Source organism: Streptomyces sp. NPDC048411 (assembly GCF_040704695.1).
Classification (GTDB): domain Bacteria; phylum Actinomycetota; class Actinomycetes; order Streptomycetales; family Streptomycetaceae; genus Streptomyces.
Genome location: NZ_JBEZKL010000047.1, coordinates 1 through 54,723, shown reverse-complemented (window position 1 = coordinate 54,723; position 54,723 = coordinate 1). Strand labels below are relative to the sequence as shown.

Below are 54,723 nucleotides of genomic sequence, written 5' to 3'. Positions count from 1 at the left end.
GGACGGTGCACGGGGACCCGTCCCGTCCGGCAGCCGAACGATGGTCCGAAAGCCGGACGTGCCCGGTGGCCGCGCCCCTCCCGCACCCGTCCGGAAGCGGCTCCAGGCCCGCCCGGCCCCCTACCGGGCGGGCGCTCCTCCTACGGGGCCCGGCACCCGGGCCGGACTCAGCACCCGATCCGCAGGTCCGCCCAGTCGGCGTGGTCGTAGTTGATCCCGTCCCCGCCGTCGGTGACCACCAGACGTACCACCTGCGCGCCGCTCACATCCGCGGTGATCGGCTGCGCGGCCATCGCGTTGGTCAGGACCCCGGTCGACGCCACCTTCGTGCCGTCCGCCCAGATCTCGAACGCCACTGTGCCATTGGCGCCCGTCTCGTCGTCGACTCCGACCTGGGCGGTCACGGCGCTGCACGCACCGCCTGCGTAGAACTCGACGGCGCTGTCCGCGTGTACCCCGAGTCCCTTGGCGAAGACAGTGCCGCCGATGGTCAGCGGATTGCCGTCGCCGGCGTCGCTCTCACCGTTGCTGGTGTCCTTCTCGACCGGACCCCAGCCGTTGGACGCGGAGAGCTGCGGCAGATCGCTCAGATAGCTGCTGCCCGCCGGGGGCGCCACCACCACATGTGCCCGGAACGGCACCGAGGTCTGCACGCGCGTCCCGGTCGGTGACTGGTACTGGGCGCTGAGTTTCAGATCGTACGTACCGGTGGCCGTGCCCGCGGGAGGTGTCACCTGCCAGCGTGTGGTCAGTGCACGGCCGGTGGGCACGACGCCGGTGCCGGTCGGCGACAGGGCCTTGATCTGCCAGCCCGACGGGCCGGTGAGCGCCGCGGAGACGCTCTTGGCGGGCGTACGGCCCAGATCGGTGACCGTCGTCGTCAGCGACGCGTTGCGGCCGGCATCCACCAACGGGCTGCCGTTCAGGCCGAGTTCCACGGCCGGCGGGGAGGCGGCCCACTTGCTGTCGGCGGCGACGCGCAGCAGTACCGTGCCGTGCGCCGGGACGGTCGCGGAGATGCCGCCCGCCGTGTTGTACGTCGTGTGCTGCCACAGGTCGCGCATCGTGTACGCGTCGGCCTCCGGCAGACCCGCCTCCTTCGCGGTCGTCGAGATGCGCTGCGCGGACCCGGTCTCGTTGAAGAGCGCCACGACCCGGCTGCCGTCCTTCATCTCCTTGGCGACGACCCAGCGCCCGCCGGCGGAGGAGACCACGACGCCCTGCTTTCCCAGCGGGTCCTGATCGACGGCGATGACCTCGTGGTTCGAGAGGATCTCGAAGGTCTCCGGAGTCGCCTTGCGCAGATCGGAGCCGATGAGCAGTGGCGCCGCCATCACGGACCACATGGAGAAGTGGGTGCGGTACTCGGTGTCCGTCATTCCGCCGTTGCCGACTTCGAGCATGTCGGGGTCGTTCCAGTGCCCCGGTCCCGCGGCGGCGGCGAGCGGCAGGTTCTGCTTCATGATCGACAACATGCTGCCCCAGCTGTCGTTGATGTCGCCCGTCGTGCGCCAGAGATGGCCGACGTCGGCGGCCCACTCCCAGGGCTTGTTCTCGCCCCACTCGCAAATGCTGTAGACGATGGGACGGCCGGTGGCCTCCAGTGCGTCGCGCATCGTCGTATAGCGCTTCTTCGCGTCGACGCCCTGGTTGTTGCAGTTGTCGTACTTGAGATAGTCGACGCCCCAGTCCGCGAACTGCTGCGCATCGCTGTACTCATGGCCGAGTGCCCCCGGCATTGTGAGCGCGCACGTACTGGTGCCCGCGCTGGTGTAGATGCCGAACTTGAGACCCTTGGAGTGCACGTAGTCTGCGACGGCCTTGATGCCGTGCGGGAAACGCACCGGGTCGGCCTCCAGCTTGCCGTCCGCGTTGCGCTGCGGCTTCGCCCAGCAGTCGTCTAGGTTGACGTACTGGTAGCCGGCGTCCTTGAGGCCCTTCTCGACGAAGATGTCGGCGATTCCCTTGACCATCGCCTCGTTGAACTCGGCCCGGCAGTAGGTCGAGTTCCAGTTGTTGAATCCCATCGGCGGGGTGAGTGCGAGCCCGTTGGCGGACTGCGGGCTGACCGCTGCGGCAGCCGCCTTCGTCGGTGAGTCCGCGACGGCCGGAGCGGTTGCGCCCGCTGCGCAGAGCAGACCGGCGGCCAGCGCTCCGATGACTGTTCTGCCGCTTGCTCGGGTCGTACGGGTTGGAAGATGACGCATCGTAACGTGCCTCCACGCTTGTGCCAGATCGGATGACATCATGTTCACGCCAGGGACGCGCGATTACGTTAGAGCGTGTTGGAGTCTGTTGGAAGGGGTGCGGTAAAGGTTGTCCGGCATCTCGTCAAAACCCTTGACCCTCCTCTGACTTGGCGGTGTGATCCAATCGCACGTTCGGCTGTGTTGGGTTGCATCCCGGAGGAGGGGGTCATGGCGCACTCGTCGTACGACAGGTCAAGCATGCCCGGCAGTGTGGCAGGACATCGGATGTCTCGGCGAAATCTGCTGCGTGGTGCGGCGGTTGGCGCGGGCGCGATCACGCTTCCCTCGCTGCTCACGGCATGCAGCAGTGGCCCCGGTGGTGACGGCAAGACGATCCACATGGGGTCGAATTCGTCCGACCCCATTCCCAAGAAGGCTTTCGCCGACGCGTTCAAGGCGTACGAGGCGCAGGCCGGAGGGCGGAAGATCGAGGTCAACACCGTTGACCACAACACCTTCCAGGAGAACATCAACAAATACCTGCAGGGCAATCCGGACGACGTGTTCATGTGGTTCGCCGGCTACCGGATGCAGTTCTTCGCCAAGAAGGGACTGCTGCACGACATCAGCGACAACTGGCAGCACTACGAAGGGTTCTCGTCCGCGCTGAAGGCCCAGTCCACCGGTGAGGACGGCAAGCAGTACCTCACGCCGTACTACTACTACCCGTGGGCCGTCTTCCACCGGAAGAGCCTCTTCGCCGACCGCGGCTACCAGGCGCCCAAGACCCTCGACGAGTACGTGGCGCTCGCCAAGCAGATGAAGAAGGACAAACTTGACCCCATCGCGTTCTGCGACAAGGACGGCTGGCCCGCGATGGGAACCTTCGACTACATCAACATGCGGACCAACGGCTATGACTTCCACAAGAGCCTGATGGCCGGCGAGGAAGCCTGGACGGACAAGCGCGTCAAGGACGTCTTCGACACCTGGCGCCGGCTCCTTCCGTACTGCCAGCAGGGCGCCAACGGCCGCACCTGGCAGGAGGCCGCGACCAGCCTGCAGAAGAAGGAAGCCGGCATGGCGGTCTTCGGGCTGCCGCACCCCGGCGCCCAGTTCCCCAAGGGCGAACAGGAGGACATCGACTTCTTCCCGTTCCCGGTCATCAATCCGGAGCACGGCCAGGACGCCGTCGAGGCACCGATCGACGGGTTCCTGCTGGCGAAGAAGTCGAAGAACCTCAAGAACAAGAAGACGCTGGAGAGCGCCAAGGACCTCGTGAAGTGGCTGGCCACCGGCAAGGCCGAGGACATCTACCTCAAGAGCGACCCCAACAACATCGCGGTCAACGACCAGGCGGACATCTCTCAGTACTCGGCGCTGCAGAAGAAGGCCGTCGAGCTCGTCTCCGGTGCCAAGCAGATCTCCCAGTTCCTGGACCGCGACACCCGGCCGGACTTCGCCTCGACCGTCATGATTCCGGCCATCCAGAAGTTCATCAGCAACCCGAACGATGTGGACGGTCTGGTCAACGACATCGAGCGGCAGAAGAAGACCATCTTCGCCTCCGACTGAATCTGGAGTACCGACCGTGTCGTTCCTCTCGGAGCGGCGCACCGAACGGCGGGGCCCGCGGCGATTCTCCGGCCGCGACCTCGCCGTCATCGGTCTGCTGCTCGGCATACCCGTCCTGCTCGACATCGCCATCGTGTGGGGGCCGACCCTCGCCTCGATCGTGCTCTCCTTCACCAGCTGGGACGGCATCGGCGACATCAAATGGGTCGGTACGCAGAATTACGAGAATCTCTTCACCAATTACCCGCAGTTCTGGCCCGCCGCCCGGCACAACCTGCTCTGGCTGGCCTTCCTCGGGCTCGTCGCCGCGCCGTTCGGGCTGTTCCTCGCCGTACTCATCGACCGCGGCGTGCGGTTCAGCCGCTTCTACCAGTCGACGCTGTACATGCCGGTCGTGCTGTCGCTCGCCGTGGTCGGCTTCATCACGCAGCTGATCTTCTCCCGTGACCAGGGGGCTCTCAACGCGATCATCGGGGACACCGCGTCGCCGACCGACTGGCTCGGCGACCCGGACCTCAACATCTGGATGGTCCTGCTCGCCGCGGCGTGGCGGCACACCGGCTACGTGATGATCCTCTACCTTGCCGGGCTCAAGGCCGTCGATCCCTCGCTGAAGGAAGCGGCCGCCATCGACGGGGCGAACGAGGCCCAGACCTTCTTCCGCATCGTCTTCCCCACGCTGCGGCCGGTCAACGTCATCGTCGGCGTCATCACCGTCATCGAGTCCCTGCGCGCCTTCGACATCGTGTACGCCGTCAACCATGGCCGCAACGGACTCGAACTGCTCTCGGTGCTCGTCACCGACAACATCATCGGTGAGGCGAGCCGCGTCGGCTTCGGATCCGCCATCGCCGTGGTCCTGCTCACCGTCTCCCTCGGATTCGTCGTGACATACCTGGTGCAGGAGCTCCGAGAGGAGAAGAACCGATGACCGTCGACACCGCCCCCGCCCGCCCCGCCGCACAGCCCGCGTCCCCGCCACCCGCGGTGGTGCGCCGCGGTTTCCGCCCGGGCAGGCTCGGCGTGCACGCCTTCCTGATGGCGGTCTCGCTCGCCTTCCTCGCGCCGCTGCTGCTGGCGGTGTACGCCTCCCTGCGGCCGTACGACGAGACCTCCCAGTACGGCTACTTCTCGCTGCCGAGGCATCTGTCGTTCGACTACTACCGGCAGGCGTTTGCCGACTCCGGGATGACGAAGTATTTCGTCAACACCATGATCATCGCCGTCCCGGGAGTGCTCCTCACCCTCTTCCTCGCCTCGTTCGTGGCCTTCGCCCTGGCCCGGCTGAAGATGCGCGGCGGGATCGTGCTGCTGATGCTCTTCACGGCCGGGAACCTGCTGCCCCAGCAGGTGATCGTGACCCCGCTGTACGTGGCGTTCAACCGCATCCCGCTGCCGTACTGGATGTCCGACTCGATGACGATGTACGACTCGTACTGGGCTGTCGTCGTCGTCCAGATCGGCTTCCAGCTCGGGTTCTGCGTCTTCGTCCTCGCCAACTTCATGCGTACCCTGCCGCAGGAGATCCTGGAAGCCGCCGTCGTCGACGGCGCGGGCGTCTGGACGCAGTACTGGCGGATCACGCTGCCGCTGTGCCGCCCGGCCCTTGCCGCGCTCGGCACGCTTCAATTCACCTGGATGTACAACGACTTCCTCTGGGCCCTGGTATTCGTCTCCGACGGCGACAAACTGCCCATCACCTCCGCCCTCAACAACCTGCGCGGGCAGTTCTTCACGGACTACAACCTGCTGGCCGCCGGTTCGATCCTGGTGGCCCTGCCGACGATCCTGGTTTTCCTCCTTCTGCAACGGCACTTCATTGCGGGACTCACCCTGGGGTCGACGAAGGGGTAGGGGGCTGAGCTGTGGTTATGCGGGGCGCCGGGGCGTGCCGGGCGCCCCGGCGAGTGGGCTCCGAAAGCCGTCCGCTTCTGTGGTGAGGCGGTGCGGCTCAGGCCACCCCGGGCTGATGCCAGGGTGGCCTGAGCCGTTACCTCTGGTCTCTCCGTCTCTCCTATGCAGGATCGTTGCTTTGCTCCGTCGGACCGTCCGGCCCCCGGCCGGCGAATCGGCTTCCCCAGTGGCTGCGCAGTGCTGCCACCGCGACGCAGCCGCCGAGCAGCGGGCCGAGCCAGCCGGGCAGCGGCAGGGCCCGCGCGAGGAGCGCGACGAGTACTACGGTGACCGCCGCAGCGGCCAGGTCGGCCGCGACCGCGCCACGGCGGCGCGTCGGCGCGGCCCCGGTGAAGCCGAGCAGGGCGAGGAGGCGCAAGGTGGGGGGACCGCTCGTCATGAGAGCTGGTTGACGAGGCAGCCGGCCGCTGCGATCGAGACGTAGCCCCAGGGACCGCCCGCGAACTTCACCAGGCGCAGGCCGTTGCGGGCGCGCTGGATGTTGACCGAGACGTGATGGGACTGGACGGGGACATAGGCGGCGAGGGCGCCGACCCCGCACTTCTTGGCGGCGTTCTTGACCACCTTGCCGATCTTCTTCCAGTTCCAGCTGAAGGGGTTCCACCAGGGGTCGGCGACCACGGGGAAGGCCGTGTTGGCGTCGAACGATACCGTCTGGATCAGGATGCCGCCCTCCAGGCGGTAACTGGTCGCCAGGGACTTGCCGTTGGCGTCCTTCGCCCAGGGTGCGGCGATGGCGGCCACCGGCTCGTTCGGGTTGGCGCTGACGATCACCACGGAACCGTCGGCTTCCTGGCGCAGGCTGGACCCCGCAGCAATGTTCACGCTCGCGCGGAACTCGTGGGGAGCGTTGGCGTTCTTGATGACCTGCAGGGTGCGGCTGCCGCCGTTGAGGGTGGGCTGGACGACGGTGTCGACCGGGCCGGCCGGGTCTGAGTGGATCACACTGCCGTTGATGGTGACCGCACGCGGACGGTCCTCCTTGAGGCCGATGCCGACGGCTGGGATGTCCTCCGGCTTCACCTGGATGGTGCCGCTGGTCTCCCAGGGGACGGTGACCGTTCCGGTCTCGGTCTCGGCGATGGCCGCGTAGGTGCTGTTGCTGCTGGACGCAGGGGTGATGTCGGAGGCCTCCAGGACGCTGTTGGCGGCACCCATCGCCTGGATGGCGGCGCTGGGCGTCCAGCCGGTATCAACGGTGAAGGTGACCGGTGCGGACCAGCCGTTCGCCCAGTGCTCACCGTCGTACGTGGTGGTGCGGAAGGTGTACGTCTTGCCGCTGACGAGCTTTCCGGCGGGTACTTTCGCGGAGGCGGTGGCACCGTTGGCCACGAAGCCGGAGTTGAACTGGGTCACCACCTCGCCCGTGGCCTTGTCCTTGACCTCGAAGGTGCCCTGGATCTCGTCGTCCGCGTTGGTGTCCTCGGTGGTGAACCGCAGCGTCGGGGTGAGGCTGTTGACCTTGTAGATGCCGTTCTCGGTGTAGAAGGGCGGGCCCGCCTGCAGGTTGGATCCGTTCACGGGACGGTAGTTGAAGGTGACCGAGAGCCGCGGAATGGTGTCCTCGGGCGACTCGGAGGAGTAGAAGCGCTTCCAGGCGTAGGTGTCGCTCTCGTCCGTCGCCTTCAAGGCCACCGAACCGGTCGTGGCTTTCGCGCTCGCCCAGATCTGCGCCAGGCTGGTGACGTCGGCCTTGACCCAGCCGGCGTTACTGCACGTGCTGGAGCGGGTCTGCGTGGAGGTGGCGATCTTCTGCAGCAATGCGGGCTGGTTGGTCCAGCGGGTGCTCGTGTTGGCCGGGTCCGCTGCCCACACCTCCCAGGCCCGCGTCTCACAGGACCACGAGTGGTAGTTGTACAGGGCCAGTTCGGCGTTGGTGACCAGCGCGTCGGCGAACTGCCCTGTCTCCCAGGTCAGGAAGGAGCGGGCGGTGCGCTTGGTGGTGCCCGAGTAGTCGCCGGGCCAGCCGAGCTTGAGGTCGGTGTCGGCGGACTGGTCCGTGGTGGTGCCGCCCTGGACGAAGGTGTCGAACAGGACCGACAGGACGTCGGTGGCCGGGTCGATCGTCACCGGGTATGTGGTGGCCGGATCCGACAGGAACGTCGTGTTTGGGCGCAGCCGCAACTCGACTGTGTCGCCGTCCTGGGACACGGTCATCGGGACGCGGGCGGTGTGGGTGTGCTCGCCCGAGCGCTCGTCGACCTTCGCGTCCCACATCGTGGGCGCGGGCATGGTGGCGACCTGCTCCCCGGAGGCCCGGTCGGTGAAGGACACCGAACCGTCGTCCTGCTGGGTTGCCTTCAGGCCCGGCACCTTCAGCGGCAGGGTCATGGGCGCCGAGCCGTCGGCCGGGCTCTCCTTGAGCAGCAGGTACTGCTCAAACCCGGTGCGCGTGGCGTCGACCACCAAGTCCGCGCCGGGTATCGCCTGCGGGTAGGTCGCGCGGTGGCCGTCCAGTTCCGGCTCGGGCAGGCCGCCCTTCCACTGCACGCTGAGTGACTGGCGCCCCGAGCCGAGCGTGACCAGGTCCCGCGCCTGCGAGACGGGGGCGTCGGCCGCGGCCTTGGCGGAACGCGCCTTCGTTCCGCCGGGACCGGCAAGCCTCAGGTGCTCGGGGTGCGCCTTGGCGCGCACGGTACCGTCCCCGTTGCGCGCGAAGTTGACGTCGACGTCCACCCACGTACCGTCCCGGATCATCCGGATCGGTCCGCCAGCCTGCTCGGTGGTGAGGGTGCCGTCGGGGTTCGCCCAGGTCGTGGAGGTCTCGCTACGGCGGTCGAGAACCTCCACTCGGCGGTCGCTGACCTGCGCGGCCACCAGCGCGGACTCCGCGGTGATGGCCTCGGTCACCGGAGAACCCATCGGACTGGCGGCACGCACGGGCTCTTCGGCCGGGGGCGTGGCGGCGAGGGCGGGCAGGGTGGAACCGAGCAGCGCGACCGCCGTCAGGGCGGCGATGCCGCCGGCGGCGATGGCTCTGGAAGGTCTGTGGCGCGAAGTACGCATACACATCCTCGGGTCATGACCAGCCATAGGAAAGGCAAGATCAATTAAAAACTTTGCCATGATCCAACTGAGCTCATGATCAAGTGTCAACTCTGACCCCAACACGCTGCGTTTCCGGCCGTGAGCGGTTCGCGAGTCCGTGTTCGAAGAACGTGACGGTGGCGTGGACGGTGTAGTTCTGGCTGGTCATGGGCTGTTGTCCGGTGTTCGGTCCGTACTTGCTGGTGGGGTTCTTGCGGGTGCGTGCCTTGACGCGGTGCCGGTGGCGGGCGGGGTGCAGGGCGTCGAGGGCGGCCCGGCCGATGGTGCCGACGAGGTCGGCGGAGCCTGGTGGGGGCAGGATGCCGGTGCCCGTAACGACGGTGACGGCGGCGGTGTCGCGCAGGACGGTGAAGCTGATGCGGTCCATGCTCGGGCCGGGCAGGGTGCAGGCGGTGTCGGCGGCTGAGCGGATCAGGGCCTGGTAGGTGGTGAGCAGGGCATAGACCTCCTGGTTGAGACGGTGCCGTCGGCCAGGGTGAGGGTGACCTCGGCTTCGATGACGCGGACGGTCATCAGGGTGGCCAGGACAGGTAGCCGATTCGGGCCAGGTAGGAGCCGTCGCCAAGGTGCTGGAAGGGAGTGGGGATGCGGCGGTTGGCGGAACGCACCAGGAACTGCGCGCCGCTGGCGTGGACATCGGCGGCGAAGGTGTTCGCGTTGAATCCGGCGTCGGCGAGCAGGAGCATCGTGCGGTCCAGGGCGTTCAGCAGGCGTCCGGCACAGGAGAGTTCACCGTCGTTCTCGGGGCCGAATGCGGCGGCCAGGAGAGCGCGGGTGCCGCACTCGATGAGGACCACGAGCCGCAGCAGTGGGTAGCCGAATTCCAGATGGGCACCGGACCGTTTCGGGTAGCGTCAGGTGGTCGCCGGCTCGTCCGGTGTGTGCAGCCGGGTCCCGTGGACGGCCACGGTCCGCAGCCACCGCCAGAAGGCGCCGCTCTGGCCCCTGGGCCGGAGTTGCTGCCTGCACCGGGTGATCACACTCGGGTTTGAGGGTGGGCCGCGCGACGGTGGTCAGATCGGCGTCGACACCCACCACACACGAGCTGCTCCCGGTTCACGTGTACGCCGACAGCCCCTCGCGCAGTTGCGATCAATGACGTTGCGGGACTCCGGGCTGTCCATCAGAATGCGGGCATGATGGGTGAACTCAGGTCAGGTGGTGACTCTTCCGAGCACGGCACAACGCCCGAGCTGCGGGCATCTGACCGGGACCGGGACCAGGTCGTGGAGATCCTGCAGATTGCCGCAGGCGACGGCCGGCTCACCGCGGCTGAGCTGGACGAGCGCTTGGACGCTGCGTTGTCCGCCCGCACCACCGGCGACCTTGCTGGACTGACCGCCGACCTTCCCTCGGAAGGAATGCCTCCGCAAGCCAGAGATCTGGTCCGGATCGACCAGCGTTTCGGCGATGTCACACGCACCGGCCGCTGGCTGGTTCCGCGCCGCATGGAAATCCGGCTGATGTTCTGCGAAGCGAAGCTCGACTTCACCGACGCGATGATTACCCACAACACTCTTCACATCGATGTCGACCTGCGAGTCGGGGGAAACCTGATCCTGGTGACCAGGCCGGGGATCGAAGTCGACACTGACGACCTGGTGCGCGGCAGCGGCGACATCAAGATCCGGCCTGTATCCGGCCCGGACACTCCCGTTACCCTGCGTGTGCAACTGGCCGGACAGTCCCGCGGAGGCGACATCATCGCCCGACCTCCGCGACGGAATTTCGCGGAGTGGCTGCGCCGTCGCACGCCAAGGAGTAGCGGCCGCTGAGCGCGGGTTCTCACACACGCACGGGCAGTATCAGGCTCGGGCCCGCGGCACGGCGCTTGCGCGGGCACCCTCTCTGCAGACCGGACAGCATGTCACCGTCGGTGACGCCGGGCTGGACAACCCCATCAGGCCAGGACCGGCCACCGCGAGGAGGAGTTTCACCGGGCCACTGCTCGTACCAGGGGTGCGGCTTCCAGCGTTTCCGGCCATCCGTGCCCCGGCAGCCGGGGGGCGTCAGGAGCCCCGGCGAGGCCCCGCCGATCGCGGCTTCGTGTCACGGCGGGAACGCGTGGCGCTGCAGAAGCCGGCCACCGCGGCGTCAGAAGGCGATCCGGCCAACCGCGTCCGGAGCGCCGCCGCCGTGAGGCGTGGGCAGTGTCAGTGGCGGCTGCGATGCTGCCTGCATGGACGAAATCATGCGACGGCGGGTGTACGGCGCCGACCACGACGATCCTGATCCGGGTCCGCAGCCCGGGCATGCATATCGCGAGCTGGTCGGCGGCCCGCTCGACGGGCTGCTCCTCGACGTGACGGGCTGGCCGGAGGTGGCACTCGCCGACGGGGCCGCACTGATGACCGAGATCGGCATGCACGGCCCGGGTGGCAGGTCGGAGTACGGGCCGCGGGCGGACGATTCACGGAAGTGGGATTGGCGGGGAGACACACCCTGAATCAGGTGGCCTCGTACTGGTGCGCGGCGGCGCCCTGCCATTCCACCAGGGCGGGAGTGTCAAGGGCCCGCTCCGGGTCCGCCATGCCGGCGTCGGCGAGAAACACAATGATGTCGCGGTCGCTGTGCGCGAGCCCGAGCCTTTCGTCGCGGCCGTTGATGTGCACGGTCACGAGCCTGGCGCCGGACGGTGTGGGGGCGTGAACGATGATCGGTGGAGTCGCCATGGTTCCAGGGTGGCGCGGGATGCCGGTCGGCGCGCATCTGGCTGGTCCGGATGCGTGGTGCCCGAGGACCGGGGGTACAGGCGGTGGGCCGGTTGCCCCGTCCCTGCGGCCGATGTTCCGTAGCAGGCGGCAGGGGCCCTGGGGGTACGTATGGTCGCTGCTGTGCGGTCCGGCGCTCTCGGATTCGCCCTGGTCACTTCTCGAGAACTGCCGGCGCCTGCCCGACCAGATGTTTGTGATCACCAGTGCGGGGGCGCACGGTGCAGTTGGGGCGGGGTCACTGGCCCCGGTCCGCCGCTTGCTGGGGTACGACCACCAGGAACGCGTCCTCCTTCAGGTCCATGACGACCTCGGCCGCCACACCCTCGCCCCGGCGCGCAGCCGCGAACTCCTCCGCAGGCCAGCTGCCTCGCGGACCTCCCGCGGGAAACCGCTCCAGTACTGTGCGCTGCACCGTGCACCCCCTTGCCTCGTCGGCTCCAACGACGCCCCGCCGTCCCCGTTACGGCCGCTCGGGCGCCTGATTCGTTCGGTGGGACGCCTGCCGACGGGCGTCCGGCACCTGCTTTCGTGCAACAACATCGCCACAGCCGGGTTTTCGCGGCAGGGTGTTGCGGGCAAGCCACAGAGGGCTACGGAAGAGGGGGAACCGTGATCATCTGGATCAACGGTGCGTTTGGCGCGGGCAAGACGAGCGCCGCGCGCGAACTGATCGATCTGATCCCGAACAGCACCGTCTACGACCCCGAACTGATCGGCGGGGGACTGCGGTACCTGCTGCCCCAGAAGAGGCTCGCCGAGGTGACCGACTACCAGGACCTGCCGATCTGGCGACGGTTGGTGGTGGACACGGCTGCCGCTCTGCTCGCCGAGGTGCCCGGGGTGCTCGTGGTGCCCATGACGCTGCTGCGACAGGAGTACCGCGACGAGATATTCGGAGGGCTCGCTTCCAGACGCATTCCGGTGCGTCATGTACTGCTCTCACCTGAGGAAACGATCCTGCGGCAGCGGATCGCCGGCCGTGAGGAAGTACCGGACGACCCGGAAGCCGGCGAGCGAATACGGCAGTGGGCGTACGAACACATCGAGCCCTACCGGACCGCGCTCGGCTGGATCACCGCGGATGCGCACACCATCGACACCAGCAGGCTGACCCCGTACGAGACGGCCGAGCGCATCGCCGACGCGGTACGTACCGGTGCCGCCGCCGTGTGCGAGATCGTGCAGACGCCTGCGCCGACCGCGGAGACCCTCGCCGCCGGGGTGCTGCTCTTCGACGAACACGACCGGGTCCTGCTCGTCGACCCCACGTACAAGCCCGGCTGGGAGTTTCCCGGCGGGGTGGTGGAGCCCGGCGAGGCACCGGCACAGGCCGGGATACGGGAAGTGGCCGAGGAGATAGGGATTCAGCTCGACCGGATCCCCAGCCTGCTCGTCGTCGACTGGGAGCCGCCGCACCCGCCCGGGTACGGAGGACTGAGGCTGCTCTTCGACGGCGGGCTGCTGCACTGCCAGGACGCCGAACGACTGCTGCTGCCCGGTTCCGAACTGCGCGGCTGGCGGTTCGTCACCGAGGCGGAGGCCGCAACGATGCTGCCGCCGCACCGGTACGAGCGCCTCCGCTGGGCGCTGCGGGCCCGCGAGCGGTCAATCGTGCTCAATCTGGAGGCCGGAGTCCCGGTCGGCTGACGCCCGCAGCACGGCGGCGACGTCGACAGTGAGGGGATCACCGTGCCCGAAGCAGACCGTGGACGGGGGCGGCGCCGCCGGCCGCCGGAACGACGCCAGTGCCTCGGCCCGGTCCGTGTTGAAGACACCCGGCATCACCTGGCTCACCCCGGCCACGCAGTCGTTGGTGAACAGCACGTCACGGTGCGGCAGATGGATGGCGAGTGACCCGGGTGTGTGTCCGAGGGAGTGGACCACGCGAGCCCCGCCGTCGAAGGGGAGTTCGTCGTCGTGGGAGATCGGCTTCAGGGGTGCGAAACTGGCGACCTCCTGTATTCGGGACTCGCGCTCCTCCGGTTGTTGAGGGCTTGTGGTCACCGTGCGTGTTCACCGGGGGCGTAGCGCCGCCAGGTTCCTCCGGCCGCTTCGCCGAGGTGGGCGGTGGCCTCGGTTCGGGGCAAGCCGGCCGGCGCCCGCGTGGACGAGCTCACCTTCGCTCCGGTGACCGCCCGGTACGTACGGATGCAGGGCATCAAGCGGACGACCGGCTGGGGCTACTCGCTGTGGCGCCTGGAGGTTCGTTCCATGAGCCCGGAGCCCGACCCCGCGTAATCCGCCAGGGGGCACTGGGGCTATGAGAACACGAGGGACCCGCGCCGGTCGTGGCGTCGCCCGCGCGACCGGCACGGATCTCCCGACGGCACAGCCTTGACGAAGGACATGGATGCACCTCCCACGTACGAGAGGTGCATCCCGCCCCGGAACAGATGATGCGAGGTCAGGAGCTCTTGGACTCCGCGTAGTTCTGCAGGAACAGCGCCTCGGCGACCGACAGCCGCTCCAGCTCCTCGGGCGACACGCTCTCGTTCACCGCGTGGATCTGCGCCTCCGGCTCGCTGAGGCCGATCAGCAGGATCTCCGCCTCCGGGTAGAGCGCGGCGAGGGTGTTGCAGAGCGGGATCGAGCCGCCCATCCCGGACGTCTGCATCTTCTCGCCGGGGTAAGCGGCCTCCATGGCCTGCGCCATCGACGTGTACGCCGGGCTGGAGGTGTCCGCGCGGAACGCCTGGCCCTGACCGACCTGCTCCACCGAGACCCTCGCCCCCCACGGGGCGTGCGCCTTCAAATGGGCGGTCAGCAGCGTCGTTGCCTCGGCCGCGTCCTGGCCCGGCGGCACTCGCAGGCTGATCTGCGCCCGCGCGCTCGCCTGCAGCGACGGCGTCGCGCCGACCACCGGCGGGCAGTCGATCCCGATGACGGTGACGGCGGGCCGGGCCCAGATGCGGTCGGCGACGGTTCCCGTGCCGATCAGCGCCACGCCGTCGAGGACCTTCGCGTCCCTGCGGAAGTCGGGCTCCGGGTACTGCAGCCCGTCCCACTCGGCGTCCGTGGTGAGTCCGTCGACGGTCGTGGTGCCGTCCTCGGCGCGCAGCGACCCCAGCAGCTGGATCATTGCGGCCAGCGCGTCGGGGGCGGCGCCGCCGAACTGCCCGGAGTGCAGGTTCCCTTCAAGGGTGTCGAGGGTGACCCGCAGCATCGTCATGCCGCGCAGTGTCGCGGTGACCGTCGGCAGACCGACCCGGAAGTTGCCGGTGTCGCCGATGACGATGGTGTCGGCGGCCAGCAGCTCGGGGTGTGCCTCGGCGTACCGCTCCAGACCGCCGGTGCCCTGCTCCTCCGAACCCTCGACAATCACCTTGACGGAGACCGGGACGCCGCCGTTCGCCTTGAGAGCCCGCAGGGCGAGGAGATGCATGATGAAGCCGCCCTTGCAGTCGGCCGCGCCGCGGCCGAACCAGCGGCCCTCGCGCTCCGTCAGCTCGAACGGCGGGGAGATCCAGGCCGACTCGTCGAGCGGCGGCTGCACGTCGTAGTGCGCGTAGAGCAGCACGGTCGGGGCACCGGCCGGGCCGGGCAGGAAGCCGTAGACCGACTGGGTGCCGTCGGGGGTGTCGAGCAGGGCGACGTCCTGGAAGTCCTCGGCGCGCAGCGCGTCGGCGACCCAGGCTGCGGCCGCCTCGCACTCGCTCTTCGGGAACTGCGCGGGATCCGCCACCGACTGGAAGGCCACCAGCTCGGTCAGCTCCGCCTTGGCACGGGGCATCAGTGAGGCAATGGTCTCGGAAATCGGATGGGCGGTCATGGGCACGCTCCTCGTGGGTGCGACGTTATGTGTACGAATCCGTCTGCATGAACGCCGTGTGTGCGGCGCCGCATGCAGGGCGAACGTACGGTCGATCCTCCCACAGCGGGGACCGGTCGCAAGGCGCCGTAGGATGCCGTGAGCAGCTTGGGCCACTGGTCGGGATCGGGAGCAGAAGCACATCGTGAGCAGCGAGAACGCAGACGCCGGACGTGAGATTGAAGAGTCGTCCGTGTGGGATGTCGTCGTGGTCGGCGCCGGACCGGCCGGAGCCTCCGCGGCATATGCGGCGGCGGTCGCCGGGCGGCGGGTGTTGCTGCTGGAGAAGGCGGAACTGCCCCGCTACAAGACCTGTGGCGGCGGCATCATCGGGTACTCCCGCGATGCGCTGCCGCCCGGATTCGAACTGCCGTTGCAGGACAGGATCCACGCGGTGACGTTCTCGCTCAACGGCAGGCTGGCGCGGACCCGCCGTTCCAAGCGGATGCTCTTCGGGCTCATCAACCGGCCCGAGTTCGACGCGGGTCTGGTCGAGGAGGCGCAGAAGGCGGGCGCCGAACTCCGCACCGGAGCGTCGGTGAGCCGGGTCGAGCAGCACGGCGCCTCGGTGCCGGACCGGCGCACGGTCGCCGTGGTGCTCGCCGGCGGCGAGACCGTCCTGGCGCGTGCGGTCGTCGGCGCGGACGGCAGCGCGGGACGCATAGGTGCCCATGTCGGGGTCAAGCTCGACCAGGTGGACCTGGGCCTGGAGTCGGAGATTCCGGTCCCCGCCACCGTCGCGGAGGACTGGGCCGGGCGGGTGCTGATCGACTGGGGTCCGATGCCCGGCAGTTACGGGTGGGTCTTCCCGAAGGGCGACACCCTGACCGTCGGTGTGATTTCGGCGCGTGGTGACGGCGCAGGGACCAAGCGGTATCTGGAGGACTTCATCGCCCGGCTCGGCCTCGCCGGGTTCGAGCCGAAGATCTCCTCCGGTCATCTCACCCGCTGCCGCAGCGACGACTCCCCGCTGTCGCGCGGGCGGGTGCTCGTCTGTGGCGACGCGGCGGGGCTGCTGGAGCCGTGGACCCGCGAAGGCATCTCGTTCGCACTGCGCTCCGGGCGGCTCGCCGGTGAGTGGGCGGTCCGGATCGCGGAATCGCACGACGCGGTGGACGCCCGCCGCCAGGCGCTCAACTACGCCTTTGCCATCAAGGCCGGGCTGGGTGTCGAGATGGGTGTCGGTCGGCGCATGCTGAAGCTGTTCGAGCGCCGCCCGGGAATTCTGCACGCAGTGCTGACCGGATTCCGCCCTGCCTGGAAGGCGTTCGCCGGGATCACCCGCGGGACGACCTCGCTGGCCGAGCTGGTCCGTACCCACCCGCTGGCGCAGCGGGCCCTGTCGGCGATGGACCGTTAGGCCGCGCCTCGGCGCACCCTGCCGGCCGGACCAAGACGCCGGTGGGCCGGAGTCCGGGCCGATGGGCGGTGGCGGTCCCGTCGTAGCGGGTGGTTTGGGCCTCGCCGTCCCATGCGTCGGTTGATGCGTCGACAGACAGTGCTGTGCCCGCCGGGGGCGAACCCGTCGTCCCCCCGGTGGCCTGCACAGGCCCGGCCGTGACGCCTGCGACGGGTGATCTGTTGGAGCCGTCGACCCCTGCCCGGCAGGGGCACAGGCAGTGCTGTGCCGGTCCGGGTCAGGATGTGATCGTGATCCGGAAGACGGGGTGGTCGGGGGCGATGCGGCGCAGCTCCTCGACGGACGAATCCGGGCCGACGCCGGCGAAGAAGACCCCTACCTCCGCCTTCCAGCGCTTGAGGTAGGCACGCAGCAGTTCCGGCTTCTCGTCGTCGGCGATCTCGGCGGCGGTGAAGACGTCGGTCTTCTTGCCGAGATGGAGCTCACCGCTGCCGGCAGCCCGCATGTTGTGCGTCCACTGGACATGGCCACGCGGCGCGACGAGATACTGCTGCCCGTCCACGGTCAGGAGGTTGACCGGGGTGCGCCGCCACTCGCCGCTCTTGCGGCCGCGGACGGCCAGGACTCTCGATCCCCAGACGCTGATGCCGCGCCGGGTGATCCAGGCGACGGTGCGGTTGAAGACGTTGACCGTGAACCAGCCGGGCTTCTGCACATGCACGGACATGAGATTCTCCTCATTGGAAAGTGTGAGCACTGCTCTCGCTTGAGATCAGTGTGCACGAGGTTGGTGCTCAAAAGCAAGAGCACTGCTCTCCTTATTGGTCGGTGCTCCAATCCGTGGCAGACTGAGCTCCATGAGCACCATCAGAGGAGCCAGGGAACGGGCCCGTATCGAAGTCACCGCAGCCATCAAGGACGAGGCGAGAAAGCAGCTCGCAGCCGACGGCGCCGCGAAACTCTCGCTGCGCGCCGTCGCACGTGAGCTGGGCATGGTCTCGTCCGCGCTGTACCGGTACTTCCCCAGCCGCGACGACCTGCTCACGGCCCTCATCGTCGATGCGTACGACGCCGTGGGCGAGGCCGCCGAGACCGCTCACCGGGCCTCGTGCGACGTCCCACCCGTACCCGCCGCACATCTCGCCCGCTGGATCGCGGTCGCCTGCGCCGTACGCGAGTGGGCCCTCGTCCACCCCCATGAGTACGCCCTGATCTACGGCTCGCCCGTGCCCGGGTACACGGCACCCCAGACGACCGTCGGCCCCGCCTCCCGCGTCGGCCTCGTCTTCATCGGGATCGTTGAAGACGCCCACCGCACGGACGGCCTCGCTGTGCCGCCTCTCACCGCCGAACTGCGGCCCGAGGCCGAGCGGATGGCCGCCGACCTGGCACCCGATCTCCCTCCGGCGGTCGTCGCCCCTCTCGTGGCCGCGTGGTCGCAGCTCATGGGACTGATCTCCTTCGAGATCTTCGGCCAGTTCACCCGGATCGTCGAAGCCCGGGAGGCCTTCTTCCGGCAGGCGGTCGCCGACCTGGCCCGTAACGTCGGACTGCTCGACGACCGGGCCGACCGCCCGGCCACCAGCAGCGCCGGTGCCTGAGCCTGCCCGGCCACATGTCCGCCTATCGGCCCGGCCGGATATCTCGCCTGCGCCGACCGGGGTACTCCACAGGGAGTACGTGTGATCACCACGCCCAGCTGACGCCGCCGTCGACGCCCGCGGTCTAGCGTTGCCGGTATGGAAGAGCAGCGCTCACACGGAAGCGGCGGTCCCCCCTGGGAGCAAGGCGGACCGCCGCGGCGGCGGCCCTGGGCGCACGCTGCCCCCGTGGGCCCCCGGGGGGCTTGGGGCCTCTGGGGACACGACGGGCCGCCGCGCTGGCTGACGGGGATGCGCGAGCGGTCCGCTGCCCGGCTGCCCTGGCCATCCACCGTCCTCCTCGGTGCGATTGTCATGATCGGCACGTCCGTCGCCGCGCGCGGTCAGCTCGGTGAGCGCGCCCCGTTGGACCTCTTCGCCCGGGTGCTGCTCTTCATCGCCGTCGCCGTACTGCTGCTGCGCCACCGCCACCCCGTCCTGGTGGTCTTCGTCAGTGCGGCCGCGGCCATGGTCTATCTGGGCGCCGGGTATCCGTACGGCCCGGTTTTCCTGGCGGTCGCCGTCGGCTGCTTCAGCGCGGTTGTCGCGGGGCACCGGCGGGCGGCCTGGACGGCCGTGGGAATGGTGTGGCTGGGCCACCTGCTGATGGCGCACTGGCTCTACCGGTGGCTGCCGCCGAGCGGCGACTCGGCTGCGCCCTGGGGGCAGGAACTGGGCGTCGCTGCCTGGGTGGTGGCGATCGTCGCGGCAGCGGAGTTCGTACGCGTACGCCGCGAGCAGTGGGCCGCCCAGCGTGCCCAACGGGAGGCCGCCGAGAAGCGACGGGCCGACGAGGAGCGGCTCCGGATGGCCCGGGAGCTCCATGACGTGCTCGCCCACAGCATCTCCGTCATCAATGTCCAGGCAGGCGTCGGACTCGCGCTCCTCGACTCCGACCCGGAACTGGCCCGCAGCGCCCTCACCACGATCAAGGCGGCCAGCAAGGAGGCGCTCGGCGAGGTCCGTCAGGTCCTCGACACGCTCCGTACTCCTGGAGACGCCCCCAGGGCCCCGGCCCCCGGGCTCGACCGGCTGCCCGAGCTGGTCGACCAGGCGGCGAGCGCCGGACTGTCCGTCACGGTGGAGACCGAGGGCGTACGCGGCGTCGTCCCGCCCGGTACGGATCTGGCCGCCTTCCGGATAGTGCAGGAGGCGTTGACGAACGTGGTCCGGCATTCGGGCTCGCGGACCGCACGGGTCCGGATCGGTTACGGGACCGGCCGCGTACGGCTCCGTATCGACGACGACGGCCCCGTCACCGGCAGCGAGGCGGGCGGCAGTGGCAACGGGCTGGCCGGCATGCGGGAGCGGGCCGCCGCGCTGGGCGGCACGATCGAGGCGGGACCCCGGGCCGACGGCGGCTTCCGGGTGCGGGCCGAGCTTCCCCTGTACTCGGCATCGAGCGTGGACTCCGCGTCGGCCATGGACACTGTGCAGCACACAACGGAGGAGAGAGCGTGATCCGCGTACTGCTCGCCGATGACCAGCTGCTGGTCCGCGCAGGATTCCGAGCTCTGCTGGACGCCCAGCCGGACATCGAGGTGGCGGGGGAGGCCGCCAACGGGGCGGAAGCCGTGCGTCTGGTGCGCGAACTGCGCCCGGATACCGTGCTGATGGACATTCGCATGCCGCATCTCGACGGTCTCGTCGCGACCCGCACCATCACCGGCGACCCCGAGCTGAACGACGTCAAGGTGGTCATGCTCACCACCTTCGAGCTCGACGAGTACGTCTTCGAGGCGATCCGGTCCGGCGCCTCCGGTTTTCTGGTCAAGGACACCGAACCGGAGGAACTTCTGCGGGCGGTACGGGCCGTGGTGGCCGGTGACGCCCTGCTCTCGCCCGGGGTGACGCGCCGCCTGATCGCCGAGTTCGCGGCCCGTTCCAAGGAGCCCGCGGCTGACGTCGGCCTGGGCGAACTGACCGAACGGGAAAGGGAAGTGATGGCACTGGTCGGCATCGGTCTGTCCAACGAGGAGATCGCCCGCCGGCTGGTCGTCAGCCCGCTCACCGCCAAGACCCATGTCAGCCGTGCCATGGTGAAGCTGGGCGCACGCGATCGGGCCCAACTGGTCGTACTCGCCTATGAGTCGGGCCTCGTGCGTCCCGGCTGGCTCGGCTGAGACGGAGCCTGCGGGCGGAGAGCTCCCATCGGGCGACCGCGCCCCCGGCGGGGGAATCCCCACAACACATCGACGAGGCGGGCGACGAAGACGACGGCCGAGACGACGGCCCCGCTCAGGAGCACCACTCGCTCCGCCGTGCGCGGCAGATCCAGGAAGACGGTGGGCGCGGCGACGGCGATGAACGCGGCCACGGCCAGAACAGCGCCGCTGACCAGGGCGAAGACGATCTCGATGGTCATCGCGTCCCGGTCTTCCTGACTTCGTCGTCCCATGTCCGAAGTGTCACAGGGGCGGTGGGCTGCGGGCAAGGATGCCTCGCCGCCCACCGCCCCTTTCCCCCGCGCCGGTTGGTCATCGGGGCAGTGGACCGGCCGGTCAGCCCCGGACCGCCACCTTCTCGGCGGCCGCCGCCTCCGCGGCCGCCCGGTCGCCGGCGGACGACGCGACCAGCACGGTGTGCTGAGCGGGCCGGCCGCGGCGCAGGCCGGTCAAGGTGATCAGCAGTCCGATGAACGCGATCACCGTCACCACCAGCAGGCCGGGACGGTAGCTGTCGAGAACCGCCTGCGGGGAGCCGTCGCCGCTGCCATGCGCCGTGATCACCGCGGTGACGACGGCCAGGAGGACTGCCCCGCCGACCTGGATCGAGGTGTTCAGCAGACCGGAGACCATGCCCTGCTCCTCGTCGTCCACTCCGTTGGTGGCCTGGATGTTGAGCGACGGGAAGGTCAGCGCGCACGCCGCCCCGAGCAGCAGCATGGACGGCAGGATGACCGCCGCGTACGACGGAGTGAGGGTGATCCGCAGGAAGAGTGCGTAGCCGACGACGAGGAAGGTGAAGCCGGCGGCGATCACGCGCGGCGTCCCGAACCGGTCCACCACAGCGCCGATCTTCGTCGACGACAGTGCGACCAGCACACCGGCGGGCAGGAAGGCCAGCGCGGTCTCCAGCGCGGACCAGCCGAGGAGCGACTGCATGTACTGGGTGACCAGGAATTGGAAGCCGACATAGCTGCCGAAGAACGCTGCGGCGCCGAGCTGGGCCCTGACCTGGCTGCCGGACCGGAGCACGCCGAGCCGGATCAGCGGGTTCGCGGTACGCCGTTCGATGGTGACGAAGACGGAGAGCAGGACGGCGACGGCGAGGAACGAAAGCAGCGTGCGGGCGGACGCCCAGCCGGCCTCAGGGGCCTGCACGACGGTGAATACCACCAGGAGCATGGAGGCCGTGCCGGTGACGGCGCCCGGGAGGTCGTACCCGCGGCGGGTGTTCTCACGGTCGCTGTGCGGGATCAGCTTCAGGCCCGCGACCAGGGCGAGCAGTGCGATGGGGGCGGGCAGCAGCATGGTCCAGCGCCAGGACAGCTGGGTGAGGAGTCCCGACAGCACCAGGCCCATGGAGAAGCCGGTGGCCGCGCAGGTGGTGTAGATGGACAGGGCGCGGTTGCGCTGCGGCCCCTCCTTGAACGTCGTGGTGATGATGGAGAGCCCGGCCGGTGCGGTGAATGCGGCGCTCAGACCCTTGATGAAGCGGCTGGTGATCAGGAGTGGTCCGGAGTCGACGAACCCGCCGAGCAGCGAGGCGAGGGCGAAGACGCCAAGGGCGATCAGGAAGACCTGGCGCCTGCCGAGGAGGTCGGCCGCACGTCCACCGAGGAGCAGCAGTCCGCCGTAGCCGAGGATGTAGCCGCTGACGACCCACTGCAGGGTCGAGGTGGTCAGACCGAGATCGTCGGCGATGGACGGCAGAGCGACGCCGACCATGGAGACGTCGAGCGCGTCCAGGAACATCGCGGCGCAGAGCACGAGCAGGGTGCCCCACAGCCGCGGGCTCCAACGCTCATGGGAATCAGGGACGTTGAGCGGAGTGGTCATGATGAGGAGAGTACATGCGTATGCATTGAATGCAAGTGCATTTAATTCCGATGCAACAATTGGCCTCTTCTCTGCTAACGTGCGGACATGGCCGCGAACAAGCCCGAGCACGTGCTCGTCGACGAATGGCGGGACATCCTTGCGCTGCACGCCAGGACGTTGTGCGAACTCGATCGCGAGCTGCATCGGTACGGCCTCGGCGCCAGTGACTTCGAGGTGCTCGACGTCCTCGCGGAGGGTGCGTCGGAGGACGGCGGCGCCGCCTTTCGCGTACAGGAGCTGGCGTCCCGGGTCCATCTCAGCCAGAGTGCACTCTCGCGCCTGGTCGCGCGGCTGGAGAAGGACGATCTCGTCTGCCGCGGGATGTGCAGCGAGGACCGCCGCGGCGTCCGGGTCGAGCTGACGGCCAAGGGTCGGGCGCGCCATGCCGAGGTGAAGCCGTTGCAGCGTTCGGTGCTCGCCCGGATGCTGAACGGCGCGACCGGCTGAGTGGGGTGCGGACCACGGCGGAGGTGGTCCGCACCTGCCGGTACGCCGGTCAGGACCAGGTGATCCCCGAGGTTTCCCGCCACAGGCGTGCGAGCCCCCGGTCGCCGGATACCGTGACCGCCGTGAGCGGCCGCCGGTTCCAGAGCGTGAGATAGAGCTCCTCGGCCGTTCCGCTCAACTCGCAGTCCGCACACTCCTCTTCGGATCCTGCCCCCGTGGTGCGGACGGCCTGCGGCGGCTCAGCCGAGAGTCGCACGGTCCACGCGGCGTCCGTGTCCGTGGCGTGCACCCGCAGCGTACGCGAGACATCGGTGCGCACCCGCCTCTTCGGGCGGGCGTGGAACCCGCGCAGCAGCTCGTCGATCCCGTCCAGCGCAAGACCGGCCGCCACCGGTGACAGGGGACCGCGGCGCGGACTCGGCGTCCGCCCGGTGAATCGTCGTCTTGTGCGAACGGGACCCGCCTGAGTACACCTGCTCAATCGGGCATCAGTACGTGAGACGTGCGTACGTCGATCAGGTGCGGGTCACCGCATGGCGAGCCGCATGGCCCAGCACGGACGCCGCGGCCGCCAGCACCGCCACCGTCGTCAGAGCGACGGGCAGCGAGAGCCAGTCGGCCAGGAACCCGATCGCGGGCGGCCCCAGCAGCATCCCGCCGTAGCCGATCGTCGACGCGACGGCCACTCCGCTCGGACCGGCCAGCTCGCCGGCCCGGCCGACGGCGACGGGAAAGATGTTGGCCAGCCCGAGACCGGCGACGGCGAAGCCGAGCAGGGCGAGCCAGGTGGTCGGGGCGAGCGAGCCGAGGAGCATGCCGGCCGCACCGGTGGCGCCGCCTGTGACGAGCGTGCGGGTCTGCCCGAGTCGTTCCAGCAGCGCGGTGCCGGTGAGCCGGCCCGCGGTCATGGCCAGGGCGAACAGGGAGTATCCGGCGGCGGCGATGCCCGGGCGGGCGTGCAGGTCCTGTTCCAGGTGGAGCGCGCTCCAGTCGGCCAGTGCGCCTTCCCCGTACGCGGTGCAGAGCGCGATCACACCGAACAGCAGCACCGCGTTGCGGGCGCGCCCGGTCATCCGGCGCGGCTGCTCGCTGAGCTCGGCCACGGATACGGTTCGGGGCGCCCGGTGCCGCAGCAGAGTCGGTCCGGCGGCGGCGGTGACGAGCAGTCCGACCCCGGTGAGGACGCAGAGATGGGTGGCGGGGGAGAGCCCGCCGGCGACCATTCCGCCGAGGCCGGCGCCGAGCATGCCGCCGAGGCTGAACGCGGCGTGGAAGCTCGGCATCACGGGGCGCCGCAGACTGGCGACGAGATCCACCGCGGCGCTGTTCAGCGCCACGTTCATCGCACCGTACGCCGCACCGAAGACCAGCAGCGCCGAACCGAGCGCGAGCGCCGAATGCGTCTGCGCGGGCAGGGCGATGGCGAGTGAGAGGAGCACTCCGCAGACCACGGTCACGTGGTGGCTGCCGAACCGTCGGCAGAGCCCGCCGGCGAGCATCATGGTGATGACCGCCCCGGCGGAGACGCCGAGCAGTGCGAGGCCGAGGGCGGAGGCGGAGGCGCCCGTCTGGTGCTTGATGGCCGGGATGCGGACCACCCAGCCGGCGAAGAGGAAACCGTCGAGGGCGAAGAACACGGTCAGTGCGGTACGGAGGCGGGCCGACGTGGGTGGGGCGGTGTCTCCGCAGGGTCCCCCCGGTAGGGCCGTCCGCAGTTTGTTTAGTTGCGGCACAAACTCAGCATAGGGGCCCACGGACAACAGACGCAAGACGGTCTCCTGCCGGAGCATTCAGCGGCATCCGGCCCGGTGGTGCAGGTCGGTCTCCGTGACCGGAAACCGGCAGAAGTCCGCCGCCAGTGCGTCGGCAGCGGCTCCGGATCGTGGGAGACTCGGCCCCATGAACGGCAAGGCGACCACCACCCGGACGAAGTTGGAGAGGGGCCGGAGCGCGCTCGGACCCGCGCTGGAGCTGGTCCACACCGGACGCGCGCCCACCCGCGCCGTGCTCACCTCCGAGCTCGGCGTCACCCGTGCGACCGCCGGCGCGGTCGCCGCGGAGCTGGCGGCGCTCGGCCTCATCCGCGTCGACTCCAGCCCCGGTTCCGCAGCCGGCTCACAGGGCCGCCCCTCGCACCGGCTGGCCGTCCGGGAGTCCGGTCCGGTCGCCGTCGCCGCGCAGGTGCATGCCGACGGGTTCCGCGCCGCGCTGGTCGGGCTCGGCGGGCGGCTCGTCGCCACCGCCCCCGGCTGTGTCACGGTCACATCGGACCCGGCGCAGGTCGTGGGCGAAGTCGTCGACGCATGTGCCCAGTTGCTGCGCGACAGCGGACTACGCTGCGTCGGCGCGGGACTCGCCGTCCCCTCCGCCGTTGCCGAGCCGGAGGGCACCGCGCTCAACCCGCTGCACATCGCCTGGCCGGCAGGCGCCCCGGTCCGCGAGATCTTCGCCACGTGTGTACGGGAAGCGGGCATCCCCGGCCCCGCGTTCACCGGCAACGATGTCAACCTCGCCGCGCTCGCCGAACACCGGCACGGCGCCGGCCGCGGGGCCCAGCACCTGCTCTGCGTGGCGACGGGTCACCGTGGCGTCGGCGGTGCCCTTGTCCTCGACGGCCGTCTGCACGCAGGCAGTTCGGGTCTGGCCCTGGAGGTCGGCCATCTCACCGTGAACCCGGAAGGGCGTCCCTGCCACTGCGGCGGGCGCGGCTGCCTCGACGTCGAAACCGATCCGCTCGCCTTCCTGACCGCCGCCCGCCGGGAACCGGGCCCCGAGGAATCCCTGCTCAAGCAGGCGAGCGACCTGCTGCGTACGGAGTACGAGGACGCGGCGGTACGGAACGCGGCCGAGGAACTCATCGACCGGCTCGGCCTCGGCCTGGCCGGGCTGGTCAACATCCTCAACCCGGACCGCATCATCCTCGGCGGGCTGCACCGTGCACTGCTCGACGCGGACCCGGAGCGACTGCGCGCGGTGGTCGCCGACCGCAGCCTCTGGGGGCGCAGCGGCAGCGTGCCGATCCTGCCCTGCACTCTCGACCACAACAGCCTCGTGGGCGCGGCGGAACTGGCTTGGCAGCCCGTCCTCGACGATCCGCTGGCCGCACTTGCCTGAACCGGCGGGTGAGGTCCGGCGCCGCTACCGCGTTGCCTCCGGGACGAGAGCGAAGGCCTCGATCTCCAGCAGCAGTTCGGGGCGGAACAGCGCAGCGACCTGGACGGCGGAGCTTGCGGGCAGGCGTTCGGGGGCGATGTACGCGTCACGTGCTGTGCGGACGGCGGGCAGATGGGCGATGTCGGTCACGTAATAGGTGAGTTTGACGATGTCGTCGAAGGACGCACCGGCGGCCGCCAGGCAACGACGCAGGTTCTCGAACACCTGCCGTGCCTGCGCAGCGGCATCACCCGCTCCCACGACGTCGCCGTTCGCGTCGAGAGCCACCTGCCCGGAGACGGCGACGAGCCGGCCGGAGCCGGTGACGACGTGGGTGTACCCGACTCCCGGCGTGACGCCCTCCGGGTCCGTGATGTGTGTGAGATGCGTGTTGTCCATGGTGGCATCCTCACCCGCAGGGGAGCGTTGGCACCAGCGCATATGTGTCGGGATCAGAGGCGGCCCACGCGGTACACGTCCCGCGCACGGACGTTGAGAGCGGTGGCGGCCACGATGACAGCGGCGCAGACCCGAAGCACCGGCCTGCCGGCCCGGACGTGCGCTGTCTCGGACTGCGCCCCGTCACTGCGAACTGCGCCACGGTGAGCGGCCCGCCCCCCGGTGGATGCGGGGGACGGGCCAGTTGTCAGCAAGGAGGTTCGATCTCACAGCACTTGAGGTTGGGGGCTGGGGATGGAGCTCCGCGGCGGGGCGTGTGTCACGCCTTGCTGTTGTAGTAGGTGACGTCCCAGTGGCTCCCCTCCCGTGCGTAGACGTTGCCGGCGGGGGACTTGTACTGGGCTGCGCCGTCGCCGCGCTTTCCCGCCTTCTTGAACGTCCGGGTGATGTAGGTATCGACGCAGGGGTACTGGGTGGAGACGTCGACCTTGTAGCCGTTGCGGTGGCTGTAGGTGCCGGAGGCGTGGCCCTTCTCGGTGCCGCCGGTGATGACCACCGTGCAGTTGCTGGCCTTCTTGAAGGCGATGACTCCCGAGATCGTCGCCTTGTTGATGTTGGTGAAGGACGTGCACGAATTCCGGTTCCAGTCGGAACAGCCGCCACTGGAGGTCGACGGGATGCCCGCCTTCTTGAGCTGGGCGGCAGCATCGGCATGCCGCGCGTACTTCGCCGGGGCGGCCTCTGCTGTGCCTGCGGCGAGCAGGAGGGATGCAAACACTGCCACTGCGGCGCGGGCGGACAGGCGTCCAGTGCTCCTCAAGACGTCACTCTCTTTCTGCGGTCGGCGGAGCGCTGCCCTGGTGGGCGAATTGCTCCGATGCCTGAGGATCATGCCCAGCAGAAAAGGCGCACCTTATCCCTCATAAAGGTGGAAATGGAATGCCGAAGTGGACGCCATCCGGTGCATCAAGGCTGGTGAATGGGCGGCACTGAATACCCATCGGCGACGCGACCTTCCCTCGGACCGGGTGAGCTCCCGGAACCCCCTGGCCGGGCATCAGTTCGCTGCTGGGCCGAACATGAAGGCCCATGCCGGATTCCCGGTCAGGATGGAGTCCGGTGACCGGCCGAGATGGCCGAGGATCACCCGAGCGGTGACACTCCCGAATCCCCTCGCAGCAGGTCCAGCACGTCGAGTGCGCCGGTGCCCAGTTCCTGGTGGACGGCGACCGGCGCGCCCGTACGGTGGTGCGCCTCGGCGGCCGCCTTCATGGTGAGGCGGGCGTGGGTGTCGATGCCGTGGAAGCGCCCGCGACCTTGATCGGGCCGGCCCGCGCATCTGTGGTGCCGATCCCCTGCGTCAGCTCCCTGACGAACAGGTCGGCGAGGTCGTCCCGGATCCTGTCGAGCAACTCCCCCGAGTGGCACGCCGCTTGCGCCGCCCGGCAGTTGCTGATGGTCCGTCACTAGCCCTCGACCAACTGGAGGGCCCTATGGTCAGCGGCCATGGCATCACTGGGCACCACGGAATCCGTTGTCTCCTCTCCCTCCCGGTCAGCTCTCCCTCGGTCGTATCTGTTCTGGCTCGCGGGGACCCGAGCCTCTCTGGTCGGTGACGCAGCCCTCTACTTTGCTCTCGGCTGGGCGGCCAGTGCCCACGGCGGTCAGATGGCCGCGCTGGTGCTGACCGCGATCACGCTGCCGCGGACCGTGCTCCTGTTGCTGGGCGGTGCAGTAGGTGACCGCTTCGGCGCCCGCCGCGTGATGGTCACCGGCGATGTGGCGATGCTCGCAGCTGTACTCGCCCTGGCCGTGGCGGCCCGGACCTGGGGGACGCCGCCATGGATGCTGCTCGGGTTCGCCGCTGTGGTCGGGACGGTCGATGCGTTCTATCTCCCCGCGACGGGATCCATGCCGCGCCGCCTGGTGAGCACGGAACAACTGCCCCGGGCGATGGCCCTTCGGCAGGCCGGCGGCCAGGTGGCCTCCCTGTTCGGGGCCCCGCTGGGGGCGGTGCTGGTGGCGATGGCGGGCCTGAGCGGGACGGCCCTGGTCGACGCGGGCACGTTCGCTGCCGTCCTGGCCGTCATGGTGTGGGTGCGCCCGACGGCCGAGGCGGAGCGGTCCCCTCGCGCGGAGAGCCTGCTTGCGGGGATCGTCGGCGGGGTGAAGCTCGCGGCGACGGATCCCGTCCTTCGACCCGCGCTGCTGCTGACGGCAGCGGCTGCGGCGGGGCTGCTGCCGGCGGTTGCCCTGCTCAGCCCGCTGCTGGCCCGTTCCAACGGCTGGGGGCCGGGATCGGCGGGCCTGGTCGCCGCAGGGCAGGGCGTCGGAATACTCCTGGCCGCGCTGCTGGCTGCCCGCCTGGGTCCTATGCGCCGGATCGGCATGGGCACGAGCTTGGGCCTGGCGCTCGCCGCGGTGGGACTTGCCGGACTCGCAATGGCTCCAGCGCCTGCCGCAGCCATTGCCGCGGCCGTGGTCGTCGGTGCGGGGTCGGGCATGTTCGCGTGTCACATGGGCCCGCTGGTCCTGGCCGGTGCCCCGGACACGCACGTGTCCCGGGTCCAGTCGCTGCTGACGCTCGTGCAGAGCTTGGCGCTGGTGGTGGCGAACAACGTGCTGGGCTGGCTCGCGAACGCGGCCGGTGCCAGGAGTGCGATCGTGCTGTGCGCTGTCCTCGGCTGCGTGGCCGGAGTCACCGGTTTGGCCTCGACATCACTGCGGGGTCTGCGTCGGGCCGGGTCATAGACCGGGCGTCGAGGACGACCGGGCCGGCGCTCGTACAGAACGTGCGGTTCGACCCGGTCGATGGTGAAGCCGTCCACGAAGCGGGCGTATCCGAGGGGATCGGCAAGGCCGTTCGTCCGCGCAATGGGAGCAGCCGCCGGACCGCCACGTACTCCCGCGGGGGTACGTGCACTGCCGCTGGCCGTACGACGACTCGGACCCGTTCCCGGGGCCAGGCTCGGATGCGTCGGCAGAACGCCGACCGAGAACTCCGAACCGAGGGAGCTGACCGAGATGAACACCCTGGCCTACTCCGGTGGACCCGGGCCGTGGATTTTCCTCTTCCCACTGGTCTGGGCAGCAATCGCCGTCACCGTCGTCACCGTGCTGCGCCGTACCGTGGGGCGAGGCGGCCGACGCGGCCCCTGGGGCCCCCGCGCCGCGCACAGCGGCCCCGCCGCCTTCGGTGAACAGTCGCCCATCACTCTGCTCGGCCGCCGCTTCGCCGCGGGCGAGATCGACGAGGACGAGTACTGGCGCCGGCTCTCCGTCCTGGACGAGCAGTTCGGCCTCACCGGCCGGCGAGGTGCGGCATGACCACGACCATCCGCACCGGGGCCGCCACCGCCGCCCGCGTCGTCGACGCCGTGAAGGTCTACGGTACGGGCGACACCGAGGTCACGGCCCTGGACAGGGTGAGCGTCGACTTCCCGGCCGGCCGCTTCACCGCGATCATGGGTCCCTCCGGCTCCGGAAAATCCACCCTGATGCACTGCGCCGCCGGACTTGACACACTCACCTCCGGTTCCGCCCTCATCGGCGACACGGACCTCAGCGCGCTCGACGACCGCAGTCTCACCCTGCTGCGCCGACAGCGCATCGGCTTCGTCTTCCAGGCCTTCAACCTCATCCCGACCCTCACCGTCGCCGAGAACATCACCCTCCCCATCGACCTCGCGGGGGAGCGCGGCGACCGGGAGTGGATCGACGCGCTCATCGACACCGTGGGATTGCGGGACCGGCTGCACCACCGGCCCAGCGAACTCTCCGGCGGCCAGCAGCAGCGGGTCGCCGTGGCCCGCGCCTTCGCGGGCAACCCCGACGTCGTCTTCGCCGACGAACCGACGGGCAACCTCGACTCCCGGGCCGGACAGGAGGTGCTGCGGCTCCTCGGCCGCACCGTTCGCCGGACCTCCCGTACGGTCGTCATGGTCACCCATGACCCGGTCGCCGCAGCCCACGCGGACGAGGTCGTCTTTCTCGCCGACGGGCGCCTCGTCGACCGCCTGCTGGACCCCACCGCGGAGCGCGTGTTCGACCGGCTCAAGGCCTTCGACCCGGCGCCGGGCGCCACGGCGGTATTGCCATGACCGGCGCTCGCGCCTCCGTGCGCCTCAGCGTCTCCTCGCTCCGCGCCCACAAGCGTCGTTTCGCAGGCATGTTCACCGCCGTTCTGCTCGGCGTCGCCTTCCTCGCGGGCACGCTCGTCATGGGGGACACCCTGCGCGCCGGCTTCGACACGATGTTCGCGAACGCCGCCGCCGGTACGGACGCGGTCGTCCGCAGTACGAATGTGGTGACCGTGCCCGGTGAAGGGCAAGGCACCCGGCAGCCGGTGAGCACCACCCTCCTGAAGAGGATCGCGCAGACGCGGGGCGTCGCCGCCGCGGCTCCCGACATCCAGGGCGCCGGGCAGCTGATCGGTGCCGACGGCAAGCCCATCGGCGGCCAGGGCCCGCCCACCGTCGCCGGCAACTGGATCCAGGACCCGGAGCTCAACCCTTACAAGCTCGCCGAGGGGCGGGCCCCGTCCCGGTCCGGCGAGGTCGTCATCAACCGGGGTACCGCCGCCAGGGGAGGGCTGAAGATCGGCGACACGACCGTACTGCGCACTCCCGACCCCGTCCGCGTCACCGTCGTCGGCCTGGCCACCTTCGGCGGTGAGGACGGCATGGGCCAGGTCACCTTCACCGGGATGACGCAGGCCGACGCCGAGAAGTACCTGACCCCGAAGCCCGGCGAGGCGTCGAGCATCCAGGTGCGCGCCGCCCCCGGCACCAGTCAGCAGGAACTCGTGGACGCGCTGACTCCCGTGCTGCCCGCCGACACACAGGCCATCACCGGGCAGGCCTCCGCCGCCGAGAACCAGAGCATGATCTCCGGTGCGTTCCTCAGCCTGTTCACCACGCTGCTGCTGGTGTTCTCCGGGATAGTCCTGCTGGTCGCCACCTTCTCCATCCACAACACGTTCGCGATCGTCGTCGCGCAGCGCACCCGGGAGAACGCCCTGCTGCGCGCCCTCGGCGCGTCCCGCCGTCAGATCCTCGGCTCGACCCTCGGCGAGGCAACCGCGGTCGGCGTGCTCGCCTCCGTCGCCGGACTGGCAGGGGGCATCGGGGTCGCCGCCGGACTGCAGGCGCTCTTCCCCGCCGTCGGCTTCCCGTTCCCCGACGGCGCGCTGGTGATCAGCGGGATCTCGCTGCTGCTTCCGCTTGCCGTCGGCGTACTCGTCTGTCTCGGCTCGGCCCTCCTGCCCGCCGTCCGCGCGGGACGCACCGCACCGCTCGCGGCCCTGCGCGAGACCGCCGTCGACGGCTCGGCGGCCTCCCGGACCCGCTCCGTCACCGGTGTCACGTTGCTGCTCGCGGCGGTCGGCGCCATCCTGACCGGCGTCCTTGCCCATCCGTCCGTCTGGCCGTCGGCCGCCGGGGCGGTCCTGGCGCTCGCCGCCTTCGTGGTGCTCGGCCCGGCCGCGTCCACATACGCCGTACGGATCCTTGGCGCTCCACTCGACCGGCTGCGCGGTGTCACCGGCGCACTGGCCAGGCGCAACGCGCTGCGCAGCCCCAAGCGGACCGCCGCCACCGCGACCGCGCTGATGATCGGCGTCGCGGTCGTCTCGCTCTTCACCGTCTTCGGCGCCTCGCTGAAGGCCACCATGAACCAGACCGTGGACCGCTCCTTCGCCGGTGATGTCGCCATCAGCGCACCCGCGTTCGGCGCCGGCGGCAGCGGTCTCAGCCCCGCGCTCGCGCCCGCCGTCGGCCGGTTGCCCGAAGTGTCCACCGCGGTCGGCCTCGGCAAGGGCGTTGCGGAGGTCGACGGTGCGGGACGTGCCCTGACCGTCACCGACCCTGCCGCGCTCGCCAGGGTCTTCGACCTCGGCCCGGTCCGCGGATCGATGAACGCACTGGGCGCGAACGGCATCGCCGTGTCCGAAGCGGAGGCAGCCGAGCGCGGTCTGCACACCGGCTCCACTGCCCGGCTCACCTTCGCCGACGGCAAGCAGCAGACCTTCACGGTCCGCGCGGTCTACGAACGGTCGGAACTGGCGGGCACCTACGTCATCACCCGGCAGGCCTGGGCGCCGCACCGCGCGCAGGACTCCGACAGGCTCATCGCTGTGTCGTTCAGGGACGGGGTGTCGACCGCCGGCGGAAAGGCGGCAGTCCAGAAGACCGCCGCGGCGTACGGCAGTCCGGACGTACAGACCCGCGGAGAGTACGCGCGGTCCTCGGCCGCCCCCATCGACATGATGCTCACGCTCGTCTACGCGCTGCTGGCACTCGCCGTACTGATCGCCCTGCTCGGCATCGCCAACACCCTCACCCTGGCCATCCATGAACGCGCCAGGGAACTGGGCCTGTTGCGGGCCGTCGGACAGACCAGGAGTCAGCTGCGGACCATGGTCCGCTGGGAATCCGTCCTGGTCGCCGCGTTCGGAACAGCAGGCGGTCTGTTGCTCGGCGGCTTCCTCGGCTGGGTGCTCGTGAAGGCTTCCGAAGGCGCGGGCGACACCCCGTTCGCCTTCGCGCTGCCGCCCACACGGCTGCTGGTGGTCGCCCTGGTGGGGATCACTGCCGGGGTCCTGGCCGGCTGGCGACCGGCTCGGCGTGCGGCGCGCCTGGACGTGCTCCGCGCCATCGCCGCCGACTGAACACAGACAGTGAGTGCCGTGACCGGCAGTGTTTGCCCCATGAAAAGCGTCGTCCGATGCGTGTGATCGCAAGGCGGCCGGATCAGCGGGCGTGCTGGGCGGCGCGACGGGGCACAGCTTGCCGGGAGGGGCACGAGGAGCGGGGCGCCCGCGAGCGCCCCGCTCCTCACTGTCTGTGTTCAGGGCCTGTCTTTCGGATCAGGCCCTGACCGACCACGGCGGACCGGGCGTCGGTGTGCGCCACGGCCTCCTGGGGGACGTGGTGGTCACGGCGCCGAACGGGCCGTCGGTCGTCGCCCCGTACAGCGAGTTCGGCGGCGGAGCCACCGCCGGAGCAGGAGCCGACAGCGTGAACCAGACGACCTTCCCGGCCCGGCCCCATGGCCGGAATCCCCAGCTCTCGCTGACCGCGGCGATCATCGCGAGTCCGCGCCCCGAGGTGCTGGAGGCGTCGGCCGCGCGTATGGTCGGCAGTCGCGGGTCGTGGTCGTGGACGGAGACCGTCAGACGTTCGAGCAGCAGCTCTATCTCGACGGTGCACGTCTTGTCCGGCTGTGCATGCCGGTGGACATTGGTCAGAAGCTCCGTGACGCCGAGCGCTGCCTGGTCGATCAGAGGGTCGAGATGCCAGTAGCGCAATTGCGCCGAGATGATTCTGCGGACCTGACCGATCCGCGACGGCAGGGCCTGGAGCTCCACCGTGCAGTGCCTGCTTGGCTCGCTGATCACGGCTGCGACTCCCCGAAATAGGTCCGGAAGAAGACGACGGAACGGAGTCGGCGGGTGGCCGTCTGCCGTTCCTGGTCCGGCGGGCTGGATCACAGTGTCACCGCCGGTAAACCATGAGTGACGCGACTCCAATGTCACTCAGGGGTCAGGGCTCCGCAACTCGCAGTGACCCGGTCGTGGCGCACCGTCAGCCCCGCCCGGCCGGCCCCGCTCCGCGTCCCGGCCGGCCGCCCGCGCTGCGCAGCGCCTCCAGGAAGCGGCGCGACGGCCCCGCACGGGCCGGTCCACGGTCGCGCTGCCCCATGGTCAGCCGATACCACGTCCCGTTGACCCGCGCCACCGTCGAGTCGACTCCGGCGAACCATGGCCTGCGCGCACGCACCGCCGCCGCCGGGGCGCTGTCGATCTCCCGCCCGTAACTGGTCAGCAGCGCCACCCGGCCGTCCTTGACGATCACTTGACCGGCCCTGGTGAGCGACCGGGCCCACCGCTCGATCCGTACCCCCGTCGCGCTGAACTCCGTTTCCTTCATGGCTGGTTCGCCCCCTTCGTCGTGCTTCTGACGGTCAGTCTGCCCGCACGGTCACGGGCGCACCAGGTCGCAGCGAAGCGGCATGTCGCGCATGCGCCACGGTGTGCCAGCCGTCCCGCTCCCCGGCACCAAGGCAGTGCTATGGATCCCCAAAGTCAAAGTTTGTGCAGGTGGGGGGCCTATCGTGGGATGCGGAGTCCGGGGGCCGGTGGCCCGCAAGTCCGGTCACGACGAGCAGGAGCGTGCTGATGAACACCAGTGAGCGCAGGCCCGACGGCGAAGTCGCGGCGACCGTCGACATCGACCGCACCGACCATGACTACAGGGACTGGCTGAAGGAGGCCGTCCGCAAGGTCCAGGCCGACGCCAACCGCTCCGCCGACACGCATCTGCTGCGCTTCCCGCTGCCCGAGGCCTGGGGGATCGATCTCTACCTGAAGGACGAGTCGACGCACCCCACGGGCAGCCTCAAGCACCGGCTGGCCCGCTCGCTCTTCCTCTACGGGCTCTGCAACGGCTGGATCCGGCCGGGCAGGCCGGTGATCGAGGCGTCCAGCGGTTCGACGGCCGTCTCGGAGGCGTACTTCGCGAAGCTGATCGGGGTGCCGTTCATCGCGGTGATGCCCCGCACCACCAGCTCCGAGAAGTGCCGGCTGATCGAATTCCACGGCGGTCGGTGCCACTTCGTCGACGACGCCCAGAAGCTGTACGAGGAGTCCGCCAGGCTCGCCGCCGACTCCGGGGGCCACTACATGGACCAGTTCACCTACGCCGAGCGGGCCACCGACTGGCGCGGCAACAACAACATCGCCGAGTCGATCTATCAGCAGTTGCGGCTGGAGCGCTATCCGGAGCCCACCTGGATCGTCGCCACCGCAGGGACGGGCGGCACCTCGGCGACCATCGCCCGCTATGTGCACTACATGCAGTACGACACCGGGATCTGTGTGCCCGACCCGGAGAACTCCTGTTTCTTCGACGGCTGGACCGACCACAACGCCCTCGCCACCAGCGACTGCGGTTCACGCATCGAAGGGATCGGCCGGCCCCGGATGGAACCCAGCTTCCTGCCCGGCGCCATCGACCGGATGATGAAGGTGCCGGACGCGGCCAGCATCGCCGCTGTGCGCGCGCTGGAGCAGGCCATCGGCCGCAAGGCAGGCGGCTCCACCGGCACCGGACTGTGGAGCGCGTTCAAACTCGTCGCCGAAATGCTGGACCAGGGCCGCACCGGCAGCATCGTCACACTGCTCTGCGACCCCGGAGACCGTTATCTCGACAAGTACTACTCCGACAACTGGCTCGCCGAACAGGGCCTGGACATCGCCCCGTACGCCGCGACGATCCGACACTTCCTGGCCACCGGCAACTGGCCCTGCTGAAGCCCGGCCGTCATCCCGACCCGATGCGCGAGGCCGTCGACGGCGACGCGGGGGAGTGACCCGGCCGCCCCGCTCTCAGACGGAGGCGGCGGCCAGCCGCTTGTCGAGATTGCGCACCGCGTCCCGGAACGCCCGGCCCAGGGCCGGGCGGCCCAGTCGCAGGACGAACCGGAACGCCGCGGGCCCGCCGGCGGCGAAGGTCCACTGCACGCGCGTCCCGGTTGCCGTGGGGGTGAGCCGCCACTCCTCCAACAGGGACCGCAGGGCAGGTGCGTTGGTGACGTCGACCCGGTACGCGTACCGCTCGCCGGGCTCCTCGTTCCGCCTCTCTCAGCGCACCGCGGACAGCGCCCCGCCCTTGCGCAGCCGGGCCTTCAGCTCCAACTGTGCGTCCTGCGGTGCCCGTACCGCCAGCGTCGTACCGCCCGCCGACCCGCGCACGCCGCCCGTCACCTCGATCCGGTTGACGGCCCGGCTGCCGGCCGCCAGCACGTACCACCGGCCGGACGGTGCCCTCCAGTGTGTGCCCGCCAGGACGTGCTGCCCGAACCGGCTGCACAGCGCCGTATCGGGCCGGTCGGCCACCACCGCACCAGGCGCGGTGAGCGATGCGGCGGGCTGCAGGAACTGAACCAGAACCCGGCCGGGCCCCTGCCAGGTGTCGGCCCGGGTGCACACCCAGTCCGCCGGTGTCCCGCCCTCCGGGAGAGGCTGCCGGGCAAAGGCCCAATTGTTGACCGCACGGACTCCGCTGCCCCGCAGCACCCGCAGCGAGCACACCGTACGTGCCCAGCTCAACAGGGCCGGACCACCCGTCGCCTCGCGCGGCCCGCGCGCCGACGCGCCCTTGCGGGGCAGCGGTGTGTACGTGAGATGGACCGGAGCGAGATCGCCCAGATCGGTGAGGAGGAATGAGTGGTTGTGGGCGATGCGCTCCGAGGAGCGCAGCTGCATCACCGGCCAGGAGCCACAACTGCGGCCCGGCGAGGGGCGCGATACGGGTGCGGTGACACCGTCGCGGCCCACTTTCAGCGACCGCGCCGGAGCGTTCGGCGCCAGCAGGTCGCGCGTGGTGGTCTCCGAGACCCACGGGGCGAGCAGGAACCGGGCCCTGTCCCGCCTGCGGCTGATGACGACGGCCGCCCCCGTCGTCACGTCCGCGTCATCGGTCCGGGCGAAGTCGAGCGAGACCGCCCCGGCTCCGGTCAGCGGCTCCGCGTAACGCACCACGCGCACGCCGCCGTCGTGGAACAGCACCACGGCCGCACCGTCCACCTCGCCCGCGTACAGCAGCCGGGGCGGCTGGGCGGGCGGTACGGAGAGCGTCCCGGGCGACGTGGAGACGTGGACGCTGCGCGGCGTGCGCCCCCAGGTACGCAGCGCCCGGCCGAGCAGATCCCGCTCCTGGGTACGGTCGCCGCGGGCCGGCCACGCGGTGAAGTCGACGCGCGAGGTGTCCGCCCATTCCGTGGCAGCCGTACGCAGCAGCGCTGCCGGATCGACGGCGACGGATCCGGCCCGCGCGGGGCCGCCCGGACCGTTCTCCGCGGCCAGGACGACCAGACCGCCCGCCATCACGCACAGCGCGGCAGCGGAGGCCACCGCCCGCAGCCGGTGTCTGCGCCGCAACAGATCGCTGGGGCGGGTCTGGAGCGTGCACGGGTCGAACTCGGCGGACCGCAGCAGCGATTCGGTCCGCGGCCGGTCGGCGGACTCCAGCCGTCCGGCCGCACGTACCGCGCCCGCCGCATCGCTCGCCCCCGCCCGGGCGAGCAGAACCGTCGCCTCGAGGTCGGTCAGTTCCTCCAGCAGCCGCAGCGTGAACGCCGCCCGCACGGCAGCGGACACCGTGGACAGTGTCCGGCCCAGGGCCAGTTCCTCCGCGCCACCGGCGCGCGGGAAGAGCCGCAGCCCCCGGACGAAGGGGAGCGCGGGGCGCAGCGAGGCCGGTGCCGGGATCCGCGCGGGCCACCAGCGGGGCCGCCGCTCGTACGCCAGCGCGGTACGCAGCACCCGCAGCCGCACCCAGGCGTATGCGGAGGTGGCGCCGTGCGCCGCGGCGGGTTTCCTCGGGGACGGTACGCTCCGCCCCTGTGCCGGGACCCGGGTCCGGAGCGGTTCGGGAGGTCCCGCGATGGCGGTGCGCCGGCCGGGCAGGGCGCGCTGGACGGCCGCATGGGCGGCGAGGACCCGTCGGTGCCGGCCGAGCGACGGCGGCAGAACGAGGTAGGCGAGCCGGACGAGACGCGGGTAGTGTTCCACGAGCGCGGCTTCGGCCTGCTGGACGCCGGGGCGTTCGCTGCCGCGGGTGGAGCGCTGCCGGGATGGGTGGATCGGCATGGGATCGGTGCCTTCTGAGCCGTTGGCGATAACCGTCGTACCGACAAACGAGTCGATCGTGTGACGGTCACATCGGGCGCAGTTCCAATGGCGCGGCTGCCTGGCTGTCACGTCGGCTGCACGGCCGGGGCGGCAGCCGCGTACCGCGGGAGTCACAGCCTCCCCAATCCCCGTCGTGGGGGGGGGCGTTACGGCCGCACCGTGACGTCGAGCAGACCGTCCAGCACCCGGCCGAACAGCCGGCGGCCCGTTGCCGCGATCAGCGGATCGCCCCATTGCGGCAGCAGCCGGATACGGAGTTCCTCCACCCACACGACATGGGACCCGGACTCCGTCGGATACACATCGATCGACGCCCGGCCCAGCACCACCGAACCACGCTTCTCCAGCCGGCAGAGCCCGGCTCGCCCGGTCACCGGCGGCATCCAGCGCACCACTTCCATCGGATCGTCGAACGCCAGCGGGCCCACACCCGTGCGAGCCACGAAGACGGTCCCGATCCTTGTGGGCAGTCCGGTCGGGACGGTGATCCGGGTCAGCGGGACGTGTGCGCAGTGCCGTTCCCAGTCGGTCACCCGGCGCCAGGACTCGGCGGCGGGGAGGGAGGTGAATCGTTCGATCCGGAATACGGCCACAGCAGGATCCTAGTGCCGTGACCGGCGGTGTTTGCCCTGTGAGGGCAGTGTTTGCCCTATGAGGAGCGTCGTCCGGTGCGTGCGATCGCAAGGCGGCCGGACGTCCTGGGGTGGGGTCTCCCTGCTCGAACGAAGCTGAGAGCTTGGGGAAGGAGCTGCCAGGGCCCCAGGCCGACGCGTCGAGCGGGCGTGCTGGACGACGCGACGGGGCAAAGCTTGCCGGGAGGGGAACTGGAACGTCCCGGCCACGGCGCGAGCCGAGCGGAACCTCTGGCTTGTCCTCGGGATCCCCGTTTCCTCAGCCCTCGGAGAGGTCGCCGGCCGCGGTCTCGCCCGCCACCACCAGGCCCGGCAGATGTTCCTCGATCTCCTCGCGGGCGCCCGCGGACAGACCGGAATCCGTGATGAAGGTGTCCACCTGCTCCAGCGTCGCGAACGAACTCAGGCCCACCGTGCCCCACTTGGTGTGATCGGCGACCACCACCACCCGCCGCGCCGACTGCACGAAGCGCCGATTGGTCTCCGCCTCCGCCAGATTCGGTGTCGAGAGCCCGGCCTCGACCGAGATGCCGTGCACCCCGAGGAACAGCACATCGAAGTGGAGCGAACCGATCGCCTGATCGGCGACCGGGCCGACCAGAGAGTCGGACGGAGTCCGTACCCCACCGGTCAGCACCACCGTGGCGGCCCCGGCCCGCGGGCCGCCCGTCGACCGCTGCGCGGCATGGAACACTTCGGCGACCCGCACCGAGTTCGTCACCACCGTCAACTCCGGTACGTCCAGCAGATGCTGGGCCAGCGCATAGGTCGTCGTGCCACCGGAGAGCGCGATCGCGCTGCCGGGAACGGCCATCGCCGCGGCGGCCCGCGCGATGTCCTCCTTGGCGGTCAGCTCCAGCGTCGACTTGGCCTCGAAGCCGGGCTCGTGCGTACTCGCCTCGACGACTGGCACAGCGCCGCCGTGCACCTTCTCGATGACACCCTGACGGGCCAGTGCGTCCAGGTCCCGGCGCACGGTCATGTCGGAGACGCTCAGCTTGCGGGTCAGCTCATTGACCCTGACCCCGCCGCGCCGGCGCACCTCGTCGAGGATCAGTGCACGCCGCTGCTCCGCGAGGAGATTCTGATTCTCACTCAACGCCGGGTCCGGTCCTTCCCTCGGTTTTCCGTACAGCAGCCCGTCGGCTCAACAATCTGTCGGACGGGCTCATCCTGCCACGCAGCTTCGTCCGGCGCTGCACCGGGGAGATTTGTGATCCGGGTACCGGCGCGGCCCGTGTTCCGGGATTCTGGTGACTACGCATCAGTACGCGGGCCGGAACGCCGCGACAGCAAGAGAGCGAGTCATCCACGTGCCCCCTGTCACCGAGGCCCCGCACAGCACGGGGGCCGCGCTGGAACTCCTGGTCCATGGCGTCGGTGGAGCCACCCCCCAGTCGATGCTGGGGGATCCGCGTGTCGCCCGGGTCACCGGCGATGCGACGGCTGCCATATTCCGGCGCTCAGGGGACGTCGACGCCGAGCAGCACCCGGAGCGGTACCGGGACCGGCCCATCGAGGAGGCGTATTGCTGGTCCAATCTCACCTCCGGCAATGGCTCGCGCGCGCTGTGGCTGCTGCTGCTCCCCTTCATGGTCGTCAACCTGGCCCACTGGATGCGGCCCACGGCCAAACGTCGCACCCGCGCGGTCCGGCTGTACGGCGTGCTCGTGCGCCTCGTCGCCCTCAGCCTGACCGTCCTGCTGACGGCTGCGGCGTGCGAGGTCGCGCTGGATCTGGTGGCCTGGCAGTGCGCGGGTGTACCGGAGTGCTCGAATCAACGGTCCTGGCTCGGCTTCCTGTCGACGGCGCAGGACGGCTGGTGGTCGCAGCCGGGACGGCGGCTCGCACTGGCGGCTCTGGTGCCCACGGTGCTGGTGGGGCTGCTCTGGTTCCTCTCCAACCGGACCTGGAGCGCCTACGAGTCGCAGCGCCCGCTCACCGGCGCGGAACCGGACGACGACGCCCTCGACAACGGGACCGCCACCCCCGCCACCGAGGGCCCTGACGCCGGAACCTCCGCCGCCGGAACCCCCGTCGGTCGCCCGGCCCTCGGCCGCCCCGGCTTCTGGTACGGCCGGCGGCTCGTCGCCCGGTTGCGGGCCGCGCACACCGCTGCCGGGTTCCTGACCGTGGCGGCTTCCGTCGCGGGTGCCGCGGCCCGTCACGACCGTGCCGTCACCGGCCCCGTACCCGAGTTCCTGGGGCAGCTGATCGAGGCGATGCTCGCGCTGGGGACGCTTGTTGTGCTCTGGGTGGTCTGCAGCCGCGGTCGCAGCGAGCGGCGGCTCGACAACCGGCTCGACGGCGCCGTCATCACCTGGCTGCCCGGCACCGCCCTCGCCCTGCTCGTCGTCACCGCGGTGTACGCGGCCTGGTCCCGCCCCGGCTGGGTCTCCGCGGGCACGCTCCCCGGAGACGTCACCTTCCGCGTCCTCACCGTCGGCCAGGGCCTGCTCGTGGTCGCCCTCGCGGCGGTCGCGCTCGGCCTGTACCGCCGGACGCCCGAGCCCCGTACGGTCATGTACGGACTGGCCGGCCCCGCGGTCGCGATGCTCGCCTGCGCCCTCGGCGGCGTCATGTCCGGCGGGGTCGCCCAGCGCGTTGCCGACTGGCTCGACGGACCGGGCACTCCCGGCATGGGCCGGAGCTCCCTCATCGACGGGCCGCCGGTACTGCTGAGCTGGCAGGCCTCGGTCATCCCGGTACTCCTGGCCCTGCTGCTGATTCCCGCCGTCGTGCTGGGCGTACGCACCTGGCTCGCCGCCCGCGCCATGGAATCCGAGGTCAACAAGGAGTACGGGGAGAAGCGGCCGGACGCCGCCCGTACCCGGCAGATCGCCAGGACCCGGGCCCTGGCTGCGCTCACCGACTCCGCGCCGTGGCTCCTCGGGCTGGTCTCCGGCGCCACCCTGCTGCTCGGCGCGGGAGCGGTCGCCGGGGCGTGGGTGAGCGGGGAGGTGCCGGGGCTGGCCCTGGACGGTGCCGGCCCGTTCATCGAGTCGGTCGCGGAAGCCGCCCAGTCGACCGGCTCCTGGATGATCGGCTTCGGCTTCATCGTCTTTGTGACCTGCGGTCGGCGCGCCTACCGGGACGCCTCCACCCGGCGCACCATCGGCATCCTGTGGGACGTCGGCACGTTCTGGCCGCGCGCCGCCCACCCCTTCGCGCCCCCCTGCTACGCCGAGCGCGCCGTCCCCGACCTGGCCTCGCGGATGGCCGGCTGGACCGGCCGCACCCGCGGCAGGCTCGTCATCTCCGGGCACTCCCAGGGCAGCGTCCTCGCGGCGTCCGCCGTCTGGCAGCTGCCGGCCGGGGCCCGGAAACGGGTCGCGCTGCTCACCTACGGTTCGCCGATCGAGCGGCTGTACGGGCGCTGGTTCCCGGCCTACTTCGGTCCCGGACCCTTGCATGGACTGCATCGGTCCGTGCACTGCTGGCGCAACCTGTGGCGTGCCACCGACCCGATCGGTGGCCGGGTCCGGCTCGACGTGGGTGCCGGTCCCGAAGTGGACCGGGGGCCTCTGCGGGACCCGCTGGTCTACGGGCGTACGCCGGAGCATCCGCTGCCGGAACCGGTGCTGGGCCACTCGGACTACCAGGCCGACCCGGTCTTCGCCGAGGAACGGGCGGCGCTGCTCGTCCGGCTCGGGCCGGTGCTGCCCCGCCAGGCCGACGGGGGCTCCGGGGAGACTCAGGGGAGTTCCGGCAGGTCCTCCGGGTAGAGCAGGGTGAGGTCGTCCGTGCTCGGCTCGGCGAGCTGGGCGACCCGGCCGGCATGCCGCTCGACCATTGCCTCGAAGGTCTGGCGGGCGGTCCGGCCGTTGCCGAACGCCGGGCCCTTGGGCAGCTCGGTGAAGTACTTCAGCAGCACCTCTCCGGTGCCCTCGGCGAGGCTGTACTCGTGCTCCTCGGCCTGCTGTTCGACGATCCGCAGCAGTTCGGCGGGCTCGTAGTCGCTGAAGGTGATGGTCCGTGAGAAACGGGATGCCACGCCGGGGTTGACGGTGAGGAACCGCTCCATCTCGTGGGTGTAACCGGCGACGATCACGACCACCGCGTCCCGGTGGTCCTCCATCAGTTTCACGAGCGTGTCGATCGCCTCCCGGCCGAAGTCCCGGCCGGAGTCCTCGGGCGACAGCGCGTACGCCTCGTCGACGAACAGCACGCCGCCGCGCGCCCGCTCGAACGCCTCCTGGGTACGGATGGCGGTCGAGCCGATGTGCTCGCCGACCAGATCGACCCGGGACACCTCGACGAGATGCCCCCGCTCCAGCACCCCGAGCGAGGCCAGGATCTCGCCGTACAGGCGGGCCACGGTCGTCTTGCCGGTGCCGGGGGAGCCGGTGAAGACGAGATGGCGTCGCACCGACGCGGCCTTCAGCCCCGCCTCCAAGCGGCGCCGGCCCACCTCGAGCATGTCGGTGAGTGCACGTACCTCGCGCTTGACGCTGTCCAGGCCGACCAGCGCGTCCAGTTCACCGAGAACGGCGCCCGAGGTACGTACCGGCTCGGCGGGTGCCTCGACGGCGGCGGGCACGGCCGGGCGCTGCGCGGGCACCGCACCGAGCAGCCCGGGGGCCGACTGGTTGGCCGTCAGCACCGTGGGCGGCGGGGGAGTGGCGGTGCGCAGTGCGCTCTCATCGCTGGTGCAGTCCTCGACGACCGGGCCCGTCCCCTGCCCGTCGCCGTGCGAGCCGCCCTCTGCGAACTCGTAGCCACCGCGCGCGCACCGCTCGGCACGGCACCGGGTCAGCGTCGTACGACAGCCGTCCATCACATGGAAGCCGTACCCGTCACTGCCGGTGACCCGGCAGCTGTCGAAGGTGCCGCGTCCCTCGGCGGAGACGTAGAAACCGGCCTCGGCGGGCGAGGTGACCGTGCAGCGCTCGATGGTCGGGTCGGCGCCCTTGGTGACGATGACCCCGGTCTGTGCCGTGTCGATGGTGCAGTTGTTCAGCGTGCCGCCGCTGCCGTGGTCGCGGAACCAGGCGCCGGTGGACGCCTCCCGGATCCGGCAGTCGTCGAGCTGTGCGGTCGCCCCGTCGCTCACCGACACCGCCGTGTTGCGGACCTGGGTGAGATCGCTGTCGACGACATCGGCGCGCGAGCCCCGGTCGAGGACGAAGATCGCGTCCGGTACGTCATGGACCCGGCAGGAGTCCAGTATCACGGTCGCGCCGTCGCTCACCCAGACCGCCGGGTAGTCGCCCGTACTGTCGTGGATCTCGCACTGGTTGGCGTCGACCCGGGTGCCCGGGTCCCACACCGACAGGCCGTTGCGTCCGAAGCGGCGGACCGTGGAACGGGTCAGGGTGAGGACCGAACGGGAGCGCAGATCCACCGCGTTCTCCGGGATGTCATGGATGTCGCAGTCGGCGAGCGTCAGCACCGCGTCCGTGTCGAGCGTGACCCCGTCCGCCGAAGTGCGGTGCACCGTGCAGTCGGTGAGGTGCGCGGAGGCGCGGGCGGTGACCTGTATGCCGCTGCCCTTGATCTCGTACACCTCGCAGCCGACGGCCTCCAGCGCGCTGCCCTCACCGGTGATGCTCAGTCCGGCGCCCGAGGAGTGATGGATCCGGCAGCGTTCCAGCCGCGGATGCGCACCGTCGCGCACCGAGACCCCGGACTGCCCGGCCGACACGATCTCGCACTCCTCGAACACCCCGCCCGCACCGTCGAGCACGGCGATGCCGACCCCGGCCGGATTGTCGACCGTGCAGCGGCGCACGCTCGGCCGGGCCGCACCGCGCACCTCTATCCCGGCTGCCGACCGCGTCACGATCCGCAGATCCGCCAGCTCCGGGGCGCCGTCCTCGATGAGCAGGGCGGGGGCCGCCGAGTCCTGGCCCTCCACATGCAGATCCTGGACGACGGCGGAGGCACGCACCGTCAGCGGTACGCCGTCGACCGGCGCGATCCGGACGGAGCCGACGGAGCCCTCGGGACCACGCAGGGTCACCGCGCGGTGCAGGACGAGATTCTCCCGGTAGGTGCCCGGCGCGACGGTGAGGACATCACCGTCCGCCGCGGCCTCAAGGGCTGCGGTGAGGGAGGCGTATTCGCCAGTGCGGCGCCGCCACCGCGATGTGCCGGTGTGCGTCACCTGGACCGTGCCCTGTGCCATGGCGCTGTTGTGTCCCCGCCTCGTGCGTGTCCGATGCCCGTGCGGCCGGCCTTGCGGCAGGGGTCGTCACGGGTTTGTCCGCCGAAGAGGTGAGCGGACCGGTCCACCGTAGCGCGCGCGGAGGGCGGGAGTTGACGGGATCCCAGCTCATCAGCTGCCGGTGCCCGTCCTGCCCCAGTCCGGACCGGCCTCGGCCCACGCCCGGTCGAGCCGCGCATACCGCCGTTGCACCATGCGCCATACGATCAGGCGCCGCCCGCCCTCGATCAGTGCGACGCCCAGCAGCATCGCCCCGAATCCGGCCAGTGCCGCATGGGTGTGGGCCGTCGGCACATCCATCGGGGGCAGCGCCGGCCGTCCGTCCAGGTCGGTCCAGATCCGCACCCGGGAACCGGGATCGGTGATCTTCGAAGAGGTCGCGACCCTTCCGCTGCGGGCTGTGCCGTCCGGGGCCTTCCAGCGCGCCACCACCGACGTCTGCGTCGTGCGCTCCGAGGGCACCTCGGGGTCGGAGACCAGACGCGGCGCCCCCGACACCGGGCGCACCACAACCGCCGTCGTGGCATGCCGCTGCGCCTGCTGGACCCGTACCGACTCCTGCAGGACGTCGTCCATGAGCGAGCCGCACAGCCACCCGAGCGCAGGTGTCGCCACCGCCATCAACAGCAGTGCCACCAGAGCCACCCACGCCTCGCGCCGGTCTGTGGCGCGGCGCAGGGGATTGTGCCGCCAACGCCATACTCCCGATACCGCTCGCACAGTCCCGCACCCCCTTCCGTATCCGTCATATCCCGATACGGCACAGCCTGCGCGCCGAGCAGACGAAGAGAGAGCTACCTCACGCAGTCCAACGCGCGGTCCGGTCCCACGAGTTCCCCTCCCGGCCGAGCCGTCAGCCGGGAATCCGAACCGGGTCCCCGACCCGGATCACGCCGGTCCCGTCCGGAATCAGATACTGGCCGAACAGCAGGTCCTGCCCGGCACGGCGGTGGCGCGCGAGCGTACGCAGCGGCTCCTTGCCGCGCTCCGCAGTGCCCTGGTCGGTGGTGGTGATGACACAGCGGTCACAGGGTTTGACGATGCGGAACGGGACATCGCCGATGCTGATCCTTTCCCATCCGTCCTCCGCCCACGGCGCCGTGCCGTCCACGACGACATTCGGCCGGAAACGGTTCATCGGCAGCGGGCCCTCGTCCGCGTGGTCGCCCTGCGCGACGAGGGAGTTCAAGGCGTCCAGCGAGGCGCTGGAGGTCAGGAGCAGCGGGTAGCCGTCGGCGAATCCGACGGTCTCACCGGGGCGCGCGTACGCGGGATTGATCAGCCGACGGGTCCCGGGCGCGTCGAGATGGACGAGCCGGACCTCTGTACCCAGGTAGTCGCTGAACCAGGTGTGGGCGGCGGCCGCCGCCTCCACCACCTCGATGGTGGACCGGTGCAACGCCACGGGGACCGTGCGTCCGGGCTCGGGCACCTCGACGGTCAGCGGCGCGCTCCCCGGCGCCGACAGGCCGATGCCGCCCCCGGGCAGCGGCACGGCGGAGACCAGCGCCATGCGCGGCTGCTGCCGCTGTGTGACGGCCCGGCCCGTGGTGTCGACCAGCATCCACCGGCGGTCGCCGTCGAGTCCCCATGGCTCGACGGCGGCCTCGCAGGGCTCGTATCCGGCCAGCGACTTGACCGGATGAATGTGTACGGCGCGCAGTACGGGAGGACGCATGCCTCCATCCTGCCAGTCCCCCCGGGCCCGTCCTTCGGAGCGGGCCCGGGACGGACCGCAGCCGTGTACAGCGGGTTCCGCCGCTCAGTACCCCCGGCCCTGATACGGGCGGTTGTACGGGTCCTCGTACGGTGAGGGCGCGGGTACGGGCCGCGGCGACGCCGGACGCATCGACTCGTACCCCGTGCCCGGCGCCGGACGCGGCTGCTGGGGCTGAGGCGGCTGGTAGCCGCCCCGCATGCCGGTCGGCTGCTGCGGGATGTACGGCGCGGGCGCTTGCTGCAGATGAGCCGGCTGCATCGGCGCGTAGCTCTGCTGCGGTGCGGCCATCTGCTGCGGGTACCCGTACGACGGGTTCGGCTGGGAAGGCGCCGCGGGAAGCGCCGGCAGCGCCGACGGGAGCGCCGGCAGGTAGCTGTTTCCGGTGTCGTAGGAGGCCGGCACTCGGATCGGGGCAATCTGGGGCGTACCCCGCTCCGCGACCAAGGAGTCGTAGATCGGAGTGTCGGGGAACGACGACGCGGCGTAGTAGCCGCCGCCGTAGGTGGAGCGGGGGGAGGTCATGACACCTAAGTTAAGCCCACGATGTGCTGGTTGGGGAGCCCCAATCCTAGGGTCATCCGATTTATGCTGCTTCTGTTCACCTGACCTGCTAAAACATCGTCAAAGCTACCGTTAACAGCGGGGGCTTTTCCGTTGGAGGGCCCATGGCTGACGAGAAGTGGCGGATGGGCTGCAAAGGCCGACACCCGCGTGGCACACGCCAGGACGGAGGGCTTCGACCCCGAGCGCTTGGAACCTTGCGACTATCAGGAGATCGCCGACGGCAACCGCGGCCTGCCGGTCGCCACCGCCGACATCACGCGCGGTGACTACTGGGCCTGCTGGCTCGGCGGCGTCGCCGCTCACCGGGTTCGGGAGATCATCCATCTCCGCTACGCCGCCTGCGTCTGTCTCCACCTCATCCCCGACCTCGGCACCAAGAGGCGCTTGAGCAGCCGCCACGTCCCCTTCACCGTGCAGCTGACGTGGAACAACCGCCGGATCAGTGTCTTCACCCGCGCCAGCGTCCACCGCTGGTCAGCCCAGCCCGAGCAGCCGGCCGTCGAAAGCATCGACGGCGACGCGAGCGTCAGTACCCCGATGCCGCCGACGGCCGTGACCACGAACAGCGCCCGGACAAGGAACAGAACGGCGTGCAGCGGTCACGGCAGCGACTGCCTGCCACCGGCAGGCACGACACCCGCACCTGCACCACCCGGAACTGTGAATCCCCCTGGGCCAGCCACGACGTGACCCCCAACCGATCTGTATCAAGCGGCAGTTTAGCCACTCCACTGATCCGACCACGAGAACTCAAGTCCCATCCGGGGCCCAATCAGCCGTTGCGCGCGCACCGTTCCGGCCGCGGTTCCCCAAAGGGCCGACCCAGCTCCCCTTGTCGTAGAGACGACATGTCGCAATCACGGCACCCGCAACAGGTGACACACGGGCCTCGGAAGCCGGAGTCTTGATCCGAACCGCGCGCTCCACGCCCGCACCTTCTCGAAGAGGCCCCCGATGCACCCACGGCTCCGCCCTGCCGCGCTCGTGGCGGCAGGTGCCCTCATCGCCGCGCTGGCCCCTGTCCTGGCCCCCTCCTCCCACGCGGCCGCCGCCACCGCCCGCCCGGCGGCCCCCGCCTCCCGGACCTCCACCGTCACCCTCGTGACCGGAGACCGGGTGCACCTGGAGCGCTTCCCCGACGGTCGCCAGGCGGTCTCCGTCGAGCCGGGCGGGGAAGGCGCGGGGGGCAGCTACGAGCAGGTGGAGATCGCCGGCGACCTCTACGTACTCCCCGGCGAGGCACTGCCGCATCTGGCCACCGGCGCACTCGACCGCCGGCTGTTCAACATCACCGGCCTGGTGGAGCAGGGCTACGACGACGCCCGCACCAAGAGCATCCCGCTGATCGCCCGCTACCGCTCCGGCGTCCGACTCGAATCCGCCGAGGAGCCCGTCGGTTCCGAGGCGGTACGCACGCTCGGCAGCCTGCGGGGCCGCGCGCTGAAGGCCGAGAAGCGACAGGCCCACCGCTTCTGGGAAGCCGTCGGCGCCGAAGCCCCTAAGACCTCGAAGACTCCGCAGACCTCGAAGACTCCGAAGCCCCCGCAGCTCGGCGCCGGTATCGACCGCCTCTGGCTCGATGCGAGGGTCCGCACCTCCCTGGACAAGAGCGTCCCGCAGATCGGTGCCCCCGAGGCCTGGAGCGCGGGATACGACGGGACGGGCGTCACCGTCGCCGTCCTGGACACCGGCATCGACGACTCCCACCCCGACCTCGCGGGCCGGATCGCCGGGACCCGCAACTTCACCGACAGCCCCACCACCCAGGACGCCTTCGGCCACGGCACCCACGTCGCCTCCACCGTCGCCGGCACCGGCGCCGCCTCCCAGGGCTCCCGCAGGGGCGTCGCGCCCGGCGCGAAGCTGCTGGTCGGCAAGGTCCTCGGCGACAACGGCATCGGTTCCCTCTCCTCCGTCCTCGACGGCATGGAATGGGCCGCCTCCTCGGGCGCCGACGTCGTCAACATGAGCCTGGGCAGCGACACGGCCGGCGACGGTACGGACCCGCTCAGCCTCGGCCTCGACGAGCTGACCGAGACCACCGGAACGCTCTTCGTCGCCTCGGCCGGCAACAGCGGCCCCGGCGAGTACACCGTGGGCACCCCCGGCGCCGCGGACGAGGCACTGACCGTGGGAGCGGTGGACGGCGAGGAGCACCTCGCCGAGTTCTCCAGCCGCGGCCCGCGCACCGACGAGGCGCAGAAGCCCGACATCACCGCCCCCGGCGTCGGTATCGTCGCCGCCCGCGCGGCGGGCACCTCGATGGGCGAGCCGGTCGACGACGCGTACACCGCCTCCTCCGGTACGTCGATGGCGGCCCCCCACGTCGCGGGCGCCGCGGCGATCCTGGCCGCGCAGCATCCCGACTGGCAGGCACGGCAGTTGAAGGACGCCCTGATCAGCACCTTCCGCCTCTCCCCGGACTACACCGTCTATGAGCAGGGCGGCGGCCGGGTGGACCTGGCACGGGCGGTGAAGCAGCCCGTACACGCCACCGGCACCGTCGGCTTCGGCGAACTCACGACAGCCACCCCCGCCGCGCCGCCTGCCACACCAACTGCGTCCGCGTCGCTGCGCCGGCGCGCTGCATCAGCACCTGGATCCGGCGCTGCACCGTGCGCTGGCTGACCCGTAGCTGCGAGGCGATCGCCTTGTCCGCGACCCCGGCGACGACCAGGGACAGCAGATACCGCTCGTCGTCGGCGACGTTCGCACCGGGCCGCGGACTGCCGCCGAAGTCGGCCAACTCACCGGAGTCCGTGACGTGCAGCGGCGACGCCGCCGCCCACTGGCTCTCGAACAGCGCGATCAGTGCGTCGAGCAGGCTGCTGCCGCGCACCACCGCGGCCGTCGGCTCACCCAGCGAACCACCCGAACCGCCGTGCATCAGCGGGCAGATGGCGATCGAACGGTCCGCGATCACCATCCGCACCGGCAGCGTCCCGGTAGCCCGCGCCTGCTCACCCGCGCGGATGCTCCGGGCAACGTTGTCGACCATGCCGGGCTCCTCCAGCAGAGCGCGCTCGTAGACAGCCTCGTACCGCACCCCGCGGGCGAGCAGCTCCCACTCCTCGTCGTTCTCCGCCGCAGGCATGGCCACATGGCCGGCCTTGCAGAGCCACCGCATCTCACTGGCCCCGTACGCCATATGACGCAGCCGCTGCCGGATCACACTCGCCCCCGTGATCACCTCGACAAGCTGCCCCGCGTCATGCCGCCGCCCCCCGGCCCGGTACTCCTCGGTGAGCTGCTCCACCCCCCGCCGCGCCGCCTCCAGCGCCTCATGCCCACGTAGCAGCAGCGGACGCAGCGCCGCATCGGGCGCCACCGGCACATAGCGCACCGCGCCCCCCGCCGGCGAAACGGCCACCCGCCCCACCAGCCCCTTGTCGTGGAGCGAGGCCAACAGCCTGTGTGTCTGCGCCACTTCGAGCCCCAGCTGCTCCGCGATCACCGCGGCATCAGCCTCACGCACCCCGACGAGGAAGCGGTACACCCGCTCCTCCCCCGCCCCGATCCCCGCGGCCTCCAGCATGTGTCCGCCTCTCACGACGCCCCCACCCGCCCCAACCGATGCACCACCCACCGGACACGGCGTGATCTAACCACACCCGCACACCGGAACGATGTCCGCGCTATCACGCACGACGACCATCCGACTTCGATACGCGCAAAGTGGCGGCGAGCGGACATGTCGCTTCTTCGTCAGGTGCGGCCGTAGCGTCGGTGCCCCTTCCTGCCGAGGCTTGACCCGCCGGTCGCGGAACCCTCCCTGCCGGCGGAAGGAGAGCGTTCAGCATGCGTTTCAGGCGAAGAGCCGCACTGCTCAGCTTCACCTTGGCGACCACCTTGGCCACCACCGTGGCCGGCGGCGGCCTGGTGTACGGTGCCACCCCCGCACCGAAGACCGGGGAGGACGCGGTAACCACCCCGTCCCAAGCAGAAGTCCGCACCGCGAAGGTCACCCTCGTCACCGGAGACCAGGTGACGGTGGCCACGAGGGCGGGCAAGACCCTCGCCGTCAACATCACCCCGTACCACCGCAGTGCGGCCGAGCTGCGTACGTACACCGTCGGCACCGATGTGTACGTGATCCCGCGCGATGTCGAAGCGCTGGTGCACAACGGCCAGGTGGACGGCCGGCTGTTCAACGTCACCCAGCTCATCGCCCAGGGGTACGACGATGCCCACCACGCGTCGACCCCGATGATCGTGCGCTACGCGTCCGGCGCCAAGGACACCGCACCCGGCGGAGCCCGCATCACACGGAAACTCCCCGGCGTACGCGGAGCCGCCGTCAGCGCCGACAAGCGCAAGGGCGCCGCGTTCTGGGAGGCCATCGACGACGACAGCGCCCGCGCAGGTACCCCCAAGGCCCGCCTGTCGGGCGGCGTCCAGCGCCTCTGGCTGGACGGGCAGGTCAAGGCGCTCCTCGACAGGAGCGTCCCGCAGATCGGCGCCCCGGAGGCATGGAAGGACGGTTTCGACGGCACCGGCGTGAAGGTCGCGGTGCTGGACACCGGTGTCGACACCACCCACCCCGACCTCGCCGACCGCATCGTGGCAAGCCGCAGCTTCGTCCCCGGCGAGACGGTGCGCGACGGCCACGGCCACGGCACCCACGTCGCCTCCACCATCGTGGGAAGCGGAGCCGCCTCCGGCGGGAAGTATCGGGGCGTGGCACCGGGCGCCGGACTGATCGTGGGCAAGGTGCTCGACGACGGCGGCAGCGGCCCGGAATCCTCGATCATCGAAGGGATGGACTGGGCCGCGCACTCGGGGGCGAAGGTCATCTCCATGAGCCTGGGCGGCGGGGAAGGCGCCGACGGCACCGACCCCATGTCGATTGCGGTCAACGAACTGACGGCGCAGACCGGCGTGCTGTTCACCATCGCGGCGGGCAACAGCGGCCCCGCGGCGACGTCCGTCGGCTCACCCGGAGCCGCCGACGCGGCCCTGACGGTCGGCGCCGTGGACTCCACCGACGCGGTCACCGACTTCTCCAGCCGGGGCCCACGAGGTGGTAACGGCGGGCTCAAGCCGGAGATCACCGCGCCGGGCTCGCGGATCGTCGCCGCCCGCGCCGCCGGCACGACGATGGGCACACCGGTGGACGGCTCGTACACCACCGCGAGTGGCACCTCCATGGCCACGCCGCACGTGGCCGGCGCCGCCGCGATCCTCGCGCAGCGCCACCCCGACTGGTCGCCGGCCCGTTTGAAGAGCCAGCTGATCAGTACGGCCAAGACCACCGCCGCCACCTCCGTCTACGCCCAGGGCGCCGGCCGCGTGGACGTGGCACGCGCACTCCGGCAGCCCGTATCGGCCAGCGGCACAGCCGACTTCGGACTGCGGGACTGGGACGCCACGGCCCCGGTCGGGAAGAAGATCGAGTACGTCAACGACGGCGACCAGCCGGTCACCCTCGCCCTGAAGGTCGAGAACGCGGGTGAGGAACTGCCGGCCGGAGTGCTCAGCCTGGGAGCCGACTCGGTGACCGTGCCGGCGCACGGCACCGCCGCGGTCGACCTCACCCTCAACACCGCCGGCGTGACGACCGGATCCCACGGCGCGCACGTCACCGCGGTCTCCGCCGACGGACGGACGGCGGCAGTGACGGCGGTCGGCTTCGGCCGGGACGTACAGCGCTTCGACGTCACGCTGAAGGTGCTCGACCGCGACGGCAAGCCGACGAGCGGCATCGCCGCGGTCACCGCCTGGCAGCTGGGCCGCTACGGACTGCCCGACACGTACCCGGTCGCAGCGGACGGGACCGTCGTGGTGCGGGTACCGCGCGGCGAGCACGCCTTCATCTCGGAGATCTCCCACTACAACTCCGACTGGAGCCGGCTGGAGGAGTACACCTACGCAGCCCAGCCGGGCACGATGATCGACTCCGATCGGACCTTCACCCTGGACGGCGCCAAGGCCGGCCCGGTCACCATGACCACCTCCCGGCCGACGGAGACCAACCGCGCCCGCGTCGGTCTGAACTTCCAGGCCGTGGACAACGGCCTCATCTACGACCGCGAGGTGTGGCTGGACGGCGAGACGGCCGTGTACTCCGTCCCGTCGCAGAGCGCGAACGAGCGCTTCGAATCGCGCGCCGCCTGGTCGCTCGGCGCACCCGCACTCGACGCCCGCCTCGTCGGGCACGGCAACCGGCCCCTGGACGCGGCCTACCTCGAGGGCTGGACGGGCTCCGCACGTATCGACGGCACCCGCGTCCTGCGCGTGGCGAAGGCCGGCGAGGACGTCCGGGGCAAGCTCGCCCTGGTGAAGCGGAGCGCCGAGCGCACGGTGAGAGAGCAGGTCGACGACGCCGCGAGCGCCGGTGCGCTCGCCATCCTCATCTACAACGACATCCCCGAGAACTGGCTCGCAGGCAACTGGGGCTCGACGGCCACCAAGATCCCGGCGATGACCCTCTCCGGCACCCAGGGCGAGGAGCTGGCGGCCCTGGACAATGCCGTGATCAGGATCTCCGGTACGGCGGTGAGCCCGTACTCCTACGAGCTGCTGAAGTACCACAAGGGCGGCATCCCCGCCGACCAGCGCTACCGGGTACGCGACGAGGAACTGGCCACCGTGGACTCCTCGTTCCACGCCTCGACGCCGGCCACCGAAGGCGGATACGCCCGGCTGATGCGCTCGCCGATGCAGCCGACGGCGTACTTCGGCTTCGACCGGGTGGTCCTGCCGCGCTCCCGGACCGAGTACGTCTCCGCGGACGTGCCCACCTGGGAAGCGGTGAAGGCAGCTCCCGTGTGGACGGCGGAGGGCTCCTGGAAAGTGACGAACATTTCGACGCTCAAGGCCGGACAGCGCGTGCACCGCGACTGGAACAAGGCCGTGGTCCGCACCGCGCTGCCGGACGCACAGTCCAACTCGGCCGTCCGGCAGGGCGATGTCGGTGTAGTGGCGTCGGGCGGTCTGCTCGACTCCGCGTCGGACCAGGCCTTCTCCGTCGAAGCCGGCAGTGACAAGGCGCTGTCCACCGTCTACCGGGACGGCCAGCTCCTCGGCAGCGTCCGCTCTGCGCCCGTCGCCTTCCCGATGACGGCACAGCGCGCCGAATACCGCGTGGTCACCGACGTGCAGCGGGACGCCCCCGGCTGGACGACCTCCACCAAGGTGCGCACCGACTGGCGCTTCCACTCCGAGCGGAAGGAAGGGCTGACCCTGCTCCCCGTCCTGTCGGTCGACTACCGACTCGACGTCGACCAGGCCAACAGTGCCCGGCCGCACTCCACCACCCGCATCGGACTGGGCGTGCGCTACCCCAAGGGCCTGAACGGTCTGAAGCTCGCCGGGGCGAAGCTGTGGGCCTCGTACGACGACGGCACCAACTGGCAGCAGGTGCGCCTCGATGGCGGCCTCAACGGCACGATCGGCAACCCTGCGAACGCGGGCTTCGTGTCGCTGCGCGTGCAGGCCACCGATGCCGATGGCAACACCATCGAGCAGACGGTGACCCGCGCCTACCAGATCCGCCGCTGACCGATGCCGGGGCGCCTGCGCCGCAGGCGCCCCGGCGTGCGCGTCCGACGTTGCACCGAGAAGCGCAGCCAGGTCGTCGACCTCTACCTCTAACTTTCCGCCACGATCGTCACGCTCCGTATGGTCATCCGCCGCGCCACTCCGCTCTACCGCTGGGAC

General features: G+C 70.5%; 46 protein-coding genes and 5 pseudogenes. 22 read left to right on the top strand and 29 right to left on the bottom strand.

The window, feature by feature from the left end:
• Window positions 1–167: 167 nt before the first annotated feature.
• Entirely contained in the window at window positions 168–2,207 is a 2,040-nt protein-coding gene (locus tag AB0915_RS18710) for an NPCBM/NEW2 domain-containing protein (RefSeq protein ID WP_366692125.1), read from the bottom strand.
• Between the two features lie 267 nt (window positions 2,208–2,474).
• Between AB0915_RS18710 and AB0915_RS18705 the strand changes: the two genes are divergently transcribed.
• The 3 genes from AB0915_RS18705 to AB0915_RS18695 are packed head-to-tail and all read left to right on the top strand — an operon-like array spanning window position 2,475 to window position 5,618.
• A complete protein-coding gene (locus AB0915_RS18705; RefSeq protein ID WP_366692124.1) occupies window positions 2,475–3,764 on the top strand; it encodes an ABC transporter substrate-binding protein in 1,290 nt (429 codons plus the stop codon).
• A gap of 16 nt (window positions 3,765–3,780) precedes the next feature.
• Window positions 3,781–4,695 (top strand): sugar ABC transporter permease, encoded by a 915-nt coding sequence (locus tag AB0915_RS18700; protein WP_366692123.1) that lies wholly within the window; start codon window positions 3,781–3,783, stop codon window positions 4,693–4,695.
• A complete protein-coding gene (locus tag AB0915_RS18695; protein ID WP_366692122.1) occupies window positions 4,692–5,618 on the top strand; it encodes a carbohydrate ABC transporter permease in 927 nt (308 codons plus the stop codon). The genes AB0915_RS18700 and AB0915_RS18695 overlap by 4 nt, the downstream gene beginning before the upstream one ends.
• 160 nt (window positions 5,619–5,778) lie before the next feature.
• Here AB0915_RS18695 and AB0915_RS18690 read toward each other — a convergent pair whose 3' ends face one another.
• From AB0915_RS18690 to AB0915_RS18675, 4 genes are all read right to left on the bottom strand, one after another.
• Complete coding sequence (locus AB0915_RS18690) at window positions 5,779–6,057, bottom strand: hypothetical protein (RefSeq protein WP_366692121.1); 279 nt, start codon at window positions 6,055–6,057, stop codon at window positions 5,779–5,781.
• On the bottom strand, window positions 6,054–8,684 hold the full coding sequence (locus AB0915_RS18685) for a DNRLRE domain-containing protein (RefSeq protein WP_366692120.1): 2,631 nt from the start codon (window positions 8,682–8,684) through the stop codon (window positions 6,054–6,056). Before AB0915_RS18685 ends, AB0915_RS18690 begins: the two co-directional genes overlap by 4 nt.
• A 79-nt stretch (window positions 8,685–8,763) precedes the next feature.
• Window positions 8,764–9,093 carry a hypothetical protein gene (locus AB0915_RS18680; RefSeq protein ID WP_366692119.1) on the bottom strand — a complete coding sequence of 110 codons (330 nt, stop codon included), beginning with the start codon at window positions 9,091–9,093 and terminating at the stop codon, window positions 8,764–8,766.
• Between the two features lie 145 nt (window positions 9,094–9,238).
• Window positions 9,239–9,523 (bottom strand): hypothetical protein, encoded by a 285-nt coding sequence (locus AB0915_RS18675; protein WP_366692118.1) that lies wholly within the window; start codon window positions 9,521–9,523, stop codon window positions 9,239–9,241.
• A gap of 339 nt (window positions 9,524–9,862) precedes the next feature.
• On the opposite strand from AB0915_RS18675, the gene AB0915_RS18670 reads away from it, so the two are divergent.
• On the top strand, window positions 9,863–10,501 hold the full coding sequence (locus tag AB0915_RS18670) for a DUF1707 domain-containing protein (RefSeq protein ID WP_366692117.1): 639 nt from the start codon (window positions 9,863–9,865) through the stop codon (window positions 10,499–10,501).
• 404 nt (window positions 10,502–10,905) lie between these two features.
• Window positions 10,906–11,172 carry a hypothetical protein gene (locus AB0915_RS18665; protein ID WP_366692116.1) on the top strand — a complete coding sequence of 89 codons (267 nt, stop codon included), beginning with the start codon at window positions 10,906–10,908 and terminating at the stop codon, window positions 11,170–11,172.
• A 1-nt stretch (window position 11,173) separates the two neighbouring features.
• Here the strand turns inward: AB0915_RS18665 and AB0915_RS18660 are convergent, their stop codons facing one another.
• Both AB0915_RS18660 and AB0915_RS18655 read right to left on the bottom strand, forming a co-directional pair.
• Window positions 11,174–11,398: a hypothetical protein gene (locus AB0915_RS18660; protein WP_366138484.1), complete on the bottom strand. Its 225-nt coding sequence runs from the start codon at window positions 11,396–11,398 to the stop codon at window positions 11,174–11,176.
• Window positions 11,399–11,675: 277 nt separating this feature from the next.
• Entirely contained in the window at window positions 11,676–11,852 is a 177-nt protein-coding gene (locus AB0915_RS18655) for a hypothetical protein (RefSeq protein WP_366692115.1), read from the bottom strand.
• Window positions 11,853–12,049: 197 nt separating this feature from the next.
• On the opposite strand from AB0915_RS18655, the gene AB0915_RS18650 reads away from it, so the two are divergent.
• A complete protein-coding gene (locus AB0915_RS18650) occupies window positions 12,050–13,087 on the top strand; it encodes an NUDIX domain-containing protein (protein WP_366692114.1) in 1,038 nt (345 codons plus the stop codon).
• On the opposite strand, the gene AB0915_RS18645 is transcribed toward AB0915_RS18650, so the two are convergent.
• Window positions 13,046–13,402, bottom strand: coding sequence for an MBL fold metallo-hydrolase (locus AB0915_RS18645; RefSeq protein WP_366692129.1), 357 nt, complete (start codon window positions 13,400–13,402; stop codon window positions 13,046–13,048). The two genes, AB0915_RS18650 and AB0915_RS18645, sit on opposite strands and share 42 nt — an antisense overlap.
• A gap of 105 nt (window positions 13,403–13,507) precedes the next feature.
• Here AB0915_RS18645 and AB0915_RS18640 point away from each other — a divergent pair, with 105 nt between their 5' ends.
• Window positions 13,508–13,678, top strand: coding sequence for a hypothetical protein (locus AB0915_RS18640; protein ID WP_366692113.1), 171 nt, complete (start codon window positions 13,508–13,510; stop codon window positions 13,676–13,678).
• Between the two features lie 166 nt (window positions 13,679–13,844).
• Here AB0915_RS18640 and AB0915_RS18635 read toward each other — a convergent pair whose 3' ends face one another.
• The gene (locus AB0915_RS18635; RefSeq protein ID WP_366692112.1) at window positions 13,845–15,209 is read right to left on the bottom strand and encodes a dipeptidase; all 1,365 of its coding nucleotides are present in this window, start codon (window positions 15,207–15,209) and stop codon (window positions 13,845–13,847) included.
• A gap of 184 nt (window positions 15,210–15,393) precedes the next feature.
• Between AB0915_RS18635 and AB0915_RS18630 the strand changes: the two genes are divergently transcribed.
• Complete coding sequence (locus AB0915_RS18630; protein ID WP_366692111.1) at window positions 15,394–16,608, top strand: geranylgeranyl reductase family protein; 1,215 nt, start codon at window positions 15,394–15,396, stop codon at window positions 16,606–16,608.
• 277 nt (window positions 16,609–16,885) lie between these two features.
• On the opposite strand, the gene AB0915_RS18625 is transcribed toward AB0915_RS18630, so the two are convergent.
• Window positions 16,886–17,335, bottom strand: a complete 450-nt coding sequence (locus AB0915_RS18625) for a nitroreductase family deazaflavin-dependent oxidoreductase (RefSeq protein WP_366692110.1) — start codon at window positions 17,333–17,335, stop codon at window positions 16,886–16,888.
• 130 nt (window positions 17,336–17,465) lie between these two features.
• On the opposite strand from AB0915_RS18625, the gene AB0915_RS18620 reads away from it, so the two are divergent.
• The 3 genes from AB0915_RS18620 (at window position 17,466) to AB0915_RS18610 (ending at window position 20,371) form a co-directional block, all read left to right on the top strand.
• A complete protein-coding gene (locus AB0915_RS18620) occupies window positions 17,466–18,209 on the top strand; it encodes a TetR/AcrR family transcriptional regulator (RefSeq protein ID WP_366692109.1) in 744 nt (247 codons plus the stop codon).
• Window positions 18,210–18,500: 291 nt separating this feature from the next.
• Window positions 18,501–19,709, top strand: coding sequence for a sensor histidine kinase (locus AB0915_RS18615; protein WP_366692108.1), 1,209 nt, complete (start codon window positions 18,501–18,503; stop codon window positions 19,707–19,709).
• The gene (locus AB0915_RS18610; RefSeq protein WP_366692107.1) at window positions 19,706–20,371 is read left to right on the top strand and encodes a response regulator transcription factor; all 666 of its coding nucleotides are present in this window, start codon (window positions 19,706–19,708) and stop codon (window positions 20,369–20,371) included. The genes AB0915_RS18615 and AB0915_RS18610 overlap by 4 nt, the downstream gene beginning before the upstream one ends.
• Here the strand turns inward: AB0915_RS18610 and AB0915_RS18605 are convergent.
• Entirely contained in the window at window positions 20,332–20,646 is a 315-nt protein-coding gene (locus AB0915_RS18605) for a DUF6332 family protein (protein WP_366692106.1), read from the bottom strand. The two genes, AB0915_RS18610 and AB0915_RS18605, sit on opposite strands and share 40 nt — an antisense overlap.
• 103 nt (window positions 20,647–20,749) lie before the next feature.
• Window positions 20,750–22,249: an MFS transporter gene (locus AB0915_RS18600; RefSeq protein ID WP_366692105.1), complete on the bottom strand. Its 1,500-nt coding sequence runs from the start codon at window positions 22,247–22,249 to the stop codon at window positions 20,750–20,752.
• An 87-nt stretch (window positions 22,250–22,336) separates the two neighbouring features.
• On the opposite strand from AB0915_RS18600, the gene AB0915_RS18595 reads away from it, so the two are divergent.
• The gene (locus AB0915_RS18595) at window positions 22,337–22,738 is read left to right on the top strand and encodes a MarR family transcriptional regulator (protein ID WP_366692104.1); all 402 of its coding nucleotides are present in this window, start codon (window positions 22,337–22,339) and stop codon (window positions 22,736–22,738) included.
• 49 nt (window positions 22,739–22,787) lie between these two features.
• Here AB0915_RS18595 and AB0915_RS18590 read toward each other — a convergent pair.
• Together AB0915_RS18590 and AB0915_RS18585 are read right to left on the bottom strand one after the other, a co-directional pair.
• Window positions 22,788–23,193: pseudogene (locus tag AB0915_RS18590) on the bottom strand (hypothetical protein); the annotation flags it as partial.
• 60 nt (window positions 23,194–23,253) lie between these two features.
• Window positions 23,254–24,471: an MFS transporter gene (locus AB0915_RS18585; RefSeq protein ID WP_366692103.1), complete on the bottom strand. Its 1,218-nt coding sequence runs from the start codon at window positions 24,469–24,471 to the stop codon at window positions 23,254–23,256.
• 166 nt (window positions 24,472–24,637) lie between these two features.
• On the opposite strand from AB0915_RS18585, the gene AB0915_RS18580 reads away from it, so the two are divergent.
• A complete protein-coding gene (locus tag AB0915_RS18580) occupies window positions 24,638–25,852 on the top strand; it encodes an ROK family protein (protein WP_366692102.1) in 1,215 nt (404 codons plus the stop codon).
• A gap of 24 nt (window positions 25,853–25,876) precedes the next feature.
• On the opposite strand, the gene AB0915_RS18575 is transcribed toward AB0915_RS18580, so the two are convergent.
• From AB0915_RS18575 to AB0915_RS18565, 3 genes and pseudogenes are all read right to left on the bottom strand, one after another.
• Complete coding sequence (locus AB0915_RS18575) at window positions 25,877–26,290, bottom strand: RidA family protein (protein ID WP_366692101.1); 414 nt, start codon at window positions 26,288–26,290, stop codon at window positions 25,877–25,879.
• Between the two features lie 319 nt (window positions 26,291–26,609).
• Window positions 26,610–27,110, bottom strand: coding sequence for a hypothetical protein (locus AB0915_RS18570; RefSeq protein WP_366692100.1), 501 nt, complete (start codon window positions 27,108–27,110; stop codon window positions 26,610–26,612).
• 288 nt (window positions 27,111–27,398) lie between these two features.
• Window positions 27,399–27,705, bottom strand: a pseudogene (locus AB0915_RS18565) (phosphotriesterase); the annotation flags it as partial.
• A gap of 91 nt (window positions 27,706–27,796) precedes the next feature.
• Between AB0915_RS18565 and AB0915_RS18560 the strand changes: the two are divergent.
• The 4 genes from AB0915_RS18560 to AB0915_RS18545 all read left to right on the top strand — a co-directional run bounded on the left by AB0915_RS18560 (window position 27,797) and on the right by AB0915_RS18545 (window position 32,957).
• A complete protein-coding gene (locus AB0915_RS18560; RefSeq protein ID WP_366692099.1) occupies window positions 27,797–29,041 on the top strand; it encodes an MFS transporter in 1,245 nt (414 codons plus the stop codon).
• Between the two features lie 273 nt (window positions 29,042–29,314).
• A complete protein-coding gene (locus tag AB0915_RS18555; protein WP_366692098.1) occupies window positions 29,315–29,617 on the top strand; it encodes an SHOCT domain-containing protein in 303 nt (100 codons plus the stop codon).
• The gene (locus tag AB0915_RS18550) at window positions 29,614–30,390 is read left to right on the top strand and encodes an ABC transporter ATP-binding protein (RefSeq protein ID WP_366692097.1); all 777 of its coding nucleotides are present in this window, start codon (window positions 29,614–29,616) and stop codon (window positions 30,388–30,390) included. The genes AB0915_RS18555 and AB0915_RS18550 overlap by 4 nt, the downstream gene beginning before the upstream one ends.
• Window positions 30,387–32,957, top strand: a complete 2,571-nt coding sequence (locus AB0915_RS18545; RefSeq protein WP_366692096.1) for an FtsX-like permease family protein — start codon at window positions 30,387–30,389, stop codon at window positions 32,955–32,957. The genes AB0915_RS18550 and AB0915_RS18545 overlap by 4 nt, the downstream gene beginning before the upstream one ends.
• A gap of 198 nt (window positions 32,958–33,155) precedes the next feature.
• Here the strand turns inward: AB0915_RS18545 and AB0915_RS18540 are convergent, their stop codons facing one another.
• Together AB0915_RS18540 and AB0915_RS18535 are read right to left on the bottom strand one after the other, a co-directional pair.
• Complete coding sequence (locus tag AB0915_RS18540) at window positions 33,156–33,656, bottom strand: ATP-binding protein (protein WP_366692128.1); 501 nt, start codon at window positions 33,654–33,656, stop codon at window positions 33,156–33,158.
• Window positions 33,657–33,873: 217 nt separating this feature from the next.
• Window positions 33,874–34,218, bottom strand: coding sequence for a hypothetical protein (locus AB0915_RS18535; RefSeq protein ID WP_366692095.1), 345 nt, complete (start codon window positions 34,216–34,218; stop codon window positions 33,874–33,876).
• Window positions 34,219–34,466: 248 nt separating this feature from the next.
• Between AB0915_RS18535 and AB0915_RS18530 the strand changes: the two genes are divergently transcribed.
• Window positions 34,467–35,600 carry a PLP-dependent cysteine synthase family protein gene (locus AB0915_RS18530; RefSeq protein ID WP_366692094.1) on the top strand — a complete coding sequence of 378 codons (1,134 nt, stop codon included), beginning with the start codon at window positions 34,467–34,469 and terminating at the stop codon, window positions 35,598–35,600.
• Window positions 35,601–35,675: 75 nt separating this feature from the next.
• Here AB0915_RS18530 and AB0915_RS18525 read toward each other — a convergent pair.
• The 4 genes and pseudogenes from AB0915_RS18525 to AB0915_RS18510 all read right to left on the bottom strand — a co-directional run.
• Window positions 35,676–35,915 (bottom strand): annotated as a pseudogene (locus tag AB0915_RS18525) (SRPBCC family protein); the annotation flags it as partial.
• Window positions 35,916–35,930: 15 nt separating this feature from the next.
• Window positions 35,931–37,940 (bottom strand): hypothetical protein, encoded by a 2,010-nt coding sequence (locus AB0915_RS18520; RefSeq protein WP_366692093.1) that lies wholly within the window; start codon window positions 37,938–37,940, stop codon window positions 35,931–35,933.
• 188 nt (window positions 37,941–38,128) lie between these two features.
• Window positions 38,129–38,575: an SRPBCC family protein gene (locus AB0915_RS18515; RefSeq protein ID WP_366692092.1), complete on the bottom strand. Its 447-nt coding sequence runs from the start codon at window positions 38,573–38,575 to the stop codon at window positions 38,129–38,131.
• Window positions 38,576–38,873: 298 nt separating this feature from the next.
• Complete coding sequence (locus AB0915_RS18510) at window positions 38,874–39,713, bottom strand: DeoR/GlpR family DNA-binding transcription regulator (RefSeq protein WP_366692091.1); 840 nt, start codon at window positions 39,711–39,713, stop codon at window positions 38,874–38,876.
• A gap of 214 nt (window positions 39,714–39,927) precedes the next feature.
• Between AB0915_RS18510 and AB0915_RS18505 the strand changes: the two genes are divergently transcribed.
• A complete protein-coding gene (locus tag AB0915_RS18505; protein WP_366692127.1) occupies window positions 39,928–42,339 on the top strand; it encodes a hypothetical protein in 2,412 nt (803 codons plus the stop codon).
• Here the strand turns inward: AB0915_RS18505 and AB0915_RS18500 are convergent.
• The 5 genes and pseudogenes from AB0915_RS18500 to AB0915_RS18480 form a co-directional block, all read right to left on the bottom strand.
• Window positions 42,309–44,741, bottom strand: a complete 2,433-nt coding sequence (locus AB0915_RS18500) for a right-handed parallel beta-helix repeat-containing protein (RefSeq protein WP_366692090.1) — start codon at window positions 44,739–44,741, stop codon at window positions 42,309–42,311. The two genes, AB0915_RS18505 and AB0915_RS18500, sit on opposite strands and share 31 nt — an antisense overlap.
• Window positions 44,742–44,891: 150 nt before the next feature.
• On the bottom strand, window positions 44,892–45,416 hold the full coding sequence (locus AB0915_RS18495; protein WP_366692089.1) for a hypothetical protein: 525 nt from the start codon (window positions 45,414–45,416) through the stop codon (window positions 44,892–44,894).
• 217 nt (window positions 45,417–45,633) lie between these two features.
• Window positions 45,634–46,458 carry an MOSC N-terminal beta barrel domain-containing protein gene (locus AB0915_RS18490; RefSeq protein ID WP_366692088.1) on the bottom strand — a complete coding sequence of 275 codons (825 nt, stop codon included), beginning with the start codon at window positions 46,456–46,458 and terminating at the stop codon, window positions 45,634–45,636.
• 84 nt (window positions 46,459–46,542) lie between these two features.
• The gene (locus AB0915_RS18485; RefSeq protein WP_366692087.1) at window positions 46,543–47,022 is read right to left on the bottom strand and encodes a DUF6643 family protein; all 480 of its coding nucleotides are present in this window, start codon (window positions 47,020–47,022) and stop codon (window positions 46,543–46,545) included.
• 422 nt (window positions 47,023–47,444) lie between these two features.
• A pseudogene (locus tag AB0915_RS18480) lies at window positions 47,445–47,549 on the bottom strand (winged helix-turn-helix domain-containing protein); the annotation flags it as partial.
• Between the two features lie 469 nt (window positions 47,550–48,018).
• On the opposite strand from AB0915_RS18480, the gene AB0915_RS18475 reads away from it, so the two are divergent.
• Window positions 48,019–49,692 carry a S8 family serine peptidase gene (locus AB0915_RS18475; protein WP_366692086.1) on the top strand — a complete coding sequence of 558 codons (1,674 nt, stop codon included), beginning with the start codon at window positions 48,019–48,021 and terminating at the stop codon, window positions 49,690–49,692.
• On the opposite strand, the gene AB0915_RS18470 is transcribed toward AB0915_RS18475, so the two are convergent.
• On the bottom strand, window positions 49,583–50,599 hold the full coding sequence (locus tag AB0915_RS18470; RefSeq protein WP_366692126.1) for a helix-turn-helix domain-containing protein: 1,017 nt from the start codon (window positions 50,597–50,599) through the stop codon (window positions 49,583–49,585). The two genes, AB0915_RS18475 and AB0915_RS18470, sit on opposite strands and share 110 nt — an antisense overlap.
• Before the next feature lie 263 nt (window positions 50,600–50,862).
• On the opposite strand from AB0915_RS18470, the gene AB0915_RS18465 reads away from it, so the two are divergent.
• Both AB0915_RS18465 and AB0915_RS18460 read left to right on the top strand, forming a co-directional pair.
• Window positions 50,863–54,564, top strand: a complete 3,702-nt coding sequence (locus tag AB0915_RS18465) for a S8 family serine peptidase (RefSeq protein WP_366692085.1) — start codon at window positions 50,863–50,865, stop codon at window positions 54,562–54,564.
• Between the two features lie 39 nt (window positions 54,565–54,603).
• Window positions 54,604–54,723 (top strand): annotated as a pseudogene (locus tag AB0915_RS18460) (IS5/IS1182 family transposase); the annotation flags it as partial.

What these genes read in the sequence shown, in the direction of transcription:
- AB0915_RS18710 (WP_366692125.1), bottom strand. Translation starts at nt 2,207, where the DNA reads ATGCGTCATCTTCCAACCCGTACGACCCGAGCAAGCGGCAGAACAGTC.
- AB0915_RS18705 (WP_366692124.1), top strand. Translation starts at nt 2,475, where the DNA reads ATGTCTCGGCGAAATCTGCTGCGTGGTGCGGCGGTTGGCGCGGGCGCG.
- AB0915_RS18695 (WP_366692122.1), top strand. Translation starts at nt 4,692, where the DNA reads ATGACCGTCGACACCGCCCCCGCCCGCCCCGCCGCACAGCCCGCGTCC.
- AB0915_RS18690 (WP_366692121.1), bottom strand. Translation starts at nt 6,057, where the DNA reads ATGACGAGCGGTCCCCCCACCTTGCGCCTCCTCGCCCTGCTCGGCTTC.
- AB0915_RS18685 (WP_366692120.1), bottom strand. Translation starts at nt 8,684, where the DNA reads ATGCGTACTTCGCGCCACAGACCTTCCAGAGCCATCGCCGCCGGCGGC.
- AB0915_RS18680 (WP_366692119.1), bottom strand. Translation starts at nt 9,093, where the DNA reads ATGGACCGCATCAGCTTCACCGTCCTGCGCGACACCGCCGCCGTCACC.
- AB0915_RS18670 (WP_366692117.1), top strand. Translation starts at nt 9,863, where the DNA reads ATGATGGGTGAACTCAGGTCAGGTGGTGACTCTTCCGAGCACGGCACA.
- AB0915_RS18665 (WP_366692116.1), top strand. Translation starts at nt 10,906, where the DNA reads ATGGACGAAATCATGCGACGGCGGGTGTACGGCGCCGACCACGACGAT.
- AB0915_RS18660 (WP_366138484.1), bottom strand. Translation starts at nt 11,398, where the DNA reads ATGGCGACTCCACCGATCATCGTTCACGCCCCCACACCGTCCGGCGCC.
- AB0915_RS18635 (WP_366692112.1), bottom strand. Translation starts at nt 15,209, where the DNA reads ATGACCGCCCATCCGATTTCCGAGACCATTGCCTCACTGATGCCCCGT.
- AB0915_RS18625 (WP_366692110.1), bottom strand. Translation starts at nt 17,335, where the DNA reads ATGTCCGTGCATGTGCAGAAGCCCGGCTGGTTCACGGTCAACGTCTTC.
- AB0915_RS18620 (WP_366692109.1), top strand. Translation starts at nt 17,466, where the DNA reads ATGAGCACCATCAGAGGAGCCAGGGAACGGGCCCGTATCGAAGTCACC.
- AB0915_RS18615 (WP_366692108.1), top strand. Translation starts at nt 18,501, where the DNA reads ATGCGCGAGCGGTCCGCTGCCCGGCTGCCCTGGCCATCCACCGTCCTC.
- AB0915_RS18605 (WP_366692106.1), bottom strand. Translation starts at nt 20,646, where the DNA reads ATGGGACGACGAAGTCAGGAAGACCGGGACGCGATGACCATCGAGATC.
- AB0915_RS18600 (WP_366692105.1), bottom strand. Translation starts at nt 22,249, where the DNA reads ATGACCACTCCGCTCAACGTCCCTGATTCCCATGAGCGTTGGAGCCCG.
- AB0915_RS18595 (WP_366692104.1), top strand. Translation starts at nt 22,337, where the DNA reads ATGGCCGCGAACAAGCCCGAGCACGTGCTCGTCGACGAATGGCGGGAC.
- AB0915_RS18580 (WP_366692102.1), top strand. Translation starts at nt 24,638, where the DNA reads ATGAACGGCAAGGCGACCACCACCCGGACGAAGTTGGAGAGGGGCCGG.
- AB0915_RS18575 (WP_366692101.1), bottom strand. Translation starts at nt 26,290, where the DNA reads ATGGACAACACGCATCTCACACACATCACGGACCCGGAGGGCGTCACG.
- AB0915_RS18560 (WP_366692099.1), top strand. Translation starts at nt 27,797, where the DNA reads ATGGCATCACTGGGCACCACGGAATCCGTTGTCTCCTCTCCCTCCCGG.
- AB0915_RS18555 (WP_366692098.1), top strand. Translation starts at nt 29,315, where the DNA reads ATGAACACCCTGGCCTACTCCGGTGGACCCGGGCCGTGGATTTTCCTC.
- AB0915_RS18550 (WP_366692097.1), top strand. Translation starts at nt 29,614, where the DNA reads ATGACCACGACCATCCGCACCGGGGCCGCCACCGCCGCCCGCGTCGTC.
- AB0915_RS18545 (WP_366692096.1), top strand. Translation starts at nt 30,387, where the DNA reads ATGACCGGCGCTCGCGCCTCCGTGCGCCTCAGCGTCTCCTCGCTCCGC.
- AB0915_RS18535 (WP_366692095.1), bottom strand. Translation starts at nt 34,218, where the DNA reads ATGAAGGAAACGGAGTTCAGCGCGACGGGGGTACGGATCGAGCGGTGG.
- AB0915_RS18530 (WP_366692094.1), top strand. Translation starts at nt 34,467, where the DNA reads ATGAACACCAGTGAGCGCAGGCCCGACGGCGAAGTCGCGGCGACCGTC.
- AB0915_RS18520 (WP_366692093.1), bottom strand. Translation starts at nt 37,940, where the DNA reads ATGCCGATCCACCCATCCCGGCAGCGCTCCACCCGCGGCAGCGAACGC.
- AB0915_RS18500 (WP_366692090.1), bottom strand. Translation starts at nt 44,741, where the DNA reads ATGGCACAGGGCACGGTCCAGGTGACGCACACCGGCACATCGCGGTGG.
- AB0915_RS18490 (WP_366692088.1), bottom strand. Translation starts at nt 46,458, where the DNA reads ATGCGTCCTCCCGTACTGCGCGCCGTACACATTCATCCGGTCAAGTCG.
- AB0915_RS18485 (WP_366692087.1), bottom strand. Translation starts at nt 47,022, where the DNA reads ATGACCTCCCCCCGCTCCACCTACGGCGGCGGCTACTACGCCGCGTCG.
- AB0915_RS18475 (WP_366692086.1), top strand. Translation starts at nt 48,019, where the DNA reads ATGCACCCACGGCTCCGCCCTGCCGCGCTCGTGGCGGCAGGTGCCCTC.
- AB0915_RS18470 (WP_366692126.1), bottom strand. Translation starts at nt 50,599, where the DNA reads ATGCTGGAGGCCGCGGGGATCGGGGCGGGGGAGGAGCGGGTGTACCGC.
- AB0915_RS18465 (WP_366692085.1), top strand. Translation starts at nt 50,863, where the DNA reads ATGCGTTTCAGGCGAAGAGCCGCACTGCTCAGCTTCACCTTGGCGACC.